70 protein-coding genes and 1 pseudogene (1 of these 71 running past the window's edge) are annotated in these 54590 nt (G+C 62.7%); 57 read left to right on the top strand and 14 right to left on the bottom strand.

Annotated features, from left to right (window positions below):
- From IPK79_01215 to IPK79_01150, 14 genes are all read left to right on the top strand, one after another.
- Positions 1-2044, top strand: partial view of a hypothetical protein gene (locus IPK79_01215; GenBank protein ID MBK8189055.1) — the 3' portion only. The gene continues 89 nt to the left of window position 1, outside the view; 2044 of the gene's 2133 nt are visible here — the last part of the coding sequence; the start codon falls outside the window, past its left edge; the stop codon is at positions 2042-2044.
- Between the two features lie 43 nt (positions 2045-2087).
- Positions 2088-2642 (top strand): hypothetical protein, encoded by a 555-nt coding sequence (locus tag IPK79_01210; protein MBK8189054.1) that lies wholly within the window; start codon positions 2088-2090, stop codon positions 2640-2642.
- Between the two features lie 71 nt (positions 2643-2713).
- Positions 2714-5074, top strand: coding sequence for a hypothetical protein (locus IPK79_01205; GenBank protein ID MBK8189053.1), 2361 nt, complete (start codon positions 2714-2716; stop codon positions 5072-5074).
- Between the two features lie 4 nt (positions 5075-5078).
- Positions 5079-5363: a hypothetical protein gene (locus IPK79_01200; protein MBK8189052.1), complete on the top strand. Its 285-nt coding sequence runs from the start codon at positions 5079-5081 to the stop codon at positions 5361-5363.
- A 12-nt stretch (positions 5364-5375) separates the two neighbouring features.
- Entirely contained in the window at positions 5376-7181 is a 1806-nt protein-coding gene (locus IPK79_01195) for a hypothetical protein (protein MBK8189051.1), read from the top strand.
- Between the two features lie 5 nt (positions 7182-7186).
- The gene (locus tag IPK79_01190) at positions 7187-8443 is read left to right on the top strand and encodes an endo-1,4-beta-xylanase (GenBank protein ID MBK8189050.1); all 1257 of its coding nucleotides are present in this window, start codon (positions 7187-7189) and stop codon (positions 8441-8443) included.
- Positions 8443-8745 (top strand): hypothetical protein, encoded by a 303-nt coding sequence (locus IPK79_01185; GenBank protein MBK8189049.1) that lies wholly within the window; start codon positions 8443-8445, stop codon positions 8743-8745. Before IPK79_01190 ends, IPK79_01185 begins: the two co-directional genes overlap by 1 nt.
- Positions 8745-9809 (top strand): hypothetical protein, encoded by a 1065-nt coding sequence (locus IPK79_01180; GenBank protein ID MBK8189048.1) that lies wholly within the window; start codon positions 8745-8747, stop codon positions 9807-9809. Before IPK79_01185 ends, IPK79_01180 begins: the two co-directional genes overlap by 1 nt.
- A gap of 109 nt (positions 9810-9918) precedes the next feature.
- A complete protein-coding gene (locus IPK79_01175) occupies positions 9919-10308 on the top strand; it encodes a hypothetical protein (GenBank protein ID MBK8189047.1) in 390 nt (129 codons plus the stop codon).
- A 10-nt stretch (positions 10309-10318) separates the two neighbouring features.
- Positions 10319-10918 carry a hypothetical protein gene (locus IPK79_01170; protein MBK8189046.1) on the top strand — a complete coding sequence of 200 codons (600 nt, stop codon included), beginning with the start codon at positions 10319-10321 and terminating at the stop codon, positions 10916-10918.
- A 2-nt stretch (positions 10919-10920) separates the two neighbouring features.
- Positions 10921-11631, top strand: a complete 711-nt coding sequence (locus IPK79_01165) for a hypothetical protein (protein ID MBK8189045.1) — start codon at positions 10921-10923, stop codon at positions 11629-11631.
- Complete coding sequence (locus IPK79_01160) at positions 11628-11801, top strand: hypothetical protein (protein ID MBK8189044.1); 174 nt, start codon at positions 11628-11630, stop codon at positions 11799-11801. Before IPK79_01165 ends, IPK79_01160 begins: the two co-directional genes overlap by 4 nt.
- The gene (locus tag IPK79_01155) at positions 11798-11980 is read left to right on the top strand and encodes a hypothetical protein (protein MBK8189043.1); all 183 of its coding nucleotides are present in this window, start codon (positions 11798-11800) and stop codon (positions 11978-11980) included. The genes IPK79_01160 and IPK79_01155 overlap by 4 nt, the downstream gene beginning before the upstream one ends.
- On the top strand, positions 11967-12440 hold the full coding sequence (locus IPK79_01150) for a DUF1353 domain-containing protein (protein MBK8189042.1): 474 nt from the start codon (positions 11967-11969) through the stop codon (positions 12438-12440). The genes IPK79_01155 and IPK79_01150 overlap by 14 nt, the downstream gene beginning before the upstream one ends.
- Before the next feature lie 33 nt (positions 12441-12473).
- Here IPK79_01150 and IPK79_01145 read toward each other — a convergent pair whose 3' ends face one another.
- The 12 genes from IPK79_01145 to IPK79_01090 all read right to left on the bottom strand — a co-directional run bounded on the left by IPK79_01145 (position 12474) and on the right by IPK79_01090 (position 18653).
- The gene (locus IPK79_01145; GenBank protein ID MBK8189041.1) at positions 12474-13172 is read right to left on the bottom strand and encodes a hypothetical protein; all 699 of its coding nucleotides are present in this window, start codon (positions 13170-13172) and stop codon (positions 12474-12476) included.
- A gap of 36 nt (positions 13173-13208) precedes the next feature.
- Complete coding sequence (locus IPK79_01140; protein ID MBK8189040.1) at positions 13209-13442, bottom strand: hypothetical protein; 234 nt, start codon at positions 13440-13442, stop codon at positions 13209-13211.
- Between the two features lie 83 nt (positions 13443-13525).
- A complete protein-coding gene (locus tag IPK79_01135; GenBank protein ID MBK8189039.1) occupies positions 13526-13705 on the bottom strand; it encodes a hypothetical protein in 180 nt (59 codons plus the stop codon).
- Between the two features lie 184 nt (positions 13706-13889).
- Entirely contained in the window at positions 13890-14399 is a 510-nt protein-coding gene (locus IPK79_01130; protein MBK8189038.1) for a hypothetical protein, read from the bottom strand.
- The gene (locus IPK79_01125) at positions 14396-14821 is read right to left on the bottom strand and encodes a hypothetical protein (protein ID MBK8189037.1); all 426 of its coding nucleotides are present in this window, start codon (positions 14819-14821) and stop codon (positions 14396-14398) included. Before IPK79_01125 ends, IPK79_01130 begins: the two co-directional genes overlap by 4 nt.
- Positions 14818-15594 carry a hypothetical protein gene (locus IPK79_01120; protein MBK8189036.1) on the bottom strand — a complete coding sequence of 259 codons (777 nt, stop codon included), beginning with the start codon at positions 15592-15594 and terminating at the stop codon, positions 14818-14820. The genes IPK79_01125 and IPK79_01120 overlap by 4 nt, the downstream gene beginning before the upstream one ends.
- On the bottom strand, positions 15594-15830 hold the full coding sequence (locus tag IPK79_01115; GenBank protein ID MBK8189035.1) for a hypothetical protein: 237 nt from the start codon (positions 15828-15830) through the stop codon (positions 15594-15596). The genes IPK79_01120 and IPK79_01115 overlap by 1 nt, the downstream gene beginning before the upstream one ends.
- Positions 15830-16519, bottom strand: a complete 690-nt coding sequence (locus tag IPK79_01110) for a YqaJ viral recombinase family protein (GenBank protein ID MBK8189034.1) — start codon at positions 16517-16519, stop codon at positions 15830-15832. The genes IPK79_01115 and IPK79_01110 overlap by 1 nt, the downstream gene beginning before the upstream one ends.
- A gap of 103 nt (positions 16520-16622) precedes the next feature.
- Entirely contained in the window at positions 16623-17387 is a 765-nt protein-coding gene (locus tag IPK79_01105; GenBank protein MBK8189033.1) for a hypothetical protein, read from the bottom strand.
- 176 nt (positions 17388-17563) lie between these two features.
- Entirely contained in the window at positions 17564-18259 is a 696-nt protein-coding gene (locus IPK79_01100) for a pentapeptide repeat-containing protein (GenBank protein MBK8189032.1), read from the bottom strand.
- Positions 18256-18408 (bottom strand): hypothetical protein, encoded by a 153-nt coding sequence (locus IPK79_01095; GenBank protein ID MBK8189031.1) that lies wholly within the window; start codon positions 18406-18408, stop codon positions 18256-18258. The genes IPK79_01100 and IPK79_01095 overlap by 4 nt, the downstream gene beginning before the upstream one ends.
- A 2-nt stretch (positions 18409-18410) precedes the next feature.
- On the bottom strand, positions 18411-18653 hold the full coding sequence (locus tag IPK79_01090) for a hypothetical protein (GenBank protein ID MBK8189030.1): 243 nt from the start codon (positions 18651-18653) through the stop codon (positions 18411-18413).
- A 294-nt stretch (positions 18654-18947) separates the two neighbouring features.
- Here IPK79_01090 and IPK79_01085 point away from each other — a divergent pair, with 294 nt between their 5' ends.
- From IPK79_01085 to IPK79_00895, 39 genes and pseudogenes are all read left to right on the top strand, one after another.
- Positions 18948-19124 carry a helix-turn-helix transcriptional regulator gene (locus IPK79_01085; protein MBK8189029.1) on the top strand — a complete coding sequence of 59 codons (177 nt, stop codon included), beginning with the start codon at positions 18948-18950 and terminating at the stop codon, positions 19122-19124.
- Positions 19121-19315 carry a hypothetical protein gene (locus IPK79_01080; protein MBK8189028.1) on the top strand — a complete coding sequence of 65 codons (195 nt, stop codon included), beginning with the start codon at positions 19121-19123 and terminating at the stop codon, positions 19313-19315. Before IPK79_01085 ends, IPK79_01080 begins: the two co-directional genes overlap by 4 nt.
- A gap of 149 nt (positions 19316-19464) precedes the next feature.
- On the top strand, positions 19465-19860 hold the full coding sequence (locus tag IPK79_01075; GenBank protein MBK8189027.1) for a hypothetical protein: 396 nt from the start codon (positions 19465-19467) through the stop codon (positions 19858-19860).
- Entirely contained in the window at positions 19860-20168 is a 309-nt protein-coding gene (locus IPK79_01070; GenBank protein ID MBK8189026.1) for a hypothetical protein, read from the top strand. The genes IPK79_01075 and IPK79_01070 overlap by 1 nt, the downstream gene beginning before the upstream one ends.
- Positions 20165-20356 (top strand): hypothetical protein, encoded by a 192-nt coding sequence (locus IPK79_01065; protein ID MBK8189025.1) that lies wholly within the window; start codon positions 20165-20167, stop codon positions 20354-20356. Before IPK79_01070 ends, IPK79_01065 begins: the two co-directional genes overlap by 4 nt.
- Positions 20353-20862 carry a hypothetical protein gene (locus IPK79_01060; GenBank protein MBK8189024.1) on the top strand — a complete coding sequence of 170 codons (510 nt, stop codon included), beginning with the start codon at positions 20353-20355 and terminating at the stop codon, positions 20860-20862. The genes IPK79_01065 and IPK79_01060 overlap by 4 nt, the downstream gene beginning before the upstream one ends.
- On the top strand, positions 20859-22340 hold the full coding sequence (locus IPK79_01055) for a helicase (GenBank protein ID MBK8189023.1): 1482 nt from the start codon (positions 20859-20861) through the stop codon (positions 22338-22340). Before IPK79_01060 ends, IPK79_01055 begins: the two co-directional genes overlap by 4 nt.
- Complete coding sequence (locus IPK79_01050; protein ID MBK8189022.1) at positions 22337-23245, top strand: site-specific DNA-methyltransferase; 909 nt, start codon at positions 22337-22339, stop codon at positions 23243-23245. The genes IPK79_01055 and IPK79_01050 overlap by 4 nt, the downstream gene beginning before the upstream one ends.
- Positions 23245-23889 carry a hypothetical protein gene (locus IPK79_01045; GenBank protein MBK8189021.1) on the top strand — a complete coding sequence of 215 codons (645 nt, stop codon included), beginning with the start codon at positions 23245-23247 and terminating at the stop codon, positions 23887-23889. Before IPK79_01050 ends, IPK79_01045 begins: the two co-directional genes overlap by 1 nt.
- Position 23890: 1 nt before the next feature.
- Positions 23891-24091 carry a hypothetical protein gene (locus IPK79_01040; GenBank protein ID MBK8189020.1) on the top strand — a complete coding sequence of 67 codons (201 nt, stop codon included), beginning with the start codon at positions 23891-23893 and terminating at the stop codon, positions 24089-24091.
- Complete coding sequence (locus IPK79_01035) at positions 24091-24276, top strand: hypothetical protein (GenBank protein MBK8189019.1); 186 nt, start codon at positions 24091-24093, stop codon at positions 24274-24276. The genes IPK79_01040 and IPK79_01035 overlap by 1 nt, the downstream gene beginning before the upstream one ends.
- Positions 24273-24467 carry a hypothetical protein gene (locus tag IPK79_01030; protein MBK8189018.1) on the top strand — a complete coding sequence of 65 codons (195 nt, stop codon included), beginning with the start codon at positions 24273-24275 and terminating at the stop codon, positions 24465-24467. The genes IPK79_01035 and IPK79_01030 overlap by 4 nt, the downstream gene beginning before the upstream one ends.
- Positions 24464-24670 (top strand): hypothetical protein, encoded by a 207-nt coding sequence (locus tag IPK79_01025; GenBank protein ID MBK8189017.1) that lies wholly within the window; start codon positions 24464-24466, stop codon positions 24668-24670. Before IPK79_01030 ends, IPK79_01025 begins: the two co-directional genes overlap by 4 nt.
- Positions 24670-24819 (top strand): hypothetical protein, encoded by a 150-nt coding sequence (locus IPK79_01020; GenBank protein MBK8189016.1) that lies wholly within the window; start codon positions 24670-24672, stop codon positions 24817-24819. Before IPK79_01025 ends, IPK79_01020 begins: the two co-directional genes overlap by 1 nt.
- Before the next feature lie 653 nt (positions 24820-25472).
- A complete protein-coding gene (locus IPK79_01015) occupies positions 25473-27107 on the top strand; it encodes an AAA family ATPase (protein ID MBK8189015.1) in 1635 nt (544 codons plus the stop codon).
- A gap of 211 nt (positions 27108-27318) precedes the next feature.
- Entirely contained in the window at positions 27319-27528 is a 210-nt protein-coding gene (locus tag IPK79_01010; protein ID MBK8189014.1) for a hypothetical protein, read from the top strand.
- A gap of 150 nt (positions 27529-27678) precedes the next feature.
- Positions 27679-28158 (top strand): hypothetical protein, encoded by a 480-nt coding sequence (locus IPK79_01005; protein ID MBK8189013.1) that lies wholly within the window; start codon positions 27679-27681, stop codon positions 28156-28158.
- Positions 28155-28472, top strand: a complete 318-nt coding sequence (locus IPK79_01000; protein MBK8189012.1) for a hypothetical protein — start codon at positions 28155-28157, stop codon at positions 28470-28472. The genes IPK79_01005 and IPK79_01000 overlap by 4 nt, the downstream gene beginning before the upstream one ends.
- The gene (locus tag IPK79_00995) at positions 28469-28732 is read left to right on the top strand and encodes a helix-turn-helix domain-containing protein (protein ID MBK8189011.1); all 264 of its coding nucleotides are present in this window, start codon (positions 28469-28471) and stop codon (positions 28730-28732) included. Before IPK79_01000 ends, IPK79_00995 begins: the two co-directional genes overlap by 4 nt.
- Positions 28733-28742: 10 nt before the next feature.
- A complete protein-coding gene (locus IPK79_00990) occupies positions 28743-29054 on the top strand; it encodes a hypothetical protein (protein MBK8189010.1) in 312 nt (103 codons plus the stop codon).
- Positions 29051-29527 (top strand): terminase, encoded by a 477-nt coding sequence (locus IPK79_00985; protein ID MBK8189009.1) that lies wholly within the window; start codon positions 29051-29053, stop codon positions 29525-29527. The genes IPK79_00990 and IPK79_00985 overlap by 4 nt, the downstream gene beginning before the upstream one ends.
- Complete coding sequence (locus tag IPK79_00980) at positions 29508-30872, top strand: hypothetical protein (GenBank protein MBK8189008.1); 1365 nt, start codon at positions 29508-29510, stop codon at positions 30870-30872. The genes IPK79_00985 and IPK79_00980 overlap by 20 nt, the downstream gene beginning before the upstream one ends.
- Entirely contained in the window at positions 30872-31069 is a 198-nt protein-coding gene (locus IPK79_00975) for a hypothetical protein (GenBank protein ID MBK8189007.1), read from the top strand. Before IPK79_00980 ends, IPK79_00975 begins: the two co-directional genes overlap by 1 nt.
- Positions 31066-32664, top strand: a complete 1599-nt coding sequence (locus IPK79_00970; GenBank protein ID MBK8189006.1) for a hypothetical protein — start codon at positions 31066-31068, stop codon at positions 32662-32664. Before IPK79_00975 ends, IPK79_00970 begins: the two co-directional genes overlap by 4 nt.
- Positions 32654-32914 (top strand): hypothetical protein, encoded by a 261-nt coding sequence (locus IPK79_00965; GenBank protein MBK8189005.1) that lies wholly within the window; start codon positions 32654-32656, stop codon positions 32912-32914. Before IPK79_00970 ends, IPK79_00965 begins: the two co-directional genes overlap by 11 nt.
- Positions 32907-33779, top strand: a complete 873-nt coding sequence (locus IPK79_00960) for a hypothetical protein (protein ID MBK8189004.1) — start codon at positions 32907-32909, stop codon at positions 33777-33779. The genes IPK79_00965 and IPK79_00960 overlap by 8 nt, the downstream gene beginning before the upstream one ends.
- A 9-nt stretch (positions 33780-33788) precedes the next feature.
- Positions 33789-34136, top strand: coding sequence for a hypothetical protein (locus IPK79_00955; GenBank protein MBK8189003.1), 348 nt, complete (start codon positions 33789-33791; stop codon positions 34134-34136).
- Between the two features lie 2 nt (positions 34137-34138).
- Entirely contained in the window at positions 34139-34903 is a 765-nt protein-coding gene (locus IPK79_00950; protein ID MBK8189002.1) for a hypothetical protein, read from the top strand.
- Between the two features lie 112 nt (positions 34904-35015).
- Positions 35016-35939 carry a hypothetical protein gene (locus IPK79_00945; GenBank protein MBK8189001.1) on the top strand — a complete coding sequence of 308 codons (924 nt, stop codon included), beginning with the start codon at positions 35016-35018 and terminating at the stop codon, positions 35937-35939.
- A gap of 29 nt (positions 35940-35968) precedes the next feature.
- The gene (locus IPK79_00940) at positions 35969-37057 is read left to right on the top strand and encodes a hypothetical protein (GenBank protein MBK8189000.1); all 1089 of its coding nucleotides are present in this window, start codon (positions 35969-35971) and stop codon (positions 37055-37057) included.
- Positions 37058-37173: 116 nt separating this feature from the next.
- Positions 37174-39270: a hypothetical protein gene (locus IPK79_00935; protein MBK8188999.1), complete on the top strand. Its 2097-nt coding sequence runs from the start codon at positions 37174-37176 to the stop codon at positions 39268-39270.
- Between the two features lie 55 nt (positions 39271-39325).
- Positions 39326-39574, top strand: a complete 249-nt coding sequence (locus IPK79_00930; GenBank protein ID MBK8188998.1) for a hypothetical protein — start codon at positions 39326-39328, stop codon at positions 39572-39574.
- Between the two features lie 175 nt (positions 39575-39749).
- Entirely contained in the window at positions 39750-40187 is a 438-nt protein-coding gene (locus tag IPK79_00925; protein MBK8188997.1) for a hypothetical protein, read from the top strand.
- Positions 40188-40299: 112 nt separating this feature from the next.
- Positions 40300-41682: a hypothetical protein gene (locus tag IPK79_00920; protein ID MBK8188996.1), complete on the top strand. Its 1383-nt coding sequence runs from the start codon at positions 40300-40302 to the stop codon at positions 41680-41682.
- Positions 41639-42337 carry a hypothetical protein gene (locus IPK79_00915; GenBank protein ID MBK8188995.1) on the top strand — a complete coding sequence of 233 codons (699 nt, stop codon included), beginning with the start codon at positions 41639-41641 and terminating at the stop codon, positions 42335-42337. Before IPK79_00920 ends, IPK79_00915 begins: the two co-directional genes overlap by 44 nt.
- 115 nt (positions 42338-42452) lie before the next feature.
- Positions 42453-42857, top strand: a pseudogene (locus IPK79_00910) (hypothetical protein).
- A 1895-nt stretch (positions 42858-44752) separates the two neighbouring features.
- The gene (locus IPK79_00905) at positions 44753-45322 is read left to right on the top strand and encodes a hypothetical protein (protein ID MBK8188994.1); all 570 of its coding nucleotides are present in this window, start codon (positions 44753-44755) and stop codon (positions 45320-45322) included.
- 132 nt (positions 45323-45454) lie between these two features.
- Complete coding sequence (locus IPK79_00900) at positions 45455-46912, top strand: hypothetical protein (GenBank protein ID MBK8188993.1); 1458 nt, start codon at positions 45455-45457, stop codon at positions 46910-46912.
- A gap of 71 nt (positions 46913-46983) precedes the next feature.
- Positions 46984-47835, top strand: coding sequence for a hypothetical protein (locus IPK79_00895; protein MBK8188992.1), 852 nt, complete (start codon positions 46984-46986; stop codon positions 47833-47835).
- Positions 47836-48746: 911 nt separating this feature from the next.
- Here IPK79_00895 and IPK79_00890 read toward each other — a convergent pair.
- Positions 48747-48884: a hypothetical protein gene (locus tag IPK79_00890; protein ID MBK8188991.1), complete on the bottom strand. Its 138-nt coding sequence runs from the start codon at positions 48882-48884 to the stop codon at positions 48747-48749.
- 323 nt (positions 48885-49207) lie between these two features.
- Here IPK79_00890 and IPK79_00885 point away from each other — a divergent pair, with 323 nt between their 5' ends.
- From IPK79_00885 to IPK79_00870, 4 genes are all read left to right on the top strand, one after another.
- Positions 49208-49435, top strand: coding sequence for a hypothetical protein (locus IPK79_00885; GenBank protein ID MBK8188990.1), 228 nt, complete (start codon positions 49208-49210; stop codon positions 49433-49435).
- A 12-nt stretch (positions 49436-49447) separates the two neighbouring features.
- The gene (locus IPK79_00880; protein ID MBK8188989.1) at positions 49448-49855 is read left to right on the top strand and encodes a hypothetical protein; all 408 of its coding nucleotides are present in this window, start codon (positions 49448-49450) and stop codon (positions 49853-49855) included.
- A 254-nt stretch (positions 49856-50109) separates the two neighbouring features.
- Entirely contained in the window at positions 50110-50478 is a 369-nt protein-coding gene (locus IPK79_00875) for a hypothetical protein (GenBank protein ID MBK8188988.1), read from the top strand.
- An 11-nt stretch (positions 50479-50489) separates the two neighbouring features.
- Positions 50490-50960 (top strand): hypothetical protein, encoded by a 471-nt coding sequence (locus IPK79_00870; GenBank protein ID MBK8188987.1) that lies wholly within the window; start codon positions 50490-50492, stop codon positions 50958-50960.
- A gap of 1417 nt (positions 50961-52377) precedes the next feature.
- Here IPK79_00870 and IPK79_00865 read toward each other — a convergent pair.
- Entirely contained in the window at positions 52378-52689 is a 312-nt protein-coding gene (locus tag IPK79_00865; protein MBK8188986.1) for a hypothetical protein, read from the bottom strand.
- Positions 52690-54590 lie beyond the last annotated feature (1901 nt).

Below are 54590 nucleotides of genomic sequence, written 5' to 3'. Positions count from 1 at the left end.
CGCGCAAGCGAGCCGGGCGGTGCGGGCGATGGAACAGAAAGCGACGTCATTGAAGGACGCGGCCAAGGCGGCGAAGGCTCAAGAGTCGCCGTTTGCAAAGCCGGACGCGGCCGAGGTCAAGGTTCAAGAGAAGATCGCCGCGCTCGACGGCTTCATCAAGCGCGGGCAGAACGACATCAAGGCCATTGGCCGGCATATCTACAGGCTGTCGAAGCGCAAAGATATGTTCACGGCCAAGCCTGAGACTCAGGGCGAGATGGCGAAGATGCTGAACGCCATCCGCAGCGGGCGCGGGTTGCCGAAGCCGCCGGAGTCGCTCATCGGGTTCCTGCGCAAGAACGGCGGGCTGCAGGATCAAGGCGGCGAGTTGACGGCGCGCATCGGCACGCGCAAGGAACAGGTCGGCCTGCTCAACGACAAGAGCGGGATGACGCTCGACGACGCGACCTTCAAGGCATGGGAAGCAGGATTCCTCGGCGTCGGCGACGAGCGGCCACTACCTGATGCGCTTATGGAAGCGCTGCGGCGCGACCTCGGCGGCGATCCGGTCTATCGCACGGCGGACCTGGACAAGGTTGCCGAGATGCAAGCCGTCGATGACGTCATCCAGGCGCTCGACGAGGCGGGCATCGACCTGGGAAAGGCGACGAACGATCAGGCGATGGCGGCGATCACCGGCGGCAAGGCTAGAAAGCTGGAGCCCAAGCGGCTGCGCGAGATCGAGATCGAGGATCGCCGGCTTGGCGCCACGTCGGCGAAACTCAGCCGGTCCCTGGAAGATGCCGACGGCAAGCTTGGGCAGCTGCTAGACGACGCGGAGAAGATGAAGGCCGCTCGAGAGGCGAAGGACGTCGAGGCCAGGGCGCTGATCGAGCAGCAGGCGGCAAAGCTTGCTGACGATGCGGAACGGGCTGCGGCAAGTGCTCGCGACTTTGGCACAGCGGCCAAGAAGTCGGCCAGCCAGCGCGCCAAGGCCGAGCGGAGTATCGCGCGGGATAGCCTCGGCAACCTCGATGACGCAGAACTCCGCGACATCGCCGATCAGATCACTGATGCGCTGGTGTCCGGTAACCCGGGCCGCACCCGCTACGAGGCAATTACGATCGAGCGCGGACCGCTGAAGGAACGGACATTCAACATTCCTGACAAGCTCATTGAACCGTGGCTAGAGTCGGACATCGATAAGGTGGCCCGCATCTACACCCGCACGATGGCGCCGGACGTCGAGATCGCCGCGCGGTTCAATGGGCAACTCGACATGGCGGACGCGCTCGACAAGGTGCGCCGCGGATACAACGACAAGATCAAGGCGGCAACGACTGAGGCAGAACGGCTACGGCTGAGGAACCGGAAAGAGAGCGACCTTGCCGACCTGACGGCGATGCGCGACAGGCTGCGCGGGAACTATCGCATCCCGGACGATCCGCACGGACTGGCGGTGCGCGCCGGGCGAATGGCGCGCGACCTGAACTATCTGCGGCTGCTCGGCGGTATAACGATTTCGGCGATCAGCGATATTGCGCGCCCGGTTATGGTGCATGGGCTCTGGCGCACGATGCGCGATGGCATTGTCCCGCTGGCGCACGGGCTGCGCGCCGTCAAGCTGTCGGCAGGCGAAACCAAGCTGGCCGGCACCGCGCTTGATATGGTCCTCGATAGCCGAGCAACCGCGCTCTATGACGTGATGGATTCCTACAGCCGGCAGAATGGGCTTGAGCGCGGGCTATCGTGGGCAACAAGCAAGTTTGGCGTCGCCACTCTCATGAGCCCGTGGAATGCGGCGGCGAAGCAATTCTCCGGCATGATCACACAGACGCGGACGTTGCGTGCGGTGACGAAGATCGCCGAGGGCCAGCAGATCGGGCAGAAGGAAATTACCCGGCTGGCGCGGCTTGGCATCGACGAAGGCATGGCGCTGAAGATCGCCGGCGAGTTCGAGAAGCACGGCACGAAAGACAGCGGCGTATGGTGGGCGAACACCGCGAAGTGGACATATCGCGATGCCGCCAACGTCTACAGGGCGGCCTTGGCGCAAGGAAGTTGACGAGATAATCGTAACGCCCGGGGTTGGTGATAAGCCGCTGTGGATGAGCACGGAACTCGGCAAGGTTGTCGGGCAATTCCGATCGTTTGGGCTGGCGGCAAACCAGCGCGTGCTGCTGGCCGGGCTGCAGCGGAGAGATGCCGAAACGCTCTCGGGCGTCGCGCTCATGACCGGTCTCGGAATGATCACCTACTTGCTGAAGCAGACGCTCGCCGGGCAGGAAGTGAGCGACGACCCGGCAGTCTGGGTGCAGGAGGGCATCGATCGCAGCGGCGTCACCGGGTGGCTATTCGACGCCAACAACATCGCGGAAAAAATGACCGGCGGAAACATCGGCATATCGGCTATCACCGGAAAGCAAGGATCGCGGTTCGCTTCTCGTAACGAGATGGGCGCCGTTTTGGGGCCAACCTTCGAGCCGGCGCAGGATTTGCTGTTCGAGATACCGCGCAGCGTTGCGGGCGACGGGTTCTCATCCGGCGACACACACAGGCTTCGCAAGCTCGTTCCGCTGCAAAACCTGTTCTATCTGCGGAAGGCGTTTGACGAAGCGGAGCACGGCATCAACGCATCGCTGGGCATCCCCGATAACAGGTAGACCAACCCCCGTGACACCAGACTAAATAGGGCATATATAGAGAGCCACCTACACAGACCGGTGGCTATGGCATGCCCGACGTCCAAGTTTCTGCGGTCGCTCCTCGGGTTCAGCACGTTGCATCTGCTTCCGTCCTCACGTACGCGTTTCCCTTTCCCATTCTCTCGGAGAGCGACATCTCCGTCTATGCGAGCGGTACGCTGCTCGCGGCTGACGCCTATACCGTGGCAGGCGTGCGGCAGACTTCCGGCGGCACCATCACGCTTGCCGCCGCGCCGGCAGACGGCCAGACGATCACTATCTTGCGGACGCGGCCATATGCCCGCCTGACGGACTTCGCAGAAGCTGGGCAATTCCGAGCGAAGACCGTCAACGACGAACTCGACTCGCAGCAGATGCAGACGCAGCAAGTGGCCGAAGAAGTCGGCCGGGCGCTGCGGCTGGCGCCGACCGCCGCCGGCGCGGTAGACACGACGCTGCCGCAGCCAGCCGCGCGGCGCGCGCTGGTGTTCGACACCGCCGCGGCGGCGATCGTCACCACCGCCTACGATCCAGACGCGACCGTTGGCCTTGCCGCTTCCGCCGACGTCATCGCCAAGGAAGCGCGCGACTTGGCCGCCACCGCCGCGCAGCTCGCATCGCAGGCGGGGGCGGCGTCAATCCGCGAGTGGGGGCCGTTTACGCTGGTAGACGGTATCCAGGTCTATCCATTGCCGTCTCCGGCAGCAAGCGAAACCGCAGTGACCCTGAACCTCGGCGGCGTGCCGCAGGTCGGCATCTGGGAGATCGACGACACCTTCGGGCCGTCTCAGGCAATCAACCTGTTGTTGCCAGTAAAGGACAACCCTGGCGAGAACGAGCTGCAGGCCGGGCTAAAGATTTGGGGCAAAGTCACCGGCGGAATAATCGAAAGCGCAATTCCGAGCGCCTCGATCTTTGGCAGGCACTTTCATCCTGGGGCAATCGACCTTTCTGGCCCGGCTGTCGCCGACGGGCCGCCCAGCCGACGGCTTGAAACAGACCAGAATGGCCGGCCGTTCTGGCGCGAACCGGTATCGGCGTCTCCGGTCGATGTCCGCGAATACGGGCTTTCCCCGGATGCAACGGCGACGGAAAACACGGCGGCAATTCTCTCCGCAATTGCGGCCAATCCTGGCGGCGCAGAGTTGCGCATTCCCCCTGGAACGTACTCTATCCAGCCGTTTTCCGTCACCGGCAAGAGCCGCATCATTCTTTCAGGCAGCCCCGGCACCGTCTTCCAATCGCTCTCAGATGGCGACGATATCACGTTTTCCGGCTGCGCATACTCAGGGCTCAGAGGCATAGATTTTCAGCCAGCCGTCAAGAAAACGAACGGGTTTTCAGTCCGGTTGACAAACGGTTGTTTCCGGTGCTCGGTCGAAGATGTGCGCATTTTCAGCGGCTGGAACGGCATAGATGTTTTCGGCTCGACAGAATGCCGGGTGTCGCGGGTGCATGTCCGGTCAATGCTGGGGGCAAATCCCGGCGTCCGATACACGGGATCATCGGGGTTCCGGTCGTATCGACTGATCATTTCCGACCTGACCAGCGACAACCCGTACCCCTACCCGTGGGGATCCCGCAAACTGTGGACAATCGGGACGGCCTACGCTCAGGGCGCCATTCTGATCAACGCCGGGAATATCTATCAATGCTCTGTCGCCGGCACTTCCGCTACAACCGGCACCGGACCATCCGGCATCCCAGGCACGACGCCTGCAACGGCGTTCACATCTCAGATCACTGATGGCGGATGCAAGTGGCGCTTCGTCGCCAACATGTTCGCGACGCCAATCGTTTACGACTCCTATGCCTATTCTCTGATCGTTGATAAGGCGATCTGCCTGAACGGCGGCAACGCGCTGTTTATGACCGACAGCGCCAATACGGGATCGTCGTTTCCGATATGGTGCTACGTCTACGACATTGAGGGCGACCATAACTACGGAAACGGCGTGATCCTGGACCGCGGCGAGGGTTTCTATATGGAGCACTCTTGGCTGGGATCGTGCCTAACCGGAAACGGCCTCGTCATTGGTTCCAACTTCCGTGGCGAGATCATCGCCCGCACAACTCGGATAATGGGCAATTGGCAGCAGGGCGTCGTGCTGAATGCCGGACCGGTCGCCGTTGATATCTCGAACAATCATATTTTGAGCAACAGCCAGTCGGCAGCCGGGGCTTTCGCGGGCGTTGCTATCGGCGCGGGCGCGCAGCGCTTCCGGGTATCAGGCAACACAATCGGGCCGGCAATCGGCCTTTTGCCGACGCATTCCTATGGCGTCTTCCTCGCCGGCGCTAACGACCATTTCATGGTCGAAGGCAATGTGTGCGTTGGCAACTTGACGGAACGGGTCAACGAGTCGCCGATCGCGACTGCGACGAAAGTCATTGCAAACAACGTGGGGTAGCGCCGTGATTGAACCTCTTGACCCCAGAATGATCGGCCCGATTAGCGGCGGTACGCCAAACTTTGTATCCGGCGGGTTCCTGTTTCGCGCCCAGTCCGGCGAGTTTTACACGGTGTCGGCGGCGGATATGGCAGAGCTGTTCGGAGGCGGGGGATACATACCCAGCACCTTGGATGGCGGCGAGATCGGCGGCGATGCAACGGCGCCATATGGGGCGCTGGATGGCGGCGAAATTGGCGGCGATGCAACAGCGGGCGTCGGCTCTTTCGACGGCGGCGAAATTTCCTAGCGGAGTAGCAAGATGCCTTTACAGCTAAAGGGCGGCAAGGTCGCCGCCGTTACGACGGCAAACCCCAACGTGTCAGAGCGCGAGCCCATCGCGTTGTTCGACGACGATACGGCGGAGTTCTCCCATCTTGTCATCGGCAAGCTGATTCCCGGGTCCGTCGGCGTAACGGCGTTTTCGGAACTGGCGCCTCTTTATCTGCTCGGCCAGGCTGACCGCGACAAGCTGACGGACTTGCCGGCGGCGGTGACCGGCGATCTCGTGCTGGATCTCCTGAACACTCGCCTTGGGACGGACGTCGAGGCCATTCTCAGCGAAAACGGGCTGACCGCTCCCGCCATTGCCGCGGCTTTCGACGTGTTGTATGGGGGCGACTCCTGGCGCAAAGCCTTCGCGCACTCATTCAACGGCCGCGAGATGGATGAGGACGGCAATCTCATCCCAGGCGCAGACGACTATGCGATTGCCGACATCACGGGGCTTACGGGCGCGCTTGAACTGAAGGCCGCTTCCGATCACGGGCACGAAATCGCCCAAATCACGGGGCTTACGACGGCGCTCGACAGCAAGGTCAACTCGACCGACATCGGCTCGGCCATCACGGACGCGGTTGCGGATGCGGTCGCCGGTATCAACGCCACGTCGATTGCCTACACGCCGGCTGGAAACTGGTCATCAGTGACGGTATCCGCACTGGCTGCCGAGATCGATGCCGAGTGCGAGCGTATCAGCCGCAAGGGTGCGGTCAACGGATACGCAAGCCTCAATTCCAGCGGCTACGTTCCGAGCGCGCAACTCGCGCCGGCCGACGCAGCCGCGACCGACTCAGACGAGATTTCGTGGTCAACGGCCACCTCAAATATGACGGTGCCCGTCTCAATGGGCGAGGTCGCCAGCCAGAATCGCCGATGGCAGCGCGACCTTACCCTGTGCACAACCATCATAGCAGGGGCCTATGTGTCGGCTGGTTCCCCAGCGCCGACGGGCAGCAAGTTTCAATGGCAGTATTCTACCGCCGCCGGCGGCTACACGAATTGGACGTCGTTAAACGCCGAGGTAATGATCGATGGCAGCAATGGCACTGGTCAGGTATTCGGCACGGAGGTTTCGTGCCCGGCCGGCGCAAAGACAGCGACGACGCGCATCCGGCTGCAGTACGGCGGTGGCGACGGGGCGACCTCCGCAACACTCGGCAACATGTGGGCAAGCTTTAACAAGTCAACCCCGATCAACACCGGATCGGTCAGTGGCCCGGATATTGTCACGCGTATCAACGTTGAGCTCGGCAGTACGGCATGGCAATCAAGCGCCATCAGCCTCGATGACAACAGCGTTACGCTGGCAAAACTCGTCAACGCCAGCGCGCCCGGCCTGATCGGCCGCGCATCCGGATCTGGCGCCTGGTCGCAATTGTCGGCGGCCGATGTGCGGACGCTGTTGGGCGTGTCCACGGGCACTCCTGATGCCGACGCCATCACCGAAACGGCAACCCGCGTCTTCGTGTCGCCGCTCCACCGCGAGCTCGCCGACCGTGTCTCGAATACGGAGAAGGTTTCGACGGCGCAGGTGATCGGGCTGCTCGCCCCGTTCGTCGACTTCGTCGGCACGGGCACGACGGTCATCACCGCCACGCTGACTAACGCCGCGCGTTGCCAGTGGCTGCCCTTGTATAACTGGCGCGCGGCCAACGTGACGATCGTGCCGGAAGCGCCGTGCACGCTGCAGAACGCGACCGGCGGGACGATCGCCAGCTACACACTGCCGCCAAACAAAGCGGCGTGCGTGCGGCGCAACGGCAACATCTATCGTGTGATTGAGTAGCCGACGTGGCCGGCTGCTGCTTCGCCACGTCGGGCGCACCCTTACCAGCCGATGCGGGCTTCCGCCTCGGCACGCGCATCGGCAATACGGCCGTCACGGGCGCCGCTGACGTTCACCCGCGCATTGATCTCCGGCGGCACATACAGTGGTCCAGCGTCGAGCCGACGCGCAACGCTGCGTACAAGTGGGCGGAGATTGACAGCCTCGTCGCCGCACTGAAGTCCAACAACATCAACTGCCTGGGCGTTATCTCGCAAACGCCGGCCTGGGCTTCATCGACCAGCGTCGGCGGAAACATCTATCCAAACCCGGCCGACTTGCCGTCGCTGTATGCTTTCGTTACGGCGGCGGTCAACCGCTACAAGGCGACGATCAAAGAGTGGGAGGTCTACAACGAATGCGACTTCCGCGGCTGGACAGCAGCGCAATACGCGCAAGTGGCAATCGGCTGCTCGGCCGCGATCCGCGCCGCTGATCCGACAGCGACGGTCGTTACGGGCGTCTCGATCGTTCCGCCGGTCACGCGAGGCGGCAATAACTCCGGCCCATGGTGGGATGCGCTAATGGCGAACGCGGCATTCATGGCCGCCTCAGACGTGTTTTCGTGGCACCTGTACTGCAAGGGAAACCCCGCCCCGGCGCCGGAAATAGGCGACAAGAAGGGCGCCGTTGATGACATCATTCCGGCGTCGATCAATCGAACGCGAGCGGCTGGATTTAAGGGCGAAATCTGGATAACAGAGAGCGGCTGGACGACAGACCCCGCCGGGAACATCGATCCGGTTACAGGCAAGGCCAAGAACCTCACGACAGACGATAATCAGGCCAGCTTTCTTGTCCGCATGGCGGTGATGTACGCCGACCTCGGGATTGACAGGTGGTACCAGTTCCAGCTCAACGGGGCGAACACGGGCGATGAGTCCGGTGGCATGGGCCTATGGAACCCGCCGCGCATCAACGGCGGCTCCAAGAAACCGTCGTGGGCAGCATATCAAACCGCATGCAACTTCCTGATCGGCGCGACCAACGTTACCCGATTGGGATCAGCAGCCGGCGTTTATCTGTACGCGCTGGCCAAGGCTGACGGCAGAGCCGCCTGGTGTGCATGGACGGTTGCTGGCAATGCCAGCGTTAGCATCTCGGGGCTGCCCGCCACGGTGCGGCGCACGCTGCGTGACGGCGCGCAGAGCACGGTTTCGACCACGGCGGGCGTGCTGACCATAACGGCGGGGCCGTCGCCAATCTGGGTAGAGATCGTCTGATGATTGACATTAGCGACGCCCGAGAACTCGCCGACCGCGCACTGCATCTCGTTGACACGGGCGAGGCACAGCGCGAGCGCGCTGCAGCGCTGCTGATGAATGCCGGGATGATGCTGTTCGCGGGCGACTTTCCCGCCGCCGACGTTGTTGCGCGGGGCATGGCGTGGTGCCGGCGCAAAAGCTTGTGCCCGTGCAAGATGGTACTGACCGGCCAGCCGCAGCAACACAGCATCGGGCAGACCGTCGGCATGGAAGACTTGGCGCCCGCCTGGCTGTGCGCGGCACAAGTGGAGATCGGCTGATGGTTACGGGGTGCTGCTTCGGGACATCACCAGGAGATGCCCCTGCCGGGGACTGCATTTACCCAAAAGATGACGGGTGGCTGAACATCTGTGTCGGGGCGCTGCGCCGGCCGGTCAGCGCTAATTCGAACTGGCTTGCAACAGGGGACGTCAAAACGCAGGACTGGCTCGGTGCGGGCAACCAGATCGGATTCAACTTTGGCGCCGGAAAGTTCGGTTGCGATTACATAAACCCCAGCCCTACTGATCCGGTTGTGCGGGTCACCCGCAACACGGCGATTGCCGGCGGGGGCGACTCGGCAAATCTGCTTAACGCCGCCGGGAAGTTCGTCGATGTGAAAATCCCGACATACGTCACGGGGCGGAACCCTCCAAATAACGCCTTGGATAGCAACGTCGAGGTGTATTCGGACGGATTTTGGTGGTCGTTCACTCACTTTGAGCGCCAGACAGCCACCACCGGCCGTGCCCTGGCCTGCTTCAAATATAATCCGTTCACCGCGAAAGGATGGGGTTCGCCGAGAACGTCTGGCACGGCGGCGTCGATTTCACGCGTGGCGACGTCTATACGCCCGCATGAAGTGCGCGGCGCAGGGGTAATTAATCACGTCATCCACGTCGCTGTGCGGTACGCCAATGCTGCCGGGCTCAAAGCAATTCTTGGCAAGACAGCGCGCTGGCCGGCAGTGTCAACGGATAGCACAGTCGCCCCCAATGACGGCCGCTTTGAATATGGCTCGCTGCTTAGCATCCCTCCGTTCGAGAAGGGAGGGCCGTCGAAATCATCGCTCGGCCTGACATCTTTCGGCGGCAAGTTGTACGACGCTTTTCTCGGTTACGGCGTTCTGATCACTGACAAAGGCGAGCTTACCGCCAAAGGCAGATGCGGACTTTCCGGCGGCGGCGCGGGAGCAGTCTGGACAACCGCGGAGGCGAACGAACTCAACGCGCAATTCCTAAAGCTCTACGACCACCTACGGCTGATCGACAACAACGTCGAGGGGACAACCTACAGCGGCGGAAACGCTCTCCCGCTCGCCAGCTATTGCGCGCCAGACAGATGAAGCTGACGGCACGCCCGGTGCGGCAAACACCGAGCGCGCCTAACCACCAGGCCACGCTTACAAGGAGCGCGGATAATGGCTGAGAATAGCCTAATGCGAGATTTTCGTTATGACTGTGATCTGCCTCACAAATCCGGCCGGCGATAAGATGGCGAACGATGATGACAGCCGCGTTGAGCGGTTCGCTCCCCGATACCGAGATAAAGACGACACGCCAACGCTGCGGCTGTTGATCGAACAACTCGCGAGCGATTTTCACGATCACATCCGCAGAGAGGAAGTGGACAGAGCAGAGATAGCGCGAAAACTAGAAAAAGATCGCGCTTTGGTTGAGCGCATAGACGATAGAATTAAGCAAATTGAAATAAATGTCATTGCAGACGATGCCCGCGCAAAGTTTGCGAAAGCTATTGGAGATATAATAATCAAAGGCGTGACGCTTGTCGCCGTTCTGGTCGGCGCCATAGTCGCGTTGATAAAGCTCAAATCTGGCTGGTAGTGAGAGAGCAATGAGTTTCTTTGACGATTTCGACTGGAAGTCCGCCATCAAGACGATCGCGCCGACCGTCGCCAGTATCTTCGGAACGCCGCTCGCCGGCGCGGGCGTTGCCGCGCTGCTTGAGGCGATCTTCCCGGCCGACGAGGTGCAGGGGCTATCGCCGGCAGAGCAGGAGAAGAAGCTGGCCGGCGTGTTGCAGAGCGGGCAGCTGACGCCCGAGCAATACGTCGCGCTGCAGCAGGCAGACAACGCATTTAAGACGCGCATCGCCGAGCTTGGCATCGACTCAGAGCGGATCGCGGCCGGGGATCGCGATAGTGCCCGCAAGCGGGAGGTGGAGGTTAAGGACCGCGTGCCGGCCGTACTGGCGACCGTGGCCGTTGTCGGATTCTTCATCGTCCTAGGGGCGCTGTTCTTCGTGATCCCTCCGAAGGACAACGGCGATGTGATCTACCTGCTGATTGGGCAGGTGGCCGGCGCTTACGCGATGGTGCTGGCATACTACTTCGGGTCGTCGTCTGGATCGAAGCTCAAGACGATGGTGCTCGGCGATACGATCCGCGAGACGCGCAATGACGCAAGGATCGACGCCAAGGAGCGTAGCCTGTGATCATCGACCGCAAGACGTTCTTCGCCGGCTACCGCGACGCGTTCGGCAAACTCAACCAGTCGCAGGTTGACGGGATCGAAACGCTTCTCGGGTTCATCGAGGCGGATGATCCATCTGATATCCGCAACGTCGCCTACCTGCTGGCGACGACGAAGCACGAATGCGCCGACACATGGGAGCCGATCGAGGAACGCGGCGACCGCTCGTACTTCGACAAGTACGGGTACAACACGACGATCGGCCGCACGCTCGGCAATACGCAGCCGGGCGACGGCTATCTCTATCGCGGCCGCGGCTACGTGCAGCTTACCGGCAGGCGCAATTACACGCTGTTCTCGGAACTTCTCGGCATCGACCTGCTCGGCAATCCCGATCTCGCCAAAGACCCGAAGACGGCCTTCGCGATCATGGCCGTCGGCATGGCGCGCGGCCTGTTCACCGGAAAGAAGATCGGCGACTACATCAACGCCAATGGCTGCGACTATCTCAACGCCCGCCGCGTCGTCAACGGCCTCGACCGGGCGCAGTTGATTGCGGATTACGCCAACGCGTTCGAGAAGATCATCAGAGCCGCAACTCGGGTTGCCGCGGCGGTCGCTGATGCGCAAGTCGGGCCGGTCGATACATCCGACGCCGCGAAGTACGCATCGCTTGTCTCTGCCGTCCGCAAGGCCCTAGCGCAGCTACAGGCTGCACTTGATGACGCATCATGAACCGCGCTGAGCGGGTTATCGACGTTATCGCCCGGATGCGCGGCGGATACGAGCCGAGCGATGTGCTCGAGCCGGTCGACTACATCTGGGCCGACGCGATCGTCGAGACGCTGCGGCGGGAGGGTTTGTTGAATGAGCCCGTCAATCTGATTCGGGAGCCGCGCGAATGATCGCCATCTGGCCTGGTCTCGTCGATGCGTCGGAGCGCAAGGGGTGGGAAGACGGGATCGCCTGCGCGCCGTATGAGCCGATCCTGCAATGGGGCATGAACGCCGAAGCCGATGACGCTTACTGCACGGCCTATTTCCACGGCCTTGCCTATGGAGGATCACCCCGTGCGACTTCGTAACGTCCGCATCGAAGGCGACTTCGACAGCATTCCGATCCCCGGCGATGACGAGCACCGGTTGACCGCGCGTGCTGTGTGGATCGCATGGGAATGGCGGACGGACGGTGATGACGCGTGGCGCAGCGAGCGGCTGATGATCCCCGATCATACCCGATGGGATGGCGCGTCGCGGCCGGGCATCGTCGGCTGGCTGGTGCCGCGCTGGGGCGTGTTCTCTGCCGCCTCGCTCGGGCACGATTATGCGTTCCGACATCGCCCGTTTCTGTCGAATGGCCAGCGCATCAGCCGCAAGCACACGGACTTGCTGTTCCTGGCACTGATGCGGCGCCTTGCCTCGGAGCGGGTCACGGGCGGATGGAAAGCGGCGGCGCAGCTCTGGCTCGCCGAGGTCATGTACCGCGCTGTTCGCTGGTTCGGCGAGAGCACATGGGACAAGCACGACGCAGAGTTTGCATCGTGATTCCGCTATCACGGTAGCTGGGAAGGCGCCGGCTCACTGCAATTGCATAGCCTCGGCAAACGTGACCACACGGTCAAGGCCGATCGCGATCTCGCACACTAGCGCGCCATCCGAGAAATCGGTGCGGATCGAGCACGACGCCATCTCCCTTCCGTCGACCTCGATGTCCAGCGTGCTGGTCGAGTAGGCCGGGAGCCGTTCGCTTTCGACCACTCGGATCGGGCGGCCAGTAAACCGGCTGATCTCCGCACTGACGGCGGAAATCAATGGCGACCGATAATCTGCTTTGGTGCCGATCGCGTAGATGCACTGCATCTCGAGTTGCCAAAATTCGTTGAACCGTAGCTTCGCAGCTGACGCGCCGTCGTTAGTCTCGCGGCGGAACGATTTGCCGGCCTGCCAGACACACAGTGGCATCTTGGCCTTCCCATCGTTCAGCATCTTCCTCGCCCAGGAATAACTGCTGTCAGTCGTCTCTGCGCGCAGACACAAATGGTCGCCTCCGGCATGGTGGTTCGTGACGAACACGTCATCGTCGCCGTAAGCGGCACTGACGTGGCTGCGTGGGGCGAGGCACGGCCCTTCTACCCGGATCATCCGCCACGCGGGGTTAATCCCGAGGAGCGTACGCCGCACCACCGCTGCGCACCTAGCCATGAACGCTTCGCGCAACTCAATCTCGGACTCCCCCCAAAAGCGCAAGCCGCCTAATCCATACAGAGCGTCACTCATCACTGCCTCCATTTGCGATGGTATTTGCGGCGCTGGTCACCCTTCGACATCCTTAATCGCGGCGTCGATCATGGTGCGCCACCCGTCTTCTGCGACAAAACCCTCCCACAGGCCGTGCGCCCGCTCTGCTTCAGTCACCATAGCCTCGCTCGGCTCGCGGATCGCCCGCAGCACGGCGGCGAGGTTGAGGCGGTCGCAGGCGGCTTGGGCTTCTTCCCTAGACGGGAACCGAACGCCATCGTCGGATTCGACATCCGCCTCGTAAACCACCCACCCACTAATCCCATCTCTCCCACAGCGGTACTCGTAACCACATAGCCACCGCCGCGTCGCCTTAGCCGCTTCGTCGATGTTCATTTCGATTCCTCAGCCAAGACATACTTCACCGACTTACGCCCGCACTCTCCGCACGGCTCGTAAACGTCTTCCCAGCACCACGTCCGTCCGTCCGAATAGCACAGCCGATCGCACTCGTTACACCACGGCGCCAACCAGATAGCCGCGTGACGCTGTTCCGCTTCGTCAATGTTCACTGGTCGCGATCCTCGGTAAAGTTGCTAATCGCTCCGCACCGCATGCACAACTCCATGCCGCCTAAGCCGTAGCCACCATAGAACCCGTAATGCGCTGTGACATCGCACTCGCCACAGCATTCCTGGTCGCCGCACAACTCCTGCTTGTGCTCTCGGAGCTTTCCATCGATGAATGCCGCGCTTGTCACTCCTCGCGCTCCTTCTGCTCGGCGATCAGGGCGTCTCGGAGCATCGTGTAAAGCGTCTCACAATCGTTTTCACCGGCTGCGTAGATTGCATCTAATGCCCGCTCGCTCGGCGTCTCCGGCATCACGGGACCGGCAGTAGTCAAGGAATCCTTGATGACTGGCAGCAGCGCGAGGATGCGGTCGGCAACAGCCCCGGCCGAGACGGACTCGTCGTATCGATCATCTGCAATGCCGTCTGCGATCCGCTCCCGCAGTCCTTCCGGCGCACGGATGCTCTCCGCGATCAGCGCCCGCTCCCGCCAGTACGCGTGAGACCATACAGAGACCTTTTCAGGGTCGATGTCGTCGCTGGGTAACTGCGCACGGGCGGCGCGGATGGCGAGGAGTTCGTTGAGCATCTGCCGAACTTCATGGGTGGTCGGCAATGTGTCTGTCGCTACCCAATCACCGGCGGCGCCAAAATATTCGCGCAACTCCCGCAACCGCGCGTCACTGATCTTGGTCATTCGTCGTCTCCCCACGGAAGCGGGCACGAGCGCCCGGAACGTGCCGGCTCACCGTCGAGCAGTTGCGGGCAGTCCGGATGGATGCACTCACCGTCACTGCGCGCAGCGCGGCAGCGCTCCTCGTCCTTTGCTATAGCTGCCGCAACCTTACCCGCAAGCGGGTTGTAGTGGATCGACGGATCGAGACACGCGATCACCAGTTTGCCAGCGTGCACATCGCGATCGGAGTCCCATAGTTCGTGTAGCTTCACGAAGACTGCACGCACATCCGCCAGCGCCTCGCGCAGCCGGTCCCGCTCAGCCTCCGCCGCCTCGGCTCGTTGGGCCATCAACAACCACGTCGCGGCACGGGCGCGGATGGCTTCCATATCCTCCTGCAATTCGTTCTCGTCGATCTTGCACTGCTCGTGTTCGTCCATCATGCCCCTGGCCCTTTCTCCAACTCGACCGCGCGGCGGGTGGCGTCCACGTGGTCGGCGATCGCCTTCAGGTGGCCTTGGATCGTCGCGTTTTTCATCGTTGCAACCATCTTGGCGTGCGCTGCCGAGTTCGCCTCCCATACAGCGTGCCAGTCGCCGGTATCGACCAGATACGCCAGCGCCTCGCACCAGGCCGGAACCTGGGAATAAAACCGCGTCTCGCCATCGGTGTTGCTCAGTGGGATGCGGAATATCTCAGTCCTCTCGACCTCGCCCGCGTCCCATGCGTTGATAGTGTCCCCGCCGCTGCCGGCATCGCTCGGATCGTCACTCCTTTCGTTGTCAAGATCAGCGGCGGGGGCACTGCCTCGGGGGGGCGCCGAGGATGCTTGAAGCGGCTGCACGCGATACGGCGCGCGCTTAGCTTTTGTGACGGTGAGTGCGAGGTTGAGCGGCGCAGACAGGTGGCTCATGTGGCTCACTCTGATTCCGCCAACTTGCATGCCGCCGAAGACCACCTTCGGATCGCAATATAGCGTCATCGACCGGCCGACGTATTGCGCGGCATCGACGCCCCAGCCGGCGATCATCACGCGCCGCATGCTCTTGCATGGCTTGTACGGCTTGCCGTCGTCGCCCTCGAAATGCACCGCTACCGGCTGATCCGCAGCGCCCGTGCCGGAAACCTTTGTGATCGTGATCGTGCGCGGGCCAGAAAGCAGATCGTCGGCGTTTAGCTGATCCGACTTCGGGATTACGAATTTCGACATGTCCATTAGTTTGCGTCCTCGGAGTCGATGCCGTAATTGCGGAAGACGAACCTGATGCTATCTAGGATCGTGCCGCGCCACATGCCGCAGCCTTCGATGTAGTCGCCGATTTCCCGCAGCCGGTCGTCAGCATGTCCGCCATGAAATGACCCGCAGTTGCAGGCGGGAATGTCGCATCGTCGGTATCCCCGGCGGCGCAAGAAGTCTTCGAGGTCTTCCTTCGTCTTGTCCTCAGCGAACATCAAATCACCATTTCCGTTTCTGTCTTGCGCGCGGTTGGGTGGAACCGGCGCGTCTCCACTTGGCATCGGAACGTGTAGTCCGCCGAGACTATGAAGTCTTCGAACACCTCGGCCGCTGCCAGGATTGCAGCCTGCATGGCATCGTCGGCATCGACCCGATAAACGGCCATCGGCAACCCGCCGGAATAGCTGACGTAATCGACCCACTCGCGCCCAGACACGAGAAGGCCAGTCTGCAGTTGCACCATGTGCTCGCGAGGAACACCGGCATAGCAAATGGTCTCAATCTGCAGCTTCTGGCGCCGGCTCTTGATCTCGATCAAGCCGTCATCGCCGACCATGCCATCGGGCGAATAGCCAATCTTGAAGTCGCCGAAGTCGCGGACGATGAATCCCATTTCCTGAACCGGCGCATACTTCTGAGAGTACAGCAGCCGCGCATCGATCTCGTCTTCGTGGCCGCGCAGCATGTCGTCGCTGACATACGCCGGCTCGACGTATTTAGTTAGCCGTTGCGCCAGGAGCTCGTACGCATGCGCCCGCATCTTCTCGTTCTTCGCGGGCGTCCCGGTGGGCGTGATGATGTGCTTCATCTCCGATGCTGTGAGCATGCCGCAGCGAGCGGCAAACCATTCTTCCGAGATTTGCAGCAGGTCGGGGTAGTGGGTAATGGTCATCACAGCACCCATGCGAGAACAACAAACCCAGCGACGAGGCTGCCGAGCGCACCCGCAGCCGTCGCGACGTCAGGCGCCCGCTCGGCAATGCCGATGCGCCAGGATGTGCGGCGGATCATGGTTCCATGCACGGCATGATGACAACCATCGACGGATCAATCAGGCAGGCGCCCTGGCTCATCATGTTGTTGACGAAATGCGCGGCGCGATCGCCGTGCCAGGTGATATCGGTCTTGACCTTGGCGCCAATCGCGTGGCCAACCGCAGTCTTGTGGTACCAGAAACACTTGCGGACGTTTCCTGTCTTTGGCAGGCCTGAATGCGGCAGCCAGAGAGCACCTGCCCAACGCTTCGCCTGGGTTCCCTTCCACGGCAGATCGTCCTCGCCGACATAGTCAGAGTTGGCAAACTCCTCGATGTTCAGCAGCTCGCTCCACTGCTTCCAGCCGACGACGCCGAAGCGCTGACCGTCGTCTGGAACGTCGATCTCGCCGAGGATTTCGAAGGCATCCAGCACTTTTGCCTTGGTCAGTCCATCGGTACCGGCACCGGCGAGCTTGGTGGCAGTGGCCAACTGGTTGATGATCAGCTCGTCCGTCTTGCGACCGAGCGCAAAAGCTCCTGCTTTGGCGACAACCTGCTGCTCATTGATGTTTGTCTTCAATTCATCGATGCGGTCAATCCAATCGCCCGCGTAGAAGTCTGACATCACGCATTCAACGGCCATCCCGCCGCTATTCAGCCGTAAAAATTCCACGCTTGACCCGGTGACGTTGTTTTTGGTACGAACGGTGTTCCTCAACTTCGAACCCATCTGCTGGTACTGCAGATGGACATCTGCTTCGAAGTTTTTGACGAACGATAACTCCAGTTTTGTCATGTCGACACTCCTCAGAAGCGTGATCGCGAGCTCTTGAGCCTGCGCGGCGGTCAAGATGATCGAGAACGACCCGCCCTCGATCTGCACGCACCGGCCGATCTCGGGCACGTTGACCTGGCGCGTTGTCAGGCTGGTCTCGTTGTGGCCGTCGTCGAGGCGAACGATTTTTATGGTCACTACTTCTCCGCCTCGTCCTTGGTTAAAAAGAAATGAATCCCGTGCGTGCAATCGACGCGGATATCGTCGTCGTAGCTATCCGGCCGCGTGATCTCGCCGATGGTGTATGCCGTCTTTTCGTCGTTACGGCCGGGCGCCGAAGTCGCTTCCGGCTGGCCGGCGATGACAAGCTCCAGCGTCCGCACGAACTCGGCGCGGCATTTCCGGTTAATCAAGCATGCTGTGCGCTTGGCGCCGGCCGGGACTTCCAACTTTGCGATCCCGCCGCAGATGGCTTTCCAGACAATCAAAGAGCCTTCTTGAGGGACTTGGAACGCAGGCAGGTTCGCCCCGGTCAGGTCCGCCCCGGTCAGGTCCGCCCTGCGCAGGTCCGCCTCGCTCAGGTTCGCCCCGGTCAGGTCCGCCCTGCGCAGGTCCGCCTCGCTCAGGTACGCCCCGGTCAGGTCCGCCCCGCTCAGGTCCGCCTCGCTCAGGTACGCCCCGGTCAGGTCCGCCCTGCGCAGGTCCGCCTCGCTCAGGTTCGCCCCGGTCAGGTCCGCCCTGCGCAGGTCCGCCTCGCTCAGGTACGCCCCGGTCAGGTCCGCCCCGCTCAGGTCCGCCTCGCTCAGGTCCGCCACGGCACCGCCCGCTTCTCCGCGGCGCCACTTTCCATGCGCCGCAAGAATGGCCGGCAAGTCTGCTGATGTGATGGTCATGCCGCTAACCCTTTCTGCGCATCAGTGGCGATCGCCTCGATCTCGGCGTCGGAAAGCTGCGTCAGCTCAGCGAGCGCCGCAGCCCAATCCGACAGATCGGACCAACGGTGCTGCGCGACGGCGACGCGCACGTGCTCTTGCGCGGTCATGGTCAGCACTCCGCTTCCGGGTGGACATAGGCGGTAAACCAGTCGCCTTGATCTGATCCGCAGCCGGCAAACCATAGCCATTCGAAATCGTGGGCCATGTTGTCGCCAACCATCTGCACCGCGTAGGCGATCGACCACGGGTGATCCCACAACTGGCGACATTCGCGGGCGAAATCGGGGGTGAATGCGCTCATCGCCCGACGCCCCGGAAGAAGCTCAGCGCACAGCCGACGATGCCGAGCCATGCCAAACCAATTGCGATTTCGATGCCCATGCCCACCACTCCCGAAAAGCGCCCCGGCGAAGCTGAAGATCAGCCGCGCCAGGGCAGTTGCCGGCGTTGCGCCGGGTCAGCGATGGATAACGCTGATGGGAGTGATGTTGCGCCACACACAACAATCTGTCAACCGAGAATCGGCGATTGACGAAAAAATTGTTGCGCTGCTCACAACGGAGAAAGGGGCTTGACTTGATGTTGTGTGTGGCGCAACAATTGGCCCATGAAACTCAGAGAGTGGCGAGAGGCGGAAGGCCTCAAGATGGCGCAAGTCGCAACAAGGCTTGGGGTCCATCGGAGTCAAGTGCTTCGCATCGAGCGCGGCGAAGCCGTGCCGTCGCCGAAGCTTATTGAGCGCATTTGCATCGAAACCGGCGGTCATGTTCGGCCGGAAGACTTTTTCGACCTGCCCGCCATTCCTGCTGGAGACGCAGCATGACGCCATACCTCGCAGACGACCACCCGCAGGTTCCGCTGCACGCTCCGCAGTCCTGGCGCGGCGTGCGGGTTGATCTGCCGGGGCTCACTCCGAAGGCGAAGGCCGAAAGCCGGCTTGCGTGGTTCGGTTGCGTCGGCGCCGCTTCGGCGATCGCCGGCATGATCTTCTACATTTCCCTTTTCGTGCTCTAGGAGCGCGACACGTGCTTGCCCGCCGCTCGACGCTTCGGCTGGCAAGGTTGGCCGATCCCCTCGGCCGGCTACTCCCCACTCAACTGCTCCTGCAGAGACGCAAGCGGTCGCCGCAGGGGATTTTTTTATCCGCATACACGGAGAGAACTGTGCACAAAGCATGCATCTATGCCGGCGCGCTGCTGGCGATCGTATCCGGCCCGGCATTAGCCAACCCAATCGCTGTTGCTGGCGCACAGGCCGTTGCCGGGGCCGTCGCTGGATCACAGTCCGGCGCCGCGGCTGAAGGCGGCACGGCGGTCGGCACCGGCGGCAGTTCCGGCGGCAATTCGACCAAGAACGAGAATACCGGATATGCGGTAGGCCTGTCACAGGCGCCTACCGCTGCGAGCGGCTGCCTCAAGGGCAATAAGTTCGCGTTCGGCTTGCTTGAGTGGACCGACGATTCAGGCAAGTGTGAGAACTACCGAATTGCTTTTGAGGCGGCGCGCCAGGGCAATTGGGAACTGGCGAACCAGTGGGTTCAGCGCGCGGACGGGATGTGATGCGGCTGAATTTCATGCCCGTGGTGCGGGCGGCGCAGGTTTGCGCCGTCCTCTCCCTTGCGTCCGGCGTGGCTACCGCGGCCGAGCCGGATTGGTGGTGCCTCGGCACCAACTGCTTCGATGCCGCGTCCGTCGCGACAGACGGCAAGGGGCACGTGGCCGTGTTCGCCGCCGACGTCAAGACGCACGAGTCTGGATGGATCGCCATCGACTGCAACGAGATGCGCGCCGCCGTGCCCGGCTACGAGACCGCCGTGCAACGCGGATCGTCGCTCGACCAGGCGTGCGCCAAGTGGGGGCGGCCATGAGCGTGCTCAAGCGCAACCGCTTCGGCGAGCTCATGTCGTGGCTGGATTCGCCGGCCGGCTGGCGGTGGGTAGTCGGCCCGGCGGCAACGATCGTCACGCTCATCATTGCGGCCGGCTTTATGCTGACCGTCAAGTATTCTGCTTCAGCATCCGGGCAGCATGATCTATTCGCGGTGCTAGACACATGATTGTGCTTGGCTGTGACCCAGGCGTCAACGGCGCCTTTGCCTTGGTCAAGGACGGCACCCCCGTCCTCGTGCTCGACCTGCCGACAACCGTGGTCGTCAAGAGCGACAAGAAGCGCCGCGAGCTTGATGCGTACGAGTTTGCCCGGCTCATCGACGCAGCCGGTCATATCGACCACGCCTTCATAGAGCGCGTCGGCGCCATGCCGACAGACGGCGCCATTCAGGCGTTCGCCTTCGGCCAGGTCTTCGGCGCGATCCGCGGCGTTCTCGCCGCTCACTTTATCCCGATGACGCTCGTCTCGCCGGTGACGTGGCGCAATGCACTCGGCATCAGGCGCGCCGAAAAGCCCGGCGACAAGTCGCTCGTCATCGCGCGGGCTAACGAACTGTTCCCGTCACACGCGCATCATTGGAAAGCGAAATGCCACGCCGATCGGGCCGAGGCGTGCCTAATCGGCGAATTTGGCCGCCGGGTGCGCTCGGGCGGAAAGGACCTGGCGCTGTGACCGAAGCATGGGCGAAAGACGACGCGATGGCGACGTACCACGAAGCCTGCAGGCTAGCGGCTGACGGGCACGAGGGGGTGCGGGAGTGGTTCGGCGGCGCGAAGTCGAAGTACGCGGCGTTCTTGGACAGCAAGCGCCCGGCGCACGTGGCAACAGGTCTTACACGCACGCCGGAACTTGCGGATTGGCTGCTCCCGATCCAAGCCGCGACGGCGGAGTTTGCTTTGCACCGCGGGCGGGCCGGCGCCTTTCTTTCGACCGGCCTCGGAAAGACTGGCGTCCAGCTAGAATTTAGCCGGCACGCGGCTGATGCCACGAACGGCCGGGCACTTATCCTAACCCCGCTGGCCGTCGCCATGCAGTTTGAGCGCGAAGGGACATCGCGAGGATATGACGCCCGCGTGATCCGCAGCATGGCAGACGTGCGCGACGGCCTGAGCATCTGCAATTACGACCGCATCGAGAAGATTGACCCCGACGCGTTCGGGTCAGTGTGCATAGACGAAGGGTCCGCTATCAAGGCTTTCGGCGGGAAAACCACCCGCCTGCTGACATCAGCATTTGCTGGGCATCGGTTCCGCTTGTCCGCGACCGCGACGCCGGCGCCCAACGATCATATGGAGCTAGGCACTCAGTCTGAGTTCCTCGGCGTGCTCGACTATCGAGAGATGCTGTCTCGGTGGTTTGTCAACGACACCAGCACAGCTTCACAGAAATGGCGGCTCAAGGGGCACGCTGTTTCGGCATTTTGGGATTGGGTCGCATCGTGGGCTCGCATGGCTGTGATGCCGAGCGACATGGGGTTCTCTGACGACGGATACGAACTGCCCCCGCTGAAGATTATCCGCCATAAGCCGGCGATCGCTGCAATCAAGCCAAAGGACGGCGAGCTCTTCGCGGCAGCAACAAGTGCGACTTCAATGTTCGCAGCAAAGCGGCAGACATCCGATGCGCGTGCGGACCTGGTTGCCGGCCTAGTGCACGGCGAGCCGGGTGAGGCATGGGTTTGCTGGTGCAATACCGACGACGAGGCAAAGAAGCTGATGGCCAGAATACCGGGCGCCGTCGAGGTGCGCGGGTCAATGCGGATCGAAGACAAGGAATCGGCGATCGCCGCGTTCATTGATCGCCAAGCCCGCGTTTTGGTCACCAAGCCCGGCATTTGCGGCCACGGGCTTAACCTCCAGCACTGCGCCCGCACGGCCTTTATCGGCCGGACATTCAGCTACGAGGAATGGTTTCAGGCGGTGAAGCGGTTTCACCGGTTCGGCCAGAAACGCGAGGTGCACGCGCATCTCATCGTTGATGAAAGTGAGCGCCAAGCAGACGATGTGCTCGCTCGAAAAGAGGCCGATCACAAGCGCATGCAGGCGGAAATGGCCGCAGCGATGGCGCGCAACAGATCCGCATCATCGTGCGCAATGGCCGAATATACCCCCACTCATTACGGGAGATTGCCATCATGGATTGCTCGATGACGAGCGCCGATAGGGCGGTGCTGTGCCTTGACGACGCGCATCTAGGCGACGCGTCAATCTACAATGGAGACTGCCACGAAATACTGCGCCAGTTACCTGACGACAGCATAGGGCATAGCGTTTATTCGCCGCCGTTTGGCGATCTGTTCGTCTACTCAGACAGCGTTGCCGACATGGGCAATAGCGGGAGCGACGGAGAGTTCTTCTCGCACTACGATTTCATGGCCCGCGAGCTGCTGCGCGTCTTGAAGCCTGGCCGCATTGCCGCGGTACACTGCTCCGACCTCCCGACGCGCAAATGGAAAGACGGCTATATCGGCCTCAAGCCGTTCTCCGACCAAATCCGAGAAGCGCACGAGCGCGCTGGGTTCATCTTCTATCGCCGCGTGACAATCTGGAAATGCCCGGTCGTCGAGCAGGGGCGGACGCACTCGCGCAATCTGCTCTACGGCGAGTTGTGTAAAGACAGTTCCATGTCTGCGCCGGGGCTCCCCGATTACCTGATGATCTTTCGCAAGCCGGGGGACAACCCGCAGCCAATTCGCCACACGCCAGAGCAGTTCCCGCTATCGCAGTGGCAAGAGTGGGCGTCGCCGGTATGGATGACCGTTGATCAAACCAAGGTTCTGGGCGGGGTTGTCGCTCAGCGCCAGGCTCGAGACCACGCCGACGAACGGCACGTCTGCCCGCTGCAACTCGATGTCATCCGCCGATCCATCATCATGTGGAGCAACCCCGGCGACACTGTGATCTCCCCGTTTATGGGCATTGGCAGCGAGGGCGTCGTCGCGCTTGAAGAAGGCCGGCGATTTGTCGGGGTTGAGCTGAAGCGGTCTTATTTCGAGCAAGCTAAACGCCACTTGGCGGCAATTAGCAACCAAATGCAACTGTTCGGAGGAAAGTAATGACCGCAATAGCAACGAACGTTCCGCCGATACCGGCGACGGCGCCGAGCCTGTACAAGACGCATGACTTCATGAGGCACGACGGCGCGCTGATCCTGTGCCGCATGATCGAGGATGCATGGCGATCAGTCGGCGTAACCACCGTGACAGCCGAGCCGGTGCAGGCGCTCGGGCCAACCGTATTACGAACACTACACGATCAAGATTCACGGCCTGGTGAACGGGGCCCCGGCATGATGCAGCCAGACATCGTGCTCGCCCATCTGGTCGCCGCCGCTGAAGCTGGCAAGCCCTGCCCGACGAATACCGAGATAGCGGCCGCTGCCGGGCTAACTCGTAGCAGCGTCGCGACGATCATATGGCGGCTGGGCAAAAGCGGCGCAATCGTTGTGCGCCGGCCGGGCGGACCAAACGACGCGGCTCGTATCATCGAGATCGTGGCGTCTGGCCTGACGATTCAGTCGGCTCGGAAGGTCGCACCGGAGAACGCCTGCTGGATGTCGCTGCCGTGGCCGGCGGTTTCCAAGCCAGCGAGTACCCCGGATTACTCCCCGCACAACGTCGATCCCGGAGACGGCGCGCGGCGCTTTGTCTCGCCGCCGACGCACGTGCCGACGGCCAACGTCATTTACATGGTGGGATGAGATGCCGACACTCGCAGAACGCGTGCAGGCCGCGCTCGATGAGATCGACGTGTGCCGCAGGGCTTCGGTGCCGCCGGACGGCTGCCCGGAATGGCAGGCGACGCTCATAGCGTCGAATAACGCTCACCGCGATCGCGCCGCCGCACTAGAGCGGCAGATCAACGACATCATCGCCGTGCTCTCCGAGCGCGGGCGGCTCTGATGATTGCGGCGCTTCATGTTGGGTATCTTGCCGGCTGGGCGGCGTGTCTGTGCCTATCGCCGGCATCAACGCTCGCCAACGACATGCGCCGCGCCGGTATCCTGACGCTGTGGCCTATCGTAATGGTCGCGCGCGTCGTCGAAATAATGGCTGAGTATCTCGCAAATAATGAGGTGCGGAAGTGAGCAGGCTGCTTGATCATTACGAAACGACCGAAGATTTCGAGTCCGCATTAGACGCGGCCGAAAGCAACGCGCGCACGACCCGTGAGGAGGAATTTCTCGTCGGTTTGCGCGACAAGTACGAGGAATATGCGGACCGCATGTTTCTGAGCGATGCGCAGCATTCGTGGCTAGAGCGGCTCGCCGACGAATGACTAACGACCTCGATCTACGCCGCGCGCAGTACGACCTGGCCGACGAGCGGGCGCGGGCCAATCGGCTGATCGGCGAACTTGCTGCCATCCGCGCCCAGCTACAGGCGTCCGAGGCGACGCGACATGCCGGATGGGATGAGGTCGTGCGGCTGAAGCAGTGCCGGTGCGACGCGTGCCAGTGCCGGGAAGCGGGGAAGATGTGATGGGTGGATGGAACAAGGGCAAGCCGGTGCCAGAGGAATGGAAAGAAAAGGCGGCAGCCACAAGAGCAGGCACCAGCGCAGCACGTGAACAAGTCGAGAAAGACCTGGCGCTGCTGAAGCGTATCAAGGCCGAGCTTGGGATGCAGTGAGCGTCTTCTACAACGACTTTGACGCCCGAGCGTGCGCGACGCTGCGCGAAATGATGGCAGGGGGGCATGGAGATGATGTTGGAAGACTCTGCGTTTGATGACGCGTTTTCAAGATTAAGCGATGCAGCGAGAGACATGATCCGAGAGTTCGCAAAATGGTGCGCGGACAATTTCTGTATGACTGAGGGGGATATAGACGAATTTGGAGAAACGGGCGACTACATGCGTGGGTACAACGCCGCAATGACTGACGGACTTAGCGGCGCGCTAGATTGTTTTTTCGACGAGCACCCTTTGTGATGCCAATAACCTGCACCGCGCTCGGGGCCGACTTGCCGCACCCGCTCGAATACCGCGCCGCGTGCGTCTCGTGCGCCGCGACCGGGCCGGCTGTGCAGGTCGATGGCCGGCAGTGGGGCGAGGGCCAGCGCGCGGCAAGGAACGAGGCGCTGCGGGTGGGGTGGAGCGAGATCAAGGACGCGGCCGGCGGATGGTTTCGGGAGTGGCTCTGCGCCCGATGTGCTGGGGGCTCGTATGACGCCTCGGATGATTGGGCACGTGTTCGTTGACGAGCACGGGAACCTCTCGATCACGCCATGCGTGCGTATGAGCGTCGGCGAGCGGCTTGCCGACGCGCGTGCGGAGGCGAAGTGATGGAGATGCTTGCCGCCAACCGCGGAGGTTACAACCGCCGGCTCCCGCACAACACCGATGCGGAAATTGCGGTGCTCGGATCAATCTTCGTCTTCGGCAGAAAGGCGTACGACAAGGTAAGCCCCGTTCTGCAGGCAGAGCATTTCATCCTCGTCGAGCACCAGAAAATCTACGCGCATTGCGTCGAGCTCATCGAGGCCGGTCACGCCGCCGATCCGGTGACGCTGCGATCGTTCTTCACGAACTCCGACGACTCAACGCAGATCACCCCGAAATACCTGCTGCATCTTGCCGATTCCAGCGTTACGCCGTCCGTTGCCGAATCGTATGCCCGCGGGATAAAGGCGGACGCGTGCCGGCGGCAACTCATCGGGATCGCCGACGAGCTATCAACGCACGCCTACAACGGGCACGACGTCAGCGAAGCAATATCGCTCGCCGGCATCGGCATCTCGAACATCGATGTCGATTATGGCTACACGCGCGGATCGTACATCTACGAGGACGCCGAAGACCTCAACCTCGGCGCAATCCCGCCGCGCGGCTGGCTGCTCGGGACCATGCTATGCCGTCAATACGTCACGGTGATGGCGTCGGCCGGTGGCGTCGGCAAATCATCCGTCGCGATCGCATGGGCGCTTTCCCTAGCTACCGGGAGGCCGCTGGTAGGCGATAGGGTGCATCACCGATCGCGCGTGCTGATCGTCACAGCAGAAGACAACATGGAGGAGATGCGGCGCCGCCTGAAGGCCGCGCGCATGCATCACGGCATCGATCTTATCGGCGCCGGGTGGCTCGCTGTCGTCTGCCTCACCGGCTCAACCGTCAGCCTGACCAAGATGTCCGAAACAGGCGATGTCGTAGAGACCGGCGGCGCCGACAGAATAGCAGAGACAATCCGTCGGCACCGAAGCGACGTCGTGATCCTCGACCCCTTTGTGAAGCTCTCTGGCGCCCCTGAGAACAGCAACGACGGCATAGACGTGGTGATGCGCGCGCTCGTCCGTATCGCCGACAAGTGCAACTGCGCATGCCTCGTCCTGCATCACAACCGCAAGGGGCAGGCGACGCCCGGGGATGCGGACCTGGCGCGAGGTGCGGGCGCCATCGTCGCAGCAGCTCGCGTGTCTCTCACCGTTACCGGCATGACGACTGACGAAGCATCGAAGATGGGCGTGCTCGATGACGATCGTGTCCGATTGATCCGCATCGACGACGCAAAAGCTAACCTCGCGCCACGTGCATCAAAAGCCCGATGGTATCGCCTCGCATCAATTCCAATCGGGAACCAGACGCCAGACTACCCAGCAGGAGATAACGTGCAGGCAGTCGAGCCGTGGACGCCGCCGGAAACATGGGACGGTCTGAATAAGGAAACGCTCAACCTCGTCCTCGACAATATCGACGCTGGCATGCCGGACGGAGATCGCTACTCAAACGCCAACGCCGCGACCGATCGCGCAGCCTGGCGCCTGATACAAGAACAAGCCCCCGACAAGACAGAGGGACAATGCCGCGAGATCATCCAAGCGTGGGTAAAATCAGGCTTGCTCGTGGTTGCAGATCACAAATCTCCCAGCAAGCGGGAAACACGCAAGGGGCTGTTCGTAGACGGCTCGAAAAGGCCAACGTGAGGCGCCCCAATGGATTTTTTCATTCCGCTTTCATTGGGGCGGATTGGGGTTTGCCCCAATGAAATTGGCCTAGGGATAAACCCATCAATGGGGCACGCCCCAATGAGCCCCCTTTATTGGGGCTCTCATTGGGGACGGCCCCTCTTTTGAGGGGTGGGTCCATCCCTATGGAGGCTCGTTCAAACGGCGCAACAGAAAGGAGCACGACATCATGACCAACGATCCCGAACTCACCATCCTAACCGCCTTCGCCGCCCTCGACATCCGGGCCCAGGCTAGGACGCTTGACTATCTCGCAAAGCGCTTTCAGCAGACGGTTGATGTCATCCAGGCGATCGAGCGGCAGAATGCCGAACTGCGGCGAAGGGAGGACGAGGCGGAAGAAGAACCCCCGTGCTCGGCGGACAACAAGGAAGGGTGATTGCGAGACACTAAAAGCCGGCCGCCGATGGTAGACCAGCGGCGGCATCCGCCCCGGCGCGGCATAAAATAATCGCGCGATGCAACATTTTTCTGTTGCATGTGCCGCGCAATCTGGTAGTATCTCTCTATCGGAACGGGAGATGATGACATGCTGCACACAACGTTTGAATTATTGCGCGAGCACGAAGCCTGCAAAGAGGGCTACGCCAAGCTTGCTAAATCGCTTGGTGGCGTCCGCAAGCACGGCGCCAATAAGCCGGTCCCGCTAACCGCCGTGCTCGACAGCAACGGACTTGAGGACGCGCTGTGGTGTCTTCGCGCAACGATCGAGCCGGCAGACTCGTTCTCTCGGCACCTGGCGTGCGATTTCGCCGACGCGGTGCGCCACCTGATGACGGACGATCGGAGCCGCAACGCAATTGATGTCGCGCGCCGACATGCAGACGGTAACGCGACAGACGATGAGTTGCGTGCGGCGTGGGCTGCGGCGTGGGCTGCGGCGAGGGCTGCGGCGTGGGCTGCGGCGGGGGCGCGGGTGGGGGCTGCGGCGGGATGGGGGGCTGCGGCGGGGGATGCGCGAGCCCGCATGTTCCGCGACCGTTTGATGGCGCACGAGGTGTCGGCATGACCCGCGCCGAGATCATCGCCCGGCCAACCAAAGGAGCACGCGCCGTGAAACACCCGATGCAGCCGATCGAGATTGACAAGCACGGCGTCGCCAGATTTCGCCGGAACAAGATCGTCGATCATCTGTTCAGCACCGGTCAGCTAGATCTAAACGAGCTGGCGCGCATGGACTTTCCGGCCGAAGATCAGATGCAGATCGCGCAGCTGCTTGGCTATTCGGTGAGCGGCTTCTGCGACCTTAGTTACGCCACGCCGGATGTCGTCGCCGAAGCTGATGCGCTGGTCAAGGTCCTGCTGGAAAGGAGCAAGCCATGACCACCGCCTTTGCCGAGGCGCTGGCCCGTCTGACGCAGAGCGGCTTGACCAGAGCCGCGATTGCCGCTGCGCTCCACGTCGACCGCGCCACGCTGTACCGCTGGGAGACTGCCCCTCCGGCCGGGGCGGAGGACCGTCTCAGTGCCGCGGTGATGCGGATCAGGTGGCAGGACGAGATCGAGGAGATCTGTCGCTCTCTGCCGCTTGATCAGCTCGGCAAGGCGCGGGACATGCTGCGGGCCATGCAGCACAGCCGGTAGACCAAACCCCGTGACAAATGCGCAATCCATCAGTTATCATGATGCCGGTGTATCTGCCTTGTGGGTGGTCGGGCTGACGATGACTGAGATTGCGCATGTGCTGGATATTTCCCCGCGAGTGGTAGAGCACAGAATCGCCAGGATGCGAGAACGCGGCATCCTGGCCGGGTCGCTGCGGCGGTGGTCTCTGGCCGAGGTGGATTTGCTCCGCACGATGGCGGCGACCGGCCTCACTGACGAGGAGATGGCGGCTGAGCTCGGGCGCAGCACTATCTCGATTATCCGCAAGCGGCACCGCATCGGCGCCAGGAGGGTGGCGTGAACACTGTATCGCCTTCGCCGGCTTACGCAGATCGAGAGCACGGCTGCACGCCAGAGGTAATTGAGAAGTTTGCCGAGGCGCTCGCAGAAACCGGCAAAGTCAAGGACGCGTGCATCGCGGCAAACATCAGCCGCCGCACGGCGCTCTACTGGCGGCACGAGCATGCAGACTTTGCGAGCGCCTGGGCCGAAGCGCTCAAGGTGGCGTGCTGGAATCTGGAGGACGAAGGGTACCGGCGTGCTCACGACGGCGTTGACAAGCCAGTGTATCAGATGGGAGCCGAGGTCGGCCTGATCCGCGAATATTCAGACACGATGCTGATCTTTCTGCTCAAGGCTGCCGATCCAAACAAGTACCGGGAGCGCGTTGCGCTGACCGGCGAGAATGGCGAGCCGCTGAAGGCCGAGGTGGTCATTCGCCACATGTTCAAGCCGCCCGAGGGCACAGATGGCGATGGCGCTGCGACGGCCTGATCCGGTCGTCCTCCCGCACAACTTCGAATTGCGGCGGTACCAATGGCCGCTATGGGCAGCTATGGAGGCAGGCTGTAAGCGCGCGATCCCAGTGTGGCACCGCCGCAGCGGAAAAGACGCGATCGCCATGCACTGGACCGCCGTAGCGGCTCACAATCGCATCGGGAATTACTGGCACATGCTTCCCGAAGCGGCGCAGGCACGCAAGGCCATTTGGCACGCGATCAACCCGCACACTGGCTTGCGCCGCATCGACGAGGCCTTTCCGCCGGCGATCCGCAGTCGCACGCGCGATCAAGAGATGATGATCGACTTCGAGTGCGGCTCGACCTGGCAACTGATCGGCTCGGATAATTACGATTCGCTCGTCGGCAGCACGCCAATCGGCATCGTCTATTCGGAATGGGCGCTGGCTGATCCGCAAAGCTGGGCTTTCCTGCGCCCGATCCTGGCCGAAAACGACGGCTGGGCGTTGTTCATTACCACCCCGCGCGGCCTCAATCATGCGGCCTCGATGTTCGATGCGGCGCGCAACGATCCTGATTGGTACTGCGAAATTCTGCCTGCCACCAAGACGGGCGTGTTTTCGGACGTTACGCTCGAGCGTGAGCGCCGCGAACTGATAGACCTGTTCGGCGACGAGGAAGGCGATGCTCGCTTTAGGCAGGAATACCTCTGCGACTTTACCGCCGCGATGCCGGGGGCATACTACGGCCGGCTGATGACGCGTGCTCAAGACGAGGGCCGCATCACCAAAGTCCCGCACGACCCCGCAAAGCTGGTCGAGACGTGGTGGGATTTGGGTATCAGCGATGCGACCGCGATCTGGTTCGTACAGCGCGTCGGCGCTGCCGTGCATCTCATCGACTATTTCGAGGCGAGCGGCGAGGGCCTGCCGTTTTACGCCAAGATGCTGAAAGAACGCGCCGCCGAGTGCGGGTATCTCTACGGCGAGCACGTGATGCCGCACGACACCCGCAGCCGGGACATCAGCGTCGGCGAAACGCGCGCCGCCACGCTCGTTGGCCTGGGCGTGCAGCCTACAATCCAATCTACGATCCCGCTCTCGGAGAAGGGATACCGCGCCGACGGTATCGACCAGGTGCGTCGGATGCTGCCGCGGTGCTGGTTCGATGCCGAGCGGTGCAAGCGCGGCATTGCAGCGCTGCGCCAGTACCACCGTGAGTACGACGAGAAGCGGCAGACATATCAGGACGTTCCGCACCACGATTGGTCCTCGCACGGATGCGACGCGTTCCGAATTGGCGCCATGCACCGGCCGATCACGGCGGCTGTTGACGAGTGGCCGGGCACGCGCCGGCCGTGGAACATGATGGAGCATTGATGATGGGCGGGACACCGAAGGCACCGAAGGCACCGCCGCCCGTCCCGGTTGTTGACGACACTGCGGCGAACGAGGCGCGGCGCCTCGAGGAGAAGCGCAACCGCCTGGCGGCCGGGCGCTCGAGCACGCTGGTCACCGGTGGCTTCGGGCTCGTCAACCCGGCTCCGACCGCCCCAAAGGTGCTGCTCGGCCAATGACAGACACCGCCAACAGCATCATTCAGCGGTGGTCAGAACTGCTATCCGAGCGATCGGCGCGCGAGGACAAGTGGCGCAAGCTCGTGCGCTACTTCTTTCCGCAGGAGGCGGAAAATTGGGGCGTCAATCCAGACGGTCCGCCGACGTCGCCGACTGTTGACGACACCGGCCGTGAGGTGCTGGACAACCTCGTCGCCGGCCTCGATGAGATGCTGTTTCGGCGCGACCCGTTCGAAGTCGTGCCGCGTGACGATCGCGCTATGGAGATGGGCGGCTATGCTGCTGAGTGGGCGGCGTACGCGACGCATAACCTCAACGCCGCGATTGATCATCCGCGCTCGGGTTGGACGACGGCGCGGCAATCGGTGTTGCGCTCCACTGCCGGGCTCGGCCATGGATGCATGTTCATCAGCGATGTCCCCGGCAAACATCTAATCTGCAAATACGAGCCGGCGTCGGAAATCGTCATCGGCGAAAACGCGTACGGCATAGTTGATACCCGCATGCGGCGCTACCCGATGACCGTCCGCCAGGTGGTCGAAACGTGGGGCGATCGCGCGTCGCCACGGGTGCGGCAGCGGCTGGAAAAGTATCCCGGCGAGAAGGTGACGATCCTGCATTCGGTGCACCCGCGCTGGGAGGTGCCAGGCGCATCGCGGACGCGCATGCCTTGGGCCAGCGTCTACATCGAGGAAGACACTAAGCATCTGCTTGACGAGGGCGGGTTTATCGAGTTCCCCTTTGTCGTGCCGCGTTGGGATCGCTCGGGCTGCTCGGCCTATGGCTGGTCGCCTGGAATGACCGTGCTCGACGAGGTGATCCGCGTCAACGCGATGGGCCGAACCAATCTCAAGGCCGGACAGTACACCGCGGAGCCCGAGGTCTACGTGCCCGATGGCATGTTCCGCCGCGGACTGAGCCAAGCGCGCCGGCCAGGCGCGGTGCACAGCTACTCTACCAACGTCGCGGCGGCGAATGCCGAGGTGCGGAAGTGGCCGTCGGCGGAAGGCTTGCCGTTCCTGCTTGAGTACGAGCACGATCGGCGCAACGCGATCCGCGAGGCATATTTCTACTTTTTGCTTCAGCCGCCCGAGTCGCCGAACATGACGGCAACCGAATGGATCGGGCGCCGGCAGCAGATGGCGCGGCGCATGGGCGCACCGGTGGGGCGGCTCGAGCAAGAGATGGCCGAGCCGGCCGGCAAGCGGTTCTTCGGGCTGCTGATCCGCGCGGGCGTTATCGAGCCGCCGCAAGAGGGATCATTCGCAGATTACGACGTTGAGTTCCGCTCTGTCATCTCACAGGGCAAGGAGTTGGCGGTTGCGGAATCCATTCAGCGCACGCTGGAAGGCGCAGCGCTTGTGGCGCAGTTCGATCCGCGCGCCGCTGCCGTGGTCGATAGCGAAGAGACGATCCGCGAGCTAGCCAAGGCGTTCGGGGCGCCGCTCAAGGTGCTGGCATCGCGTGAGCGTGTGCAGGCGATGCGCGAGGCCGAGGCCAAGCAGCAGCAGATGGCTGCGCTGGGGCAGACCGCAATAACCGGCGCCACCGTTGCCAAGTTGGCCGCGGACGCGGAGAGCACCTATGCTGGGTAGGCTCCGGCGCCGCGCCTCGATCTACCGGGGCGCATTTGCCGATGGCTCCGGTAAGTGGGTGCTGGCTGATCTGGCGGCGCGCTTTCGTGCAATCGGGTCCACCTATTGCGCCGGGGACACGCACGAGAGTGCATATCGCGAAGGGCAGCGCAGCGTGATATTGTGGATCACCGAACAAATGGCGCTTGACAACGATCAAGTGCAGCAAATCGTCTACGGCCACGTGAAAGATGGAGAGTTCTTTGACTGAGATTACTTCGGCCGCACCAGTTGCGACAACCGACGCGCCGCCGCCACCGGTCACCACCGAAGCGCCAGCACCCGCTGCGCAGGCATGGGCGTGGCCGGATGATTTGAAGATCGCTGCAACCGCAAAAGGATGGGACAAGCTCGGCGATCCTGCTGAAGCGCTGCCGCACGTCGCGCGCTCGTACATCAACGCCGAGAAGCTGCTGCATACGCCGGCAGAAAAGATCGTCAGATTGCCGGATGATCCCAAGGCGCCAGGCGCTTTCGACAAGATTTATGCGGCGCTTGGCCGCCCCGAGACGCCCGACGGCTACAAGCTGGAGAAGCCGGCGGACCTGCCCGACGATTACCCGTACGACGAAAACCTGATCAAGGCGCGGCTTCCCGTCTTTCATAAGCTCGGGCTCGCGCCGGCGGCGGTGCAGACGCTGAATGAAGAATTGCATCGGGCCAACGTCGAGGCGATGCGCAACCACGAAGCCGAGATGGCAAAGCGCGCGCAAGATGGCGAGGCGACGTTGCGGCGCGAGTGGGGGCCGGAATACGACACCCGCACCGCTCTGGCCGATCGCGCCGTGTCGAAGTATGGCGGCGATGAGTTCCGCGACTGGCTGAAGCAGTACGGCTTCGACGCCGACCCGACGTTCCGGAAGATGTTCGCGGCGATCGGGCGCGACACGTCGGAGGACGGCGCGACTCCTGGCGGGGGTGCTGGCGCAGCAAGTGCGGCATCCGAGGTTGACCGGCTGATTGCCGACGGGGACTTCCAAAGCCGCATCAAAGGCAAGAGCGGTCCAGAGGCGCAGCGCCAGGCTCGTGCACAGTGGGAAACCGCCATCCAGCGCAAGATCGCTGCCGGCGCATAGGAGGTAGACTTGGCCGACAAAAACCGCATAGCGGTCACCGCACAGAACACGTGGCTGAGCACCACCGCCGGCGCCGTCTCGCCGGCTGATGGCGCACTGTCGCTGACGGTTGTGTCGGCGCTTACGTCCGGGTCAGTCGTCACGTTCCGCCAGCGGCTGAAGGCGGCCGCGAATGATGGCGTGGCGGGCGCATGGGATACGGTCAAGAAGATCGTCGCCGCTGACATGGGCTCGGCCGGGTCGCTCGTGACACACTTTACCGGGCTGCCGGACGTCTACGAGTTTGACGTCGGCGTTGCGACTGGCGACTACCAGGCTGGCGATACTGGCCTCGTGTTGCAGCTCATCGGGAAATAGCGATGCTGCGCCGCAATGTGTTCACTGATTTCCGCCGCCCGCCCGATGATCGGGGCGTGCTGAACGAACTTGTGACTTTGCGGCATTTTGCCCCGCGGTACTTCTCCCCGCGCTTCTTCGGCCTTGGCATCCCGCCGATGCCAATGTACCAAGGCAGCGGAGCGTACAGCCGTGTTGCCGGCAATGTCGCGATAACGCCCGGCTTCCCGCGGGCACAGGCCGGCGACGTGCTGCTGATGCAGACAGCGCACATGAACAACTCAACGCAGGCGGCTGCTACATACACGTTTCCCGATGGCTGGGAACTGTTCTATGCGGACACGACCGGCACCACTCGGCAATGGATACATCGCAAGGTCGCCGACGGGACAGAAACGGGCACCGTATCAATTACCAATGCGGGTGGCACGGCGGCCGGTACGCAGCAATCGGTTATTCACGCGTTCAGCAACGCTAATCCGGCGTCAGTTATCGGCGCCGCGGTCGTCTCGGGCGCAGCCAATTCGATCACTGACGCCCCCGTGACGATAGCCGCGCCGGGCCGGCTGGCGCTGCAATTCGGCGCGCTCTCCGCGTCGGAAACAGTCCCCGGCTTCACTGGCGAGACGGGCGGAAAATGGGCAATGGCCTCGCAGGCGACGGCCGATACCATGCGGCTGTTCCTGCTGATAGCGGACATGCCGCTCGCCGGCACGATCGGCGGCGGGACGTTTACGAAATCGGGAACCGGCAGATACATCATCCGCGGGTTCGCGCTTAAGAGATAATCCGGGCAACCCGTTCAAGACGGGTCTGGAAAACTAGCCTACCACTAACCGGGTCCGCGCCTCGCGGGCAACCCAACCACAGCAAGCAGTTTGGATCAACGCGAGGTGTGCTATGGCACTCGGACCTACTGAAAATCAAGTGCAGGTTGCTTACCATGACGGGCTGCGGCTGCTGCTGCAGCAGGAGACGAGCCGGATCTGGCAGTATTGCGAGCAGTTCAACGTCGACGCAGAGCAGGGCCTTTCCTTCGACGAAATCGCGCCGTTTGAAGACCCGCTGCCGTTTGTTCCCGGCTCGGACTATCAGCCGATCACCGTTAGCGAGCTGCAGTTCACCCGCCGGTGGTTGCAAACCGCTTCGTGGAAGTTCACGAAGCACTGGCCGTATTTCTCCGACACCGTGCGGCTGACCGATCCGACCAGTTCGGTGATGCGGCAGATCGCCATGACGTACAACCGCCGCAAGGATTCGGTTGCCGTCGCTGCGATGTTCGCCGCCGTCAAGCGCGGCAAGACGCTGCCGGGCGATGACACTGATGTCACGTTCCCTGCGGGCCAGGTCATCGCCGTCGATGTCGTCAACAGCGGCACGCCGGCCGCCACCGGACTCAACCGCGCAAAGCTGAACGCCGTCTTTGCTCTGTTCGTCCAGAAGGAAGCGATCATGGACGACGGGCCGGGCAACGGCTTGCATATGGCGATCACCGCCAAGCAGCTCAAAGACATGCTGAACGATGACAAGGTGACCGACCGCGACAGTTTGCTCGGGCAGTTCGAGCGCACCGGCCGGTTGAATTACCTGAACATCGACTTCCACAATTATCAGGGATTACCGGTGGACGGAAACTCCTACCGCCGGTGCCCCGTGTGGATGCCAATGGGCATGCGCGTCGGCGTTACCCGTGAGCTGACGACTGACCTTTCCCAGCGCAAGGATTGGGAAGGCCTGCCGTGGCAGGCGCACGCGCACGCTCAGTTCGGGGCGGCTCGTGCCGAAGAGAAGATGATCGCCGAGGTCAAATGCTCCGAGGCGTAAGCCACGGCTGATAGGAAAGGGTTACCAAGATGGGAGTTACAACCGAGCGATCCACCATCCTGAAGACGCAGGAGGGCACGCTCACCACGGCTTTGACCCGCACTCAAGCGTCAATGGACCTAAAGGTCCAGCCGTTCGACTTCACTCAAGGCGCTGCGGCTGGCGACGCCACATCGACACAGGGGCTCGTCAAGATGCCGGCCGGCAAGCATACCGTCATCGGCATGGTGGTGGCGTGCTCGGCGTTCGGTTCAAGCCGCGTGCTCGATATCGGGTACGAGGCCCACACGAAGAGCGACAACGCGACCGCCGTCAACGCGCTGGCGACCGCGTTTAAGGAGGACCTGGACGTTTCCGCAGCCGCGACAGGTGTTCATCCCGCTAAACGTGGCGATGGATTCTGTCGGCGGATATGTGGTCAACGCCACTGTCGCCGGCGCACCCGGCAATGGATACATCCCGGCGGCGGCTACGCTCAAGGGCCACGTCATCTTCGCGTAAGGGGGAAAATCCCGGTGACACCGATTGATATCGTCAACATCGGGATTGAGGCGCTCGGCGAGCGGCCGATTAGTTCTTTCGAGGAACAATCGACCGCCGCCGTTTGTGCCCGCGCGACGTTCCGCGCCACGATGGAAGCCGTTCTTGAGCTTGACGTGTGGAACGACGCGACGGCAACGGCGACACTGGCGGCAGAAGTCAGCGCGCCGAGAGACTACGCCCGGCAGTTCATCCTCCCCGGCGATTGCTTGCGGGTGCGCGGGCTGATCAAGCGTAGCGACCCATGGACACGGCGCGGCCGGCGGCTGATGACCAATGCGCCGGCGCCGCTCGACGTGTTGTACACGCGAAACCTTGCCGTCTCGCCATCCGGCCAACCGATCGGAGATGGCGAAGACATTCAGATGAGCGGCCTGCTCGCCGCCGTCGTCGGGCTGCGATGGGCGTGGACGAACGCCCGCCGCATCACTGGATCGGATACCGCCATGCAGGCGATGCATCAGCTTTACCGGCAGGCGCTGGTTGATGCCGCCGCGGTGGACGGAGCGGAGGGCACGCCGCAAGCGCAGCAAGTCGGATCGTGGGTCAATCAGTTCGCCCCTGAATCGTGGGTGTAGCCAATGGCGCGCGCTAACATCCTGCGCAACTCGTTCACAGCGGGGAGATTAGCCCGCTGCTTGCCGCCCGCGTTGGCCTGACGGCGCGAGAAAACGGATGCTACCTGCTGGAAAACATGTTCGTCCGCAAGGAAGGCGGATTGAGCAAGCGGCCTGGCACGCGGTTCATTGCGTCGACGAAGGTTCACGCCGGCCGATCGCGTCTGATCCCGTTCCGCTTCTCGACCACGCAGGCATATATGATCGAGGCCGGAGCGGGATATTTCCGGTTCTACAAGGATAAGGCGCAGATTGTTTCGGGCAGCGCGGCCTACGAGGTGGCGTCTCCGTATTCGGAGGCGGATGTGCTCGAACTCACGTACACGCAGAGTTTCGACGTGCTGTACCTGTTCCATGCCGCTCACCCGCCGCGTGCGTTGACCCGCACCGGACACACTGCATGGGTGCTCTCCGATCTGCCGTTTTCGCCGCCAGCGACGTACGAGCCGGGGCATGAGTTCCTTGTGGCGCTGGTCATTTCTGCGGCTACGGGCACGGTCACCCTTAGCGCTGCGTCGGCGTTCCTACCCAGCGACGTGGATAGATTGGTTGAGGCAGGCGGCGGACAGGCAACTATCATCGGCTATTCAAGCGAGCACGTTGTGACCGCTCAGGTCAATCGGCCGTTTCCGGCGCTGGCGTTCGGTGCTCAACAGTGGCGCATTGTTGGCTCGCCAAACACGGCATGCACTCCCGACAAGAAAGACCCGGTGGGCTCCGTCGTCACGCTCACCTTGGCAACGGGCGGGTTTCGCACGGTTGACGTCGGCAAGTTCGTTGATATCGCGGGCGGGTTTATCGAACTCACCGGCTGGTCGTCTGCTACGGCAATGTCAGGCATCATCCGCTCGCCGCTCAGTGCGACGACGGCGGTAGGCGGCGGCGGGTGGAAACTGCGCTCGCCGGCGTGGGGCGGAAGCCGAGGATATCCATCGTGCGCCGGGTTTCATCAGCAACGGTTCGCGTTTGGCGGCATGCCGGCCGACCCGGGCCGGATCGAGTTTTCGCGTTCGGCGGACTTCTACAACTTCACGCTCGGCACCAAGGATGACGACGCGCTTTCGTACCCGTTGCTTGAGGACGACGTGCACGAGGCGCGGTGGATCAAAACATTCGGCCAGGCGATCGCCATTGGAACCGATGCCGGAACGTGGGTTGTCTCGTCCGGCATCAGCGATCCGACGATCACGCCGACCGCTGTTGCCGCGTCGCTGGAATCGCGATCGGGAGCCGCAAAGACGCTGGGCGCCAAGCGCATCGGCACGGCGCTGGTGTACGTTCACCGCAGCCGCCGCAGCATCCGGGCCCTGCACTATGCGCGCACGCGGGTCGACGGCTATGACGTCGAAGATCTGAACGTCCTGGCGACGCATGTCCTAACATCGCCGGCCGTCGATTGGGCGTTTCAGGAAGAGCGCGAGCAAACGATCTGGGTAGCGCGGCAAGACGGCCAGCTCGCCGCCTGCACGTGGCTGCCGGAGCATCAGGTGATGGGCTGGCATCGGCACATTACAGCCGGCGTGGTCGAGAGCGTGGCCAGCATTCCGGGCGATCCAGATGACGAGGTTTGGTTGATCGTGCGTCGGACAGTCGGGGGGCAGACGCGGCGGTTCGTCGAATGCTTCGATCCGCGGTTCACCCTTGGCGATGACATCCGCGATGCGTTCTACGTTGATTGCGGGCTGAGTTATCGCGGCGCTCCGGCAACGACGATCAGCGGCCTCGGCCACCTCGAGGGGGCGACGGTGCAAGTGCTCGCCGATGGCATGGTGTTGCCGGCCGAGGTGGTGACCGGCGGCGCGATCACGATCGACGAGCCGGCTTCCGTCGTGCATGTCGGGCTCGAGTTTGTGGCTCGCGTCAAGCCGATTCTGCCTGATGTCGGATCGCAAGATGGCACGACTGCCGGCCGGCAGCGGCGCATCATCAAAGTAATGGTCGAGGGCATGCCTGGCACGCAATGCTGGGTTGGCCCTGACAGCGATCATCTATTCCCGCTCGATGCGGTGGCGACGCGGCAGATGGATCAGCCGGTTGACATCTTCACCAGCGAGGCGACTGCGCTGCCGGCGTCCAGCTACGACGACCGATACAACCTGCTGATTGAGCACCGGCTGCCGGCACCGTTCGAGGTGCGCTCGATGGCGTTCCTGATGGAATCGGCTTCGTCATGACCGCCCATGCGAAAGTTGCGAAAGTTGCGAAAGTTGCAGCGAACGGAACAGCAACATGACCGCGCGGATCGTCCCGTTTGAGCCGTGGCACCTTGAGCGCATGGATGCGCGCGAGCACGAGGCCGAAGCGTTTGCCGTGCTCGGCGGGATCGACGAAGCGGCGGCAGCGTGCGCGGCGGCGCCTTACGCCTACACCGTGCTTGTCAACGACACCGACCCGGTTGCGTGCATCGGCGTCTCGGAGAACGGCGGCAAGGGCATGGCTTGGCGTTCCTCGCCCGGCATTCGTGCCGGTATTGGGTAACGATTCATCGCGGCGTCTGGCAGTTTTTGCGGGGTGTCTCGCGTGATCGCGAATGGCCGGCGATTGAGGCTTTCGTTGCCGTGGGGCATCTTGAAGCACATCGCTGGGCGGTGCGGCTCGGGTTCGTGCCGGTCGATGTCGGGCGCGTGCATATTCGGTACGAGAGGGCGTCATAATGGCAGCGGCGGCGGTAATCCCTATCGCGATTGCGGCAAGCTCGGCCATTGCGGCCGGCGGCGCGATCTATTCCGGTGTACAGCAATCGGAGGCAGCCGACTACAACGCCAAGGTAGCGCAGAGGCAGGCGCAATGGGCGGAGGCAAAGTCTAAAGCCGAAGCCGATCGCGTCGCCGCTCGCAGCAAAGAGGTGCTGTCGGCACAGCGCGCCCGGCTGGCAGCCGGCGGCCAAGATCCAACCGACCAGTCGCCGCTTATGATCCTGGCAGAAAGCGCGGCGCGCGGGAACGTCGATTATCGCACCGTGCTGCAGGGCGGCCAAGTGGAGGCGTCAAACCTCCGATCGCAAGCCGATCAATACCGATCGCAAGCAACCAGCGCGCAAGTCGGCGCCGGCCTCGGTGCAACGTCGGCGCTCGTCAAGGGGGGCATCTGACGTCTACGGCTATAAAGACGAGGTGGCGTGGAGGAATGCGCAGATGGATCGCTACACCGGTGGCAGGGGCCAGAAGGCGCCCGCTACGGCGTCTGACCCGTGGGAGTGGTAAATGCCGCGCGTTCCCGTCGCTGACTATCAGGTAGGCGTTGCCGGCGGGCAGGCTGTCGCGCCGCTCGTCAATGTAGCGTCCGCCGGTATCACCGGCCGGCAGATCGCTCAGAGCACGAGCCAGATTGCCGACACTGTTGCCGAGACGGCAATCCGACATGAGACGATCAAGCAGCACCTTCAGCGCCTAGATCGAGACCAGACGCTCGGATACCTGGAGGCAAACGCGACCCTCGACGTGCAGAAAGCGGCGCGAGACGCAATCGCGGGCGCAGATCCGACGCAGGCAGACAAGACGTTTCGCGCCAGCGTCGTCGGGCTGCGGAAGAAGTGGCGGCAAGAAGCCGGCGACGACAGCATTGCGCAACAGCTTGACTCGAATATGGCAATCGTCGCCCGAAAAGTGTCTCTAGACGTGCAATCGGATGTCACCCGGCAGTTGGTGCAGACAGCATCTGGCAGGCTCGGCAACACGCTGGACGTACTATCGCGCGGCGTCGGCATGGCGCGATCCGATGCCGAGCGCGAAGACATCACCCGCCAAGCCGACACACAGATTGAGAACGCGGTCGCCGCTGGCGTGATCAGAGCCGACCAGGCTGAAGCGCAGCGGATGAAGTTTCGTGCCGGCGCTGATGAGTTGACGGCGCGGCGCCTGATCCAGACAAACCCGGCCGCTGCAGTGACAGCGCTTGCCGGAGATCGGTTTGCCAACCTTGATCCTGACAAGCGGCAGACGCTCGCAGAATACGCCGAGCGGTCCGTTGAGGCAGAACGGCGCCAGCGCGAGGCCGATGTTGCCAAAGCAGCCGCCGATGAGAAAGCAGCCACGGCGCAAGAAAACGCATGGGCGGCGGTGGACCTCGAGCGCGGCATCAAAGACGGCAGCAAGGGCCTGACCGACATCGCCAACCTGCGCGCCGAGGGGCGGTTGACGCCCGCCGCTGCCGATGAACTTTACACCGCGTGGGACGCACAGCAGAAGACGGCCATGGCATCCGCCGAAGACGCGGCGCGCGTGGCCGGCGCGATGAGCGGCAATGTAATTCTTGATCCGAAATCGTCGGATGATCGCAAGGCCGTCGATACGTTCTGGCGGGCCCAGGCGGCACAGTTGCCAGGCGACGAACAGCAAGCGCTCGCCGGAGACGATCGCGGCGAAGACAGGCGTGCTGCCGCCGACGCTGGCCGGGCAACTCAACGGAGCCATGCGCGCCTCGCCGGATCGCCGCGCGTGGGCGGCCGACACGATCATGCGTGTAGAGCGTGCATCGCCGAGCGTCGCCGAAGACTTGCCAGCCGATACCGTGCGAGCGGCGCGGCTCACGGGCAATTACCTGATGGCGGGCATGTCGCCAGCGGAAGCGGCGCAGCGCGTCGATGATCAGATGCGGAACGCCAACGAGCCGATTCGCAAGCTCCGCGAGACGCAGATGACGGCCGGCGGGCAGAAGTCGCAACTCAATTCCGCATGGCAGTGGGCAACATCTCGATCCGGCTTGCGCGATGAGCAGGGCTTTCTCGACCGGGGATCGCAAGGTCTGGGAGATGCCTCTGCACCGGTTCGCGCCGAGTTCGAAGCTGCATACCGTGAAGCGTTCCTCGCGCATGGCGACGACGATGCGGCGCGCGCCGAAGCCGTTTCGGTGGTCAAGCGCACGTGGGCGGTCACCAAGGCCGACGGCACAACCAGATGGATGCGCTATCCTCCCGAGCGGATGTACGGCGGCGGCGATCCGGCCGCGGCGAAATGGATCGGAGAGCAACTGACCGCAGACGTACCGATGCCGGAAGGATCGACCCGGCAACTGGTCTCGGACGGCATCACGGCGCGGCAGGTACAGGCGGGGCAGCCGCCGACTTACCGCGTCATTGTGAAGGACGCGCGCGGCGTGCTCAATGAGGTGCCGGGCATGCGGTGGGCCCCAGATCACAAGGCGCACGCTGAGAAGGTGCAACAGACAGCCATTTCCGACGCCTACGCCAAGCGGCAAAAGGAGATGGGGCAGATGCAGCAACCCATTCCGGGCATTCCCTGATGCCGATCTTTTCGGAGGCCGATGTCGTCCAAGGGCTGCGCGGCGCCGGGTTCTCCCCGTCCGGCGTTGACATCTCGGCGCGGCCAAAGCCGCAAGCGTCGGGCGCCCTTACGCCATCGGGCCTGGCCGCAATGCTGGAGCAGCGGGGTGGTCGAAGAACGCCGCGCACGGTATTGCCGCCAACGCGGCGCATGAGGCCGGCGGGGCTCGGCACGACGCGCCGCTGAACCCGGCCGCGATCGGCGACAACGGCAACTCGTTCGGCTTGCTGCAATGGAACGGGCCACGACGGAAGGCGCTTGAGGCGTTCGCCACGGGCCGGGGCAAGGATTGGCGCGACGTCAACACGCAGCTGGACTTCCTAGACGATGAGGTAGGCCGCGACTTTGGCACGTTGCGGGCCCGGATGAACGGTGCCGTTACGGCGGAAGATGCGGCGCGGATGTTCGTGACTGAGTTCGAGCGCCCGGCCGATCTGCCGACAAACCTCCGCGTGCGGGCGAGCACGGCGCGGCAGTTATCCGGGCAGGCGCCGGCATTTTCCGAGACGGCCGGCGCGGCGTTCCGGCAGCAGAACACGATCGGCAGCCTGGCGCAGGCGATGACGCCCGGGCTATTCCCGATCGATGAGACGTTCGACCCGATCATGGAGGCCGTCAAGGCGCCTGACCTCGCGCCGTTCGTCGACGCGTTCGCCACCATCCGCAACCGTGACGAGTTCGCCATCAAGGCGCAGCGCATCCGCCGCGAGCTGGAGGATCGGCAAGTGCTCTCCGATGCCGGAGCGCTTGGCGTGGCGGCGCAAGTTGGTGCTGGATTGATCGACCCGATCAACCTCATCCCGATCGGCGGTGGCGCATGGAAAGCGTCAAGGGCAGCAAATATCGCAATTGGTGCCGGGCGGACGGCGGCCGGTGGCTTTGCTGGCACGGCAGCAGCAGAGGCCATTTTCCAGGCCACGCAGGAGGCGCGCACGGCCGAGGAGTCAGCCGTCGCCATCGGGACAGGGACGCTACTATCCGGGCTCCTGGGCGGCGCCATCGGGACATTCGCGAAGGCTGAGGGTGCGAACACGATTGCGCGGCTATCAAGCGCGCTGGACAGCTACATGGATGCGCCGTCGCCACAGCCTCAACGCGGCAGTGTGGGCGCGTCGGCGGTGCTTGATACCACGTTGGAGCAAGAGCGGCTTGCCGGTGGTATTGAAGGTATCGCCAGGGTGCAGGCGCGAACGCCAGCCGTCGGAACGCCCGTAATGCGGCTGGCGACATCCGACGAAGTGACGGCGCGGCAGATCAGCGAGGAGCTGATCTCGCAAAGCGGCATCACGCGGGCCAAGCATGCGGACTTCATTACCGGTGGCCCGCCGGTCGAGGAATTGGCGAAGCAATGGCACGGGAAGCTCTACACCGGATTGCGCTCTGTCGATGACGCCTACCGCGAGTTGCGGGCTGGCGGCACGAACGTCGGGCGCGATCGGTTCAACGAACTTGTCGGACTGGCGATGCGCGAGGGGGACACTGGCGATCCACTCATCATCCGCGACGATCTGAAGCCGGCGGTGACCAAGGCCGCCCAGGCTATGCGTCGCGAGTTGTTCGATCCGCTGAAGGAACGGGCGATTGAGCTTGGCCTGCTGCCCAAAGACGTCGATGTCAAGACGGCCATCAGCTACCTGACGCGGGTTTACAACACCGAGAAGATCAGCGCCCAGCGCGGAGATTTCCTTGACGTTGTAACGCAGTGGCTGGGCCAGCAACGGCTCGCCGACGAGATGTCGGGTGCGGCTTCCAGGAGCACCAAAGAGCAAGCTGAGGCACAGCTGCGCGCGGTCATCGAGGCGGCAACAGCCGAGGTTCCCGACGCGGCGGCGATGGTTCGCGAAGGCCCGGCGCTTCCGTCCAATATCCGGCTGAAGCAGCTTGTGGAAGCTCTCGATCAGGCGGCAAGTTCTGCCGTGACGGGCATGGACACTGCGGCAAAGACGCGGGTTCTCGAACTGACGGCGAAAGCCCGGTCGCCGTTGCGGGTGCAGGGCGGCGTCGAGGGCACGGCCAAGGGGATGGCGCTGCCGGAAACGGATGTGCAGGAGCTGCAAAATCTGGCGATCCGCTGGCTGGGCGAGGTTCCTGGCGCCAGCACGGATATTGGCGCGCAAGCGAGCCGGGCGGTGCGGGCGATGGAACAGAAAGCGACGTCATTGAAGGACGCGGCCAAGGCGGCGAAGGCTCAAGGTCGCCGTTTGCAAAGCCGGACGCGGCCGAGGTCAAGGTTCAAGAGAAGATCGCCGCGCTCGACGGCTTCATCAAGCGCGGGCAGAACGACATCAAGGCCATTGGCCGGCATATCTACAGGCTGTCGAAGCGCAAAGATATGTTCACGGCCAAGCCTGAGACTCAGGGCGAGATGGCGAAGATGCTGAACGCCATCCGCAGCGGGCGCGGGTTGCCGAAGCCGCCGGAGTCGCTCATCGGGTTCCTGCGCAAGAACGGCGGGCTGCAGGATCAAGGCGGCGAGTTGACGGCGCGCATCGGCACGCGCAAGGAACAGGTCGGCCTGCTCAACGACAAGAGCGGGATGACGCTCGACGACGCGACCTTCAAGGCATGGGAAGCAGGATTCCTCGGCGTCGGCGACGAGCGGCCACTACCTGATGCGCTTATGGAAGCGCTGCGGCGCGACCTCGGCGGCGATCCGGTCTATCGCACGGCGGACCTGGACAAGGTTGCCGAGATGCAAGCCGTCGATGACGTCATCCAGGCGCTCGACGAGGCGGGCATCGACCTGGGAAAGGCGACGAACGATCAGGCGATGGCGGCGATCACCGGCGGCAAGGCTAGAAAGCTGGAGCCCAAGCGGCTGCGCGAGATCGAGATCGAGGATCGCCGGCTTGGCGCCACGTCGGCGAAACTCAGCCGGTCCCTGGAAGATGCCGACGGCAAGCTTGGGCAGCTGACTCCGCGACATCGCCGATCAGATCACTGATGCGCTGGTGTCCGGTAACCGGGCCGCACCCGCTACGAGGCAATTACGCTCGAGCGCGGACCGCTGAAGGAACGGACATTCAACATTCCTGACAAGCTCATTGAACCGTGGCTAGAGTCGGACATCGATAAGGTGGCCCGCATCTACACCCGCACGATGGCGCCGGACGTCGAGATCGCCGCGCGGTTCAATGGGCAACTCGACATGGCGGACGCGCTCGACAAGGTGCGCCGCGGATACAACGACAAGATCAAGGCGGCAACGACTGAGGCAGAACGGCTACGGCTGAGGAACCGGAAAGAGAGCGACCTTGCCGACCTGACGGCGATGCGCGACAGGCTGCGCGGGAACTATCGCATCCCGGACGATCCGCACGGACTGGCGGTGCGCGCCGGGCGAATGGCGCGCGACCTGAACTATCTGCGGCTGCTCGGCGGTATAACGATTTCGGCGATCAGCGATATTGCGCGCCCGGTTATGGTGCACGGGCTCTGGCGCACGATGCGCGATGGCATTGTCCCGCTGGCGCACGGGCTGCGCGCCGTCAGGCTGTCGGCCGAAGAGACCAAATTGGCAGGCACTGCGCTGGACATGGTGCTCGATAGCCGAGCAACCGCGCTCTATGACGTGATGGATTCCTACAGCCGGCAAAGTGGGCTTGAGCGCGGGCTATCGTGGGCAACAAGCAAGTTTGGCGTCGCTACCCTCATGAGCCCGTGGAATGCCGCAGCAAAGCAGCTCTCGGGCATGATCACGCAGACGCGGACGTTGCGTGCGGTGACGAAGATTGCCGAGGGCCAGCAGATCGGGCAGAAGGAAATTACCCGGCTGGCGCGGCTTGGCATCGACGAAGGCATGGCGCTGAAGATCGCCGGCGAGTTCGAGAAGCACGGCACGAAAGACAGCGGCGTATGGTGGGCGAACACCGCGAAGTGGACATATCGCGATGCCGCCAACGTCTACAGGGCGGCCTTGGCGCAGGAAGTTGACGAGATAATCGTAACGCCCGGGGTTGGTGATAAGCCGCTGTGGATGAGCACGGAACTCGGCAAGGTTGTCGGGCAATTCCGATCGTTTGGGCTGGCGGCAAACCAGCGCGTGCTGCTGGCCGGGCTGCAGCGGAGAGATGCCGAAACGCTCTCGGGCGTCGCGCTCATGACCGGTCTCGGAATGATCACCTACTTGCTGAAGCAGACGCTCGCCGGGCAGGAAGTGAGCGACGACCCGGCAGTCTGGGTGCAGGAGGGCATCGATCGCAGCGGCGTCACCGGGTGGCTATTCGACGCCAACAACATCGCGGAAAAAATGACCGGCGGAAACATCGGCATATCGGCTATCACCGGAAAGCAAGGATCGCGGTTCGCTTCTCGTAACGAGATGGGCGCCGTTTTGGGGGCCAACCTTCGAGCCGGCGCAAGGATTTGCTGTTCGAGATACCGCGCAAGCGTTGCGGGCGACGGGTTCTCATCCGGCGACACACACAGGCTTCGCAAGCTCGTTCCGCTGCAAAACCTGTTCTATCTGCGGAAGGCGTTTGACGAAGCGGAGCACGGCATCAACGCATCGCTGGGCATCCCCGATAACAGGTAGACCAACCCCCGTGACACCAGACTAAATAGGGCATATATAGAGAGCCACCTACACAGACCGGTGGCTATGGCATGCCCGACGTCCAAGTTTCTGCGGTCGCTCCTCGGGTTCAGCACGTTGCATCTGCTTCCGTCCTCACGCACGCGTTTCCCTTTCCCATTCTCTCGGAGAGCGACATCTCCGTCTATGCGAGCGGTACGCTGCTCGCGGCTGACGCCTATACCGTGGCAGGCGTGCGGCAGACTTCCGGCGGCACCATCACGCTTGCCGCCGCGCCGGCAGACGGCCAGACGATCACTATCTTGCGGACGCGGCCATATGCCCGCCTGACGGACTTCCCAGAAGCTGGGCAATTCCGAGCGAAGACCGTCAACGACGAACTTGATTCGCAGCAGATGCAGACGCAGCAGGTGGCCGAGGAAGTCGGCCGCGCGTTGCGTCTTGCGCCGACAGCGACTGGAACCGTTGACACGACGCTGCCGCAGCCAGCCGCGCGGCGCGCGCTGGTGTTCAACGAGGCGGGTACGGCAATCGGCGTGACAGCCTACGATCCAGACGCGACCGTTGGCCTTGCCGCTTCCGCCGACGTCATCGCCAAGGAAGCGCGCGACTTGGCCGCCACCGCCGCGCAGCTCGCATCGCAGGCGGGGGCGGCGTCAATCCGCGAGTGGGGGCCGTTTACGCTGGTAGACGGTATCCAAGTTTATCCGTTGCCGTCTCCGGCGGCGAGCGAGAACGCAGTGACCCTGAACCTCGGTGGCGTGCCGCAGGTTGGCATCTGGGAGATCGACGACACCTTCGGGCCGTCTCAGGCAATCAACCTGTTGTTGCCAGTAAAGGACAACCCTGGCGAGAACGAGCTGCAGGCCGGGCTAAAGATTTGGGGCAAAGTCACCGGCGGAATAATCGAAAGCGCAATTTGAGCGCCTCGATCTTTGGCAGGCACTTTCATCCTGGGGCAATCGACCTTTCTGGCCCGGCCGTGGCCGACGGGCCGCCCAGCCGACGGCTTGAAACAGACCCAGCCGGCCGCCCGTTCTGGCGCGAACCGGTATCGGCGTCTCCGGTCGATGTCCGCGAATACGGGCTTTCCCCGGATGCAACGGCGACGGAAAACACGGCGGCAATTCTCTCCGCAATTGCGGCCAATCCTGGCGGCGCAGAGTTGCGCATTCCCCCACGGTTGTTTCCGGTGCTCGGTCGAAGATGTGCGCATTTTCAGCGGCTGGAACGGCATAGATGTTTTCGGCCCGACAGAATGCCGGGTGTCGCGGGTGCATGTCCGGTCAATGCTGGGGCAAATCCCGGCGTCCGATACACGGGATCATCGGGGTTCCGGTCGTATCGACTGGATCATTTCCGACCTGACCAGCGACAACCCGTACCCTTACCCGTGGGGATCCCGCAAACTGTGGACAATCGGGACGGCTTACGCTCAGGGCGCCATTCTGATCAACGCCGGGAATATCTATCAATGCTCTGTCGCCGGCACTTCCGCTACAACCGGCACCGGACCATCCGGCATCCCAGGCACGACGCCTGCAACGGCGTTCACATCTCAGATCACTGATGGCGGATGCAGTGGCGCTTCGTCGCCAACATGTTCGCGACGCCAATCGTTTACGACCTTATGCCTATTCTCTGATCGTTGATAAGGCGATCTGCCTGAACGGCGGCAACGCGCTGTTTATGACCGACAGCGCCAATACGGGATCGTCGTTTCCGATATGGTGCTACGTCTACGACATTGAGGGCGACCATAACTACGGAAACGGCGTGATCCTGGACCGCGGGCGAGGGTTTCTATATGGAGCACTCTTGGCTGGGATCGTGCCTAACCGGAAACGGCCTCGTCATTGGTTCCAACTTCCGTGGCGAGATCATCGCCCGCACAACTCGGATAATGGGCAATTGGCAGCAGGGCGTCGTGCTGAATGCCGGACCGGTCGCCGTTGATATCTCGAACAATCATATTTGAGCAACAGCCAGTCGGCAGCCGGGGCTTTCGCGGGCGTTGCTATCGGCGCGGGCGCGCAGCGCTTCCGGGTATCAGGCAACACAATCGGGCCGGCAATCGGCCTTTGCCGACGCATTCCTATGGCGTCTTCCTCGTTGGCGCTAACGACCATTTCATGGTCGAAGGCAATGTGCGTTGGCAACTTGACGGAACGGGTCAACGAAGGTCGCCGATCGCGACTGCGACGAAAGTCATTGCAAAACAACGTGGGGTAGCGCCGTGATTGAACCTCTTGACCCCAGAATGATCGGCCTGGATTAGCGGCGGTACGCCAAACTTTGTATCCGGCGGGTTCCCTGTTTCGCGCCCAGTCCGGCGAGTTTTACACTGTGTCGGCGGCGGATATGGCAGAGCTGTTCGGAGGCGGGGATAGCATACCCAGCACCTTGGATGGCGGCGAGATCGGCGGCGATGCAACGGCGCCATATGGGGCGCTGGATGGCGGCGAAATTGGCGGCGATGCAACAGCGGGCGTCGGCTCTTTCGACGGCGGCGAAATTTCCTAGCGGAGTAGCAAGATGCCTTTACAGCCAAAGGGCGGTAAGGTCGCCGCCGTTACGACGGCAAACCCCAACGTGTCAGAGCGTGAGCCCATCGCGTTGTTCGACGACGATACGGCGGAGTTCTCCCCATCTTGTCATCGGCAAGCTGATTCCCGGGTCCGTCGGCGTAACGGCGTTTTCGGAACTGGCGCCCTTTATCTGCTCGGCCAGGCTGACCGCGACAAGCTGACGGACTTGCTGGCGGCGGTGACCGGCGATCTCGTGCTGGATCTCCTGAACACTCGCCTTGGGACGGACGTCGAGGCCATTCTCAGCGAAAACGGGCTGACCGCTCCCGCCATTGCCGCGGCTTTCGACGTGTTGTATGGGGCGACCCTGGCGCAAAGCCTTCGCGCACTCATTCAACGGCCGCGAGATGGATGAGGACGGCAATCTCATCCCAGGCGCAGACGACCTAAGCGATTGCCGACATCACGGGGCTTACGGGCGCGCTTGAACTGAAGGCCGCTTCCGATCACGGGCACGAAATCGCCCAAATCACGGGTCTACGACGGCGCTCGACAGCAAGGTCAATTCGACCGACATCGGCTCGGCCATCACGGACGCGGTTGCGGATGCGGTCGCCGGTATCAACGCCACGTCGATTGCCTACACGCCGGCTGGAAACTGGTCATCAGGTGACGGTATCCGCACTGGCTGCCGAGATCGATGCCGAGTGCGAGCGTATCAGCCGCAAGGGTGCGGTCAACGGATACGCAAGCCTCAATTCCAGCGGCTACGTTCCGAGCGCGCAACTCGCGCCGGCCGACGCAGCCGCGACCGACTCAGACGAGATTTCGTGGTCAACGGCCACCTCAAATATGACGGTGCCTGTCTCAACGGGCGAGGTCGCCAGCCAGAATCGCCGATGGCAGCGCGACCTTACCCTGCACAACCATCATAGCAGGCCTATGTGTCGGCTGGTTCCCCAGCGCCGACGGGCAGCAAGTTTCAATGGCAGTATTCTACCGCCGCCGGCGGCTACAACACGAATTGGACGTCGTTAAACGCCGAGGTAATGATCGATGGCAGCAATGGCACTGGTCAGGTATTCGGCACGGAGGTTTCGTGCCCGGCCGGCGCAAAGACAGCGACGACGCGCATCCGGCTGCAGTACGGCGGTGGCGACGGGGGCGACCGGCAACACTCGGCAACATGTGGGCAAGCTTTAAACAAGTCAACCCCGATCAACACCGGATCGGTCAACGGCCCGGATATTGTCACGCGTATCAACGCCGAGCTCGGCAGTACGGCATGGCAATCAAGCGCCATCAGCCTCGGCGACAACACCGTTACGCTGGCAAAACTCGTCAACGCCAGCGCGCCCGGCCTGATCGGCCGCGCATCCGGGTCTGGCGCCTGGTCGCAATTGTCGGCGGCCGATGTGCGGACGCTGTTGGGCGTGTCCACGGGCACTCCTGATGCCGACGCCATCACCGAAACGGCAACCCGCGTCTTCGTGTCGCCGTTCCACCGCGAGCTCTGCTGACCGTGTCTCGAATACGGAGGAGGGTTTCGACGGCGCAGGTGATCGGGCTGCTCGTCCTGTTCGTCGACTTTTGTCGGCGCGGGCACGACGGTCATCACCGCCACGCTGACTAACGCCGCGCGTTGCCAGTGGCTGCCCTTGTATAACTGGCGCGGCGGCCAACGTGACGATCGTGCCGGAAGCGCCGTGCACGCTGCAGAACGCGACCGGCGGGACGATCGCCGTTTCCACACTGCCGCCAAACAAAGCGGCGTGCGTGCGGCGCAACGGCAACATCTATCGTGATTGAGCAGCCGACGTGGCCGGCTGCTGCTTCGCCACGTCCGGCGCACCTTACCAGCCGATGCGGGCTTCCGCCTCGGCACGCGCATCGGCAATACGGCCGTCACGGGCGCCGCTGACGTTCACCCGCGCATTGATCTCCGGCGGCACATACAGTGGTCCAGCGTCGAGCCGGCGCGCGACTCTGCGTACAAGTGGGCGGAGATTGACAGCCCGTCGCCGCACTGAAGTCCAACAACATCAACTGCCTGGGCGTTAGAGTCTCGCAAACGCCGGCCTGGGCTTCATCGACCAGCGTCGGCGGAAACATCTATCCAAACCCGGCCGACTTGCCGTCGCTGTATGCTTTCGTTACGGCGGCGGTCAACCGCCAGGGCGACGATCAAAGAGTGGGAGGTCTACAACGAATGCGACTTCCGCGGCTGGACAGCAGCGCAATACGCGCAAGTGGCAATCGGCTGCTCGGCCGCGATCCGCGCCGCTGATCCGACAGCGACGGTCGTTACGGGCGTCTCGATCGTTCCGGCCGGTCACGCGAGGCGGCAACAACTCCGGCCCATGGTGGGATGCGCTAATGGCGAACGCGGCATTCATGGCCGCCTCAGACGTGTTTTCGTGGCACCTGTACTGGCAAGGGAAACCCGCCCCGGCGCCGGAAATAGGCGACAAGAAGGGGCGCCGTTGATGATATCGTTCCGGCGTCGATCAATCGAACGCGAGCGGCTGGATTTAGGGGCGAAATCTGGATAACAGAGAGAGCGGCTGGACGATGACCCCGCCGGGAACATCGATCCGGTTACAGGCAAGGCCAAGAACCTCACGACAGACGATAAATCAAAGGCTTTCTTTGTCCGCATGGCGGTGATGTGGCCGCCGACCCTGGATTGACAGGTGGTACCAGTTCCAGCTCACCGGGGCGAACACGGGCGATGAGCCCGGCATGGGTTTCCGCGGTACCCGCCGCGCATCAACGGCGGCCTAAGAAACTGTCGGGCATCTTAAACCGTCATGCAACTTCCTGATCGGCGCGACCAACGCTCCCCGATTGGGACTGGCAGCCGGCGTTTATCTGTACGCGCCGCTGGCTGACGGCGTGAGCCGCCTGGTGTATGGACGGTTGCTGGCAATGCCAGTGTTATACCCCGGGGCTGCCCGCCACGGTGCGGCGCACGCTGCGTGACGGCGCGCAGAGCACGGTTCCGACCACGGCGGGCGTGTTGACCAGACCATGACGGCGGCCGCCGCCAATTTGGGCAGAGATCGTCTGATGATTGACATTAGCGACGCCCGAGAACTCGCTGACCGCGCACTGCATCTCGCCGGTCACGGCGAGGCGTTGAAGCGCGTTGGCGCCGCAGCGCTGCCGCTGATGAATGCCGGGATGATGTTGTTCGGGGGCGATTTTCCCGCCGCCGACGTTGTTGTGGCACGGCGTGTGCCGGCGCAAAAGCTTGTGCCCGTGCAAGATGGTACTGGACCGGCCAGCCGCAGCAACATAGCATCGGGCAGACCGTCGGCTGGAGACTTGGCGCCCGCCTCACTGCGCGGTGCACAAGTGGAGATCGGCTGATGGTTACTGGGTGCCGTCGGGACATCACCAGGAGAGGCAGCCCCCCTGCCGGGGACCCCGCATTTTACCCAAAAGATGACGGCTGAACATCTGTGTCGGGGAGCTGCGCCGGCCGGTCAGCGCTAATTACGAACTGGCTTTTTTGCAACAGGTGACGTCAAACGCAGGACTGCTCGGTGCGGGCAACCAGATCGGATTCAACTTTGGCGCCGGAAAGTTCGGTTGCGATTACATAAAACCCCAGCCCTAGTCTGATCCGGCTTCCAGCGGGGTCACCCAACACGGCGATTGTAAGCCGGCGGGGGCGAATCGGCGATCTGCTTAACGCCGCCGGGAAGTTCGTCGGATGCAAATCCTACATACGTCACGGGCGGAACCCTCCAAATAACGCCTGGCAGCAACGCCGAGGTGTATTCGGTCGGGATTTTGCGTCGTTCACCACTTTGAGCGCCAGATAGCCACCACCGGCCGCCCTGGCCTGTTTCCATATGCAATCCGTTCACCGCGAAAGGATGGGGTTCGCTGAGAACGTCCGGCACGGCGGCGTCGGGACTTTCACGCGTGGCGACGTCTATACGCCCGCATGAAGTGCGCGGCGCAGGGGGTACTTAATCACGTCATCCACGTCGCCGTGCGGTACGCCAATGCCGCCGGGCTCAAAGTAATTCTTGGCAAGACAGCGCGCTAGGGCTGCGTCAACGGATGTGCACAGTCGCCCCCAATGACGGGCCGCTTTGAATATGGCTCTCTGCCGCTTGGCATCCCTCCGTCAGAAGGGAGGGCCGTCGAAATCATCGCTCGGCCTGACATCTTTCGGCGGTAAGTTGTACCGACGCTTTTCTCGGTTACGGCGTTCTGATCACTGACAAGGCGAGCTTACGCCAAAGGCAGATGCGGGACTTTCCGGCGGCGGCGGGTTGTGTCTTGGACAACCAAAGTGGAGGGGAACGAACTCAACGCGCAATTCCTAAAGCTCACGACCACCCACGGCGATCGACAACAACGTCGTAGGGGACAACCTAAAGCGGCGGGAAACACTCCCCGCTCGCCGTGCCGCATTGCGCGCGCCAGATAGATGAAAGCCGACGGCACGCCCGGTGCGGCAAACACCGAGCGCGCCCTAACTACTCAGGCCAGTCGCTTACAAGGAGCGCGGATAATGGCTGTAGAAGGTAGCCTAATGCGAGATTTTCGTTATGACTGTGATCTGCCCCCACAAATCCGGTTGCGGCGATAAGATGGCGAACGATGCAGATGAAGCCGGCAGTTGAGCGGTTCGCTCCCCCGATACCGAGAGAGATAAAGACGACACGTTAACGTTGGGGGCTGTTGATCGAAACAACCGCGAGCGATTTTCACGATCACATCCGCAGAGAGGAAGTGGACAGAGCAGAGATAGCGCGAAAACTTAGAGGAAAGATCGCGCTTTGGTGATCGCTAGACGATAGAACAAGCAAAATTGAAACAAATGCCATTGTGTAGACGATGCCCGCGCAAAGTTTGGCAAAGCTGCTGGAGATATAACACTCCAAAGGTGACGCTTGCTGCCGTTCTGGTTTCACTTGCAGTTTCGCGCTGATAAAGCCCAAACCAAGCCGTGAGAGCAATGAGTTTCTTTTGACGATCGACTGAAGTCCGCCATCAAGACGATCGTTTGACCACGGTCGCCAGTATCTTCAACGTTGCCTGCCGGCGCGGCGTTGTCGTGCGCCGCTTGATGATCTTCCAGCCGACGAGGTAGTGCTTACCGCCAGAGCGGTGGAGAAGAAGCTGGTCGG

It is taken from the genome of Vampirovibrionales bacterium (assembly GCA_016712355.1).
Taxonomy (GTDB): domain Bacteria; phylum Cyanobacteriota; class Vampirovibrionia; order Vampirovibrionales; family Vampirovibrionaceae; genus JADJRF01.
Note: the sequence above shows the minus strand (reverse complement) of the source record. Positions and strands in the feature narration are given on the sequence as shown.

Bases quoted from the DNA above. Each gene is read 5' to 3' on its own strand.
- IPK79_01210 (MBK8189054.1), top strand. From the start codon at position 2,088: ATGAGCACGGAACTCGGCAAGGTTGTCGGGCAATTCCGATCGTTTGGG.
- IPK79_01205 (MBK8189053.1), top strand. From the start codon at position 2,714: ATGCCCGACGTCCAAGTTTCTGCGGTCGCTCCTCGGGTTCAGCACGTT.
- IPK79_01195 (MBK8189051.1), top strand. From the start codon at position 5,376: ATGCCTTTACAGCTAAAGGGCGGCAAGGTCGCCGCCGTTACGACGGCA.
- IPK79_01185 (MBK8189049.1), top strand. From the start codon at position 8,443: ATGATTGACATTAGCGACGCCCGAGAACTCGCCGACCGCGCACTGCAT.
- IPK79_01180 (MBK8189048.1), top strand. From the start codon at position 8,745: ATGGTTACGGGGTGCTGCTTCGGGACATCACCAGGAGATGCCCCTGCC.
- IPK79_01175 (MBK8189047.1), top strand. From the start codon at position 9,919: ATGACTGTGATCTGCCTCACAAATCCGGCCGGCGATAAGATGGCGAAC.
- IPK79_01170 (MBK8189046.1), top strand. From the start codon at position 10,319: ATGAGTTTCTTTGACGATTTCGACTGGAAGTCCGCCATCAAGACGATC.
- IPK79_01160 (MBK8189044.1), top strand. From the start codon at position 11,628: ATGAACCGCGCTGAGCGGGTTATCGACGTTATCGCCCGGATGCGCGGC.
- IPK79_01155 (MBK8189043.1), top strand. From the start codon at position 11,798: ATGATCGCCATCTGGCCTGGTCTCGTCGATGCGTCGGAGCGCAAGGGG.
- IPK79_01145 (MBK8189041.1), bottom strand. From the start codon at position 13,172: ATGAGTGACGCTCTGTATGGATTAGGCGGCTTGCGCTTTTGGGGGGAG.
- IPK79_01130 (MBK8189038.1), bottom strand. From the start codon at position 14,399: ATGACCAAGATCAGTGACGCGCGGTTGCGGGAGTTGCGCGAATATTTT.
- IPK79_01125 (MBK8189037.1), bottom strand. From the start codon at position 14,821: ATGATGGACGAACACGAGCAGTGCAAGATCGACGAGAACGAATTGCAG.
- IPK79_01120 (MBK8189036.1), bottom strand. From the start codon at position 15,594: ATGGACATGTCGAAATTCGTAATCCCGAAGTCGGATCAGCTAAACGCC.
- IPK79_01115 (MBK8189035.1), bottom strand. From the start codon at position 15,830: ATGTTCGCTGAGGACAAGACGAAGGAAGACCTCGAAGACTTCTTGCGC.
- IPK79_01110 (MBK8189034.1), bottom strand. From the start codon at position 16,519: ATGGGTGCTGTGATGACCATTACCCACTACCCCGACCTGCTGCAAATC.
- IPK79_01105 (MBK8189033.1), bottom strand. From the start codon at position 17,387: ATGACAAAACTGGAGTTATCGTTCGTCAAAAACTTCGAAGCAGATGTC.
- IPK79_01100 (MBK8189032.1), bottom strand. From the start codon at position 18,259: ATGACCATCACATCAGCAGACTTGCCGGCCATTCTTGCGGCGCATGGA.
- IPK79_01095 (MBK8189031.1), bottom strand. From the start codon at position 18,408: ATGACCGCGCAAGAGCACGTGCGCGTCGCCGTCGCGCAGCACCGTTGG.
- IPK79_01090 (MBK8189030.1), bottom strand. From the start codon at position 18,653: ATGGCTCGGCATCGTCGGCTGTGCGCTGAGCTTCTTCCGGGGCGTCGG.
- IPK79_01085 (MBK8189029.1), top strand. From the start codon at position 18,948: ATGGCGCAAGTCGCAACAAGGCTTGGGGTCCATCGGAGTCAAGTGCTT.
- IPK79_01080 (MBK8189028.1), top strand. From the start codon at position 19,121: ATGACGCCATACCTCGCAGACGACCACCCGCAGGTTCCGCTGCACGCT.
- IPK79_01070 (MBK8189026.1), top strand. From the start codon at position 19,860: ATGCGGCTGAATTTCATGCCCGTGGTGCGGGCGGCGCAGGTTTGCGCC.
- IPK79_01065 (MBK8189025.1), top strand. From the start codon at position 20,165: ATGAGCGTGCTCAAGCGCAACCGCTTCGGCGAGCTCATGTCGTGGCTG.
- IPK79_01060 (MBK8189024.1), top strand. From the start codon at position 20,353: ATGATTGTGCTTGGCTGTGACCCAGGCGTCAACGGCGCCTTTGCCTTG.
- IPK79_01050 (MBK8189022.1), top strand. From the start codon at position 22,337: ATGACGAGCGCCGATAGGGCGGTGCTGTGCCTTGACGACGCGCATCTA.
- IPK79_01045 (MBK8189021.1), top strand. From the start codon at position 23,245: ATGACCGCAATAGCAACGAACGTTCCGCCGATACCGGCGACGGCGCCG.
- IPK79_01040 (MBK8189020.1), top strand. From the start codon at position 23,891: ATGCCGACACTCGCAGAACGCGTGCAGGCCGCGCTCGATGAGATCGAC.
- IPK79_01035 (MBK8189019.1), top strand. From the start codon at position 24,091: ATGATTGCGGCGCTTCATGTTGGGTATCTTGCCGGCTGGGCGGCGTGT.
- IPK79_01025 (MBK8189017.1), top strand. From the start codon at position 24,464: ATGACTAACGACCTCGATCTACGCCGCGCGCAGTACGACCTGGCCGAC.
- IPK79_01020 (MBK8189016.1), top strand. From the start codon at position 24,670: ATGGGTGGATGGAACAAGGGCAAGCCGGTGCCAGAGGAATGGAAAGAA.
- IPK79_01015 (MBK8189015.1), top strand. From the start codon at position 25,473: ATGGAGATGCTTGCCGCCAACCGCGGAGGTTACAACCGCCGGCTCCCG.
- IPK79_01010 (MBK8189014.1), top strand. From the start codon at position 27,319: ATGACCAACGATCCCGAACTCACCATCCTAACCGCCTTCGCCGCCCTC.
- IPK79_01005 (MBK8189013.1), top strand. From the start codon at position 27,679: ATGCTGCACACAACGTTTGAATTATTGCGCGAGCACGAAGCCTGCAAA.
- IPK79_01000 (MBK8189012.1), top strand. From the start codon at position 28,155: ATGACCCGCGCCGAGATCATCGCCCGGCCAACCAAAGGAGCACGCGCC.
- IPK79_00995 (MBK8189011.1), top strand. From the start codon at position 28,469: ATGACCACCGCCTTTGCCGAGGCGCTGGCCCGTCTGACGCAGAGCGGC.
- IPK79_00980 (MBK8189008.1), top strand. From the start codon at position 29,508: ATGGCGCTGCGACGGCCTGATCCGGTCGTCCTCCCGCACAACTTCGAA.
- IPK79_00975 (MBK8189007.1), top strand. From the start codon at position 30,872: ATGATGGGCGGGACACCGAAGGCACCGAAGGCACCGCCGCCCGTCCCG.
- IPK79_00970 (MBK8189006.1), top strand. From the start codon at position 31,066: ATGACAGACACCGCCAACAGCATCATTCAGCGGTGGTCAGAACTGCTA.
- IPK79_00965 (MBK8189005.1), top strand. From the start codon at position 32,654: ATGCTGGGTAGGCTCCGGCGCCGCGCCTCGATCTACCGGGGCGCATTT.
- IPK79_00950 (MBK8189002.1), top strand. From the start codon at position 34,139: ATGCTGCGCCGCAATGTGTTCACTGATTTCCGCCGCCCGCCCGATGAT.
- IPK79_00945 (MBK8189001.1), top strand. From the start codon at position 35,016: ATGGCACTCGGACCTACTGAAAATCAAGTGCAGGTTGCTTACCATGAC.
- IPK79_00940 (MBK8189000.1), top strand. From the start codon at position 35,969: ATGGGAGTTACAACCGAGCGATCCACCATCCTGAAGACGCAGGAGGGC.
- IPK79_00935 (MBK8188999.1), top strand. From the start codon at position 37,174: ATGTTCGTCCGCAAGGAAGGCGGATTGAGCAAGCGGCCTGGCACGCGG.
- IPK79_00930 (MBK8188998.1), top strand. From the start codon at position 39,326: ATGACCGCGCGGATCGTCCCGTTTGAGCCGTGGCACCTTGAGCGCATG.
- IPK79_00925 (MBK8188997.1), top strand. From the start codon at position 39,750: ATGGCAGCGGCGGCGGTAATCCCTATCGCGATTGCGGCAAGCTCGGCC.
- IPK79_00920 (MBK8188996.1), top strand. From the start codon at position 40,300: ATGCCGCGCGTTCCCGTCGCTGACTATCAGGTAGGCGTTGCCGGCGGG.
- IPK79_00915 (MBK8188995.1), top strand. From the start codon at position 41,639: ATGGCGGGCATGTCGCCAGCGGAAGCGGCGCAGCGCGTCGATGATCAG.
- IPK79_00905 (MBK8188994.1), top strand. From the start codon at position 44,753: ATGCTGAACGCCATCCGCAGCGGGCGCGGGTTGCCGAAGCCGCCGGAG.
- IPK79_00895 (MBK8188992.1), top strand. From the start codon at position 46,984: ATGCCCGACGTCCAAGTTTCTGCGGTCGCTCCTCGGGTTCAGCACGTT.
- IPK79_00890 (MBK8188991.1), bottom strand. From the start codon at position 48,884: ATGATTGTTCGAGATATCAACGGCGACCGGTCCGGCATTCAGCACGAC.
- IPK79_00880 (MBK8188989.1), top strand. From the start codon at position 49,448: ATGCCTTTACAGCCAAAGGGCGGTAAGGTCGCCGCCGTTACGACGGCA.
- IPK79_00870 (MBK8188987.1), top strand. From the start codon at position 50,490: ATGATCGATGGCAGCAATGGCACTGGTCAGGTATTCGGCACGGAGGTT.